We start from the raw sequence: 57,671 nt of genomic DNA on the forward strand, positions 1-57,671 counted from the left end.
TGTTCGACTACATCGAGGTCTTCTACAACCAGCAACGCATGCACTCGGCAATCGGTTACGCTGCGCCAGCCGAGTTCGAACGGGCAGCGGCATAGTCAACCTGTCCACGAGAGCGGATCACGCCCACGTGGCCAAGGATGCCCTCGTAGTCATTCAGGAAGTCGCCGCAGCCATGGAGGATGAGGTGGCCGTGGTGGACTTCGATGCCGCGAGGGTGGTGCGAGGAGTGGCCATGGACGAGGTCCACGCCAGCCTCGTCGATGAGTGCATGGGCGAAGTCCTGCTGCGCCCGTGGCACCGCGTAGCCCCAGTTTTCGCCCCAGTGGATGGAGGCGATGACGACGTCGCCCTCGCGCTTGATGGCCGCCACCCGGTTGCCCAGGCGCCTCGCGGTGAGGGAGGACAGGTCGGGCAGCAGGTCCACTCCCGGCCTGTTCATCCCCGCCGCCCACGCTGGCGGAATGCCACTGCTGACGTCTCCGAACGAGAACACGACGACCCGTCTTCCGGCCCCTGCGTCCAGGACCGCGGGCCGCTGGGCTGCCTCCAGATCCTCGCCCAGTCCCGCGGTGGCGATTCCCAGGCGCCGGAGCGTCGTCAGCGTTTCCGTCAGTCCCGGGTAACCCCAGTCCAGCACGTGGTTGTTCGCCAGCGCGCAGCAGCCGATTCGCGCCGCCGTGAGACAAGCGGCGTTGTCCGGATGCATGCGGTAGTGGATTCCCTTGTCGGGCCACCACTGCTCGCTTGTGGTGAGGCTTGTCTCCAGGTTGATGAGCCGGACGTCGGGCGCGGCCTGCTCCAGTGCCGCAAGCGCGTCTCCCCAGATTTCGCTGTAGCCGACGGGCTTTCGGATGGGGCCGTTGCGCTCTTCGGCCAGCGCTACGTAGTCCCGGGCGTCATGCACGTAGGCCTCGTGCAGGCCTGGGGGCGCAGGGTGGGGCAGGACCTGATCAATGCCCCTGCCGGTCATCACGTCGCCGCAGAGGAAGAGGGAGAGCAACCGCTTGTCTCGCTGGTATCAGTAGGTGAGCGACTTCCTGGTGGTCACGGCATGGGCGGGAGAGATGCGCTTCTCCACCTCCTTCGTGTCGTGGCAACGCGGGCACTCGGGGGCTTGCTTGTCGTGCTCCTGGATGGTCATGAGCGCGGTGAAGGGCTCCTGGCACTTGCGGCAGAAGAACTCATAGATGGGCATGGCGTGGTCCCCCTTTCCAGGCAGGATGCGGTCCGCCGTCGGCAGCTTGCAGGTCACGAGGCGCCATCCACCCGCCGGCGTGCTGGCCCCTTCTGGCCACTCCTGGGTTGCCCGGAACATTCGAATGGATAGGGAAGTGGAAACTCCAGGCTGTTGAATGCCGAGAATTCCCCCGGGGCGGTGGGTGAGATGTCACCATCCCGCCATGTAGGATTCTTGGCCTCAAGCACCTTCAGCCGGAGACAGGCCCTTGATCAGCTCCCTCATCCGCCAGGTCGTCAGCACCGTCCAGACGGCGATCTCGAAGCCTCCCGTGGCCCCGCCTCCGCCCGCGCCTCCTCCCGCCGCTCCCTATTTCAAGGACGGGATGGACCCGGCGAAGGCCAGCCCCGTGAACCTCAGCGGCCATGGGAACACGTCGGCTGCCGCGAGCGTGGACTCGCCTCTCACGAAGGCGAGCAGCGGGGAGAAGGTCGGCCCGGAGTTCATCCACCTGGACGCCGGGTGGACTCCCCAGGGGCAGGGATACGACGCCAGGCGCGGTGAAGTGCTCACGACCTATTACAACGACGACCACCGCGTGCTCCTGTCCGTGCAGGACAAGGACTCGGGGAAGGAGACGCACCAGGCCGTGCTTGGGGGACCTCCTCCGGCGGGCCCTCCCAGCCACGGTGGCGGCGTCTCGACGGACAGTGACCACGTCTACGTCTCCGACACGGACCACGTGTACGTCTACACGCGGGAAGAGATTGAAGCGGCCCAGAACGAGTGCCGCGAGGCCATGCCTTCCCAGGTCATGGATGTCCCCAAGCCCGAGGGGCTGACGGATCCGGCCACGGGCATCGGGCTCGTGTCCTCGGGCAGCTACATGACCGTCAAGGACGGCTACGCGTACGTCGGCGGCTACAGCCCGGATGGCGACGGCAAGGCGGGCGCCGTCTGGCGTTACAAGCTCGACGAGAAGACCGGTGCCCTCATCGAGGACTCTCGCGAGGGCCCCATCCGTGCCCCGGACCGCGCGCAGGGGATGACCGTCACCGACGACGGCATCATCTTCACCACGGGGGACAAGAAGCTCATCTACCAGCCGTTCACGTCCACCGAGGACACGTTCTCCGCGGACATCGAGCAGCGGGTGGACATCGGCAACGGGCTCATCGACCCGTACGCCCAGGGCGTCAACATCATCGATGGTGAGATCTGGGTCACCTACGAGAGCGGCTCGCACAAGTACCGCGACAACGTGGACGAGCCCCGTGAGCACATCCAGCGCATCTCCCTGGAGGACCTGGACCTCGCGGCGGGCTGCCTCACCGCGGAGCAGCTGGAGGGCTGAGGCGGGCGCTCAGGCGCGCAGCGCGTCCAGGATGGACAGGCGCGAGGCGCGCAGCGCGGGCAACAACCCTCCCAGCAGCCCCATCCCCGTGCCGAACAGCAGCGCGCCCAGCAGGATGGCCGGGGTGGGGGAGAAGCCGAAGCTCACCGCCGCGAACGTCTGGAAGTTGAGCGTGCGCACGTGGATCCACCGCGTCGCCAGCGCCCCCAGGGCGCCCAGCACGCCGCCGGCCGCGCCCAGCATGGCGGACTCCACCACCACGCTGGCCAGCACGCTGCGCCGCCGGAAGCCCACCGCGCGCAGCATCCCCAGCTCCGCCACGCGCGTCGCCACCTGGGCGTACATGGTGATCATCGCCCCCAGCACCGCGCCGATGCTGAAGACGAAGGACACGAAGAGGCCCAGCACGCGGATGAAGGCCGCCAGCCCGCTGGCCTGATCCGCCCAGTAGGCCGGCTCCGGCCGGGCCTCCAGCGTGAAGCGCGGGTCGGCCGCCACGCGGTTCACGAAGGCGTCCACCTGCGCGGGCGAGCGCAGCCGGACGAGCACGGAGCTGAAGTCCTCGCGCCCGAACGCCGTGCCCAGGCGCATGCCGTCCGCCCACACCTCGGACTCGAAGGCCCCGCCCCGCGCGGCGAAGACCCCCACCACGGGCCAGCGCTGCCGGGCGAAGCGCAGCTCGCCGCCCAGGGTGGCCTCCGGCGATGTGCCCACGAGCGAGCGGCCCAGCACCACCTCGTTGGTGCCCGGCCGGGGCCTGCGTCCGGAGATGAGCTGGATCTCCGGCCGTGCCTCGAAGCTCGCCTCGCTGATGCCGCGCGCGGAGGTGTTCATCGCCTGCGTGCGTCCGCTGGGCAGCGACAGCAGCACCACCCGCTCCCCGGCCACCAGCGGCAGGCCTTCCGGTCCGGACGCCACCTGCGGGTCCGTGGCGAGGACCCGCACCGCGTCCCGCCCCACGCCGCTGACCAGCTCGCTGGTGGCCCCCTTGCGCAGCACGACGACGTTGGAAGGGTCCCCGCCGGAGGCCAGCGCGGACTCGATGCCGTTGGCCAGCATGAGCACCGCGGAGAAGACGAAGACGACGAGCCCCAGCCCCACCACCGTGAGGCCCGTGGACAGCCGGCGCGCCCACAGGCTGCGCGTGTTGTAGAAGAGCGGCACCATCGCTCAGGCCACCTTTCGCAGGCCTTCCGCCACGGGCAGCCGCACCGCGCGCAGGGCCGGCCCCACGCCCGCCAGCAGCGCCACCACCACCGCCGCGAGCGCGGAGATCCAGAGCGTGTGCGCGCGCGTGAGGTTGTCCGGCATGGGCCCGAACCGCGCGGCGATGAGCTTCGTGAAGACGCCTACCAGCACCGGCGCGACCGTCACGCCCAGCGCCGCGGAGCACAGCCCGATGAAGCTGGACTCGGCCAGCACCAGCCCCACCACGGTGCGTGGACGGAAGCCCAGCGCACGCAGGGTGGCGAAGTCCCGGGTCCGCTCGCGCACGCCCATGGCCAGCGTGTTGCCGATGACGAGCAGGATGATGAGCAGGATGACGCTGGACACCACCCGCACCGCGGTGACGATGGCCGAGGACATGGCCACGAAGCCCATCTGGAAGGCCTTCTCGCTCTCCGTCTTCGTCGGGTACGGGCTGTTGTCGAACAGGCGGTCGATGGCCGCCGCCACCTCGGCCGAGCGCGCCGGGTCGTCCACGCGCACCGCGTAGATGCCGACCTTGTCCTTCATCGCCTCGGTCAGCCGGTCGCTCTCGTTGAGGCAGCGGTAGCCGAACACCAGCGTGGTGGTGTCCACGCCAGGGCGCGCGCCGCGGTAGACGCCGTGCACGTTGAACGTCCAGTCGCCGGGGTAGAGCTGCCCCTTGAGCGTCACGCGGTCTCCCACCTTCCATCCGAAGCGCTGGGCCAGCTGCTCGCCCACGAGCGCGCCGCAGGGGTCGCCCCGGAAGGCGGCCAGCTGCGCGGGCGGGACGACGAACTCCGGGAAGACGTCCAGGAAGGTGCGCGCGTCGACGGCGAAGTTGGCGAAGAAGTCCTTCTGCGAGTCACCCACCTTGCCGCCGAACCACTCCTGGTGCGTGACGGCGGTGACGCCCGGCAGCGCGGCGATGCGCGCGTAATAGGACAGCGGCAGCGGCTGGGTGAATGACACCTTGTTGCGGACGATGAGCCGGTCCACCTGCGCGGCCCTCGCGTTGTAATAGAAGAGGTCGATGACGGTGCTCAGGAAGATGAACGCCGTCACGCCGACCGCACCCGCGAGGATGGTGAGCGTCATCCGCAGCGGGTTTCGCATGAGGTCGCGCGCCGCCAGTCCCGCGTAGTTCACTGGAGCACCCCCTTGTCCAGGTGGTGCACACGGCCCGCGCGCTCCGCGGCGTGCGGATCGTGCGTCACCATGACGAGCGTCTTGTGCAGGTCGCGGTGCAGCACGCCGAAGAGATCCAGCACGGCCTCCGCCCCCTTGCGGTCCAGGTCTCCCGTGGGCTCGTCCGCGATGATGAGGTCCGGGTCGGAGACGATGGCGCGGGCGATGGCCACGCGCTGCTGCTCGCCGCCGGACATCTGCGGCGGGCGGTGGCCCACGCGGTGGCCCAGCCCCACCAGCTCCAGCGCGGCGGCCACGTGGCGGCGCCGCTCTCCGCGCGAGAGCGGCGTGAGCAGCAGGGGCAGCTCCACGTTCTCCGCCGCGGTGAGCACGGGGATGAGGTTGTAGAGCTGGAAGACGAAGCCCACGTGGGCGGCGCGCCAGTCGCTCAGCTCGCGGTCATCCAGCAAGGCGAGGTCGCGGCCGGCCACCTCGACGACGCCGGTGGTGGGCCGGTCCAGCCCGGAGACGAGGTTGAGCAGCGTGGACTTGCCGGAGCCGGATGGGCCCATGAAGGCCTCGAAGGCGCCGGTGGCGATGGTCAGGTCCACGCCGGCCAGCACGGGCACCTCCACCGTGCCGCGCCGGTACGTCTTGGACACGCCCCTGAGGCGCACCATGGGGGCCGGAGCTGGCCGCGCATCCAGGTTCATCCGCCCCCCGATTCCACCTTCACGCGCCGGCCGTCGTGCATCCGCTTCGGATCCGGCGCCACCACCACCTGCGTGCCCGCGCCCGGCCCTTGCTTCAGGGACAGCTCGTCTCCCACGCGCTCACCCACGAGCACCGGCTGGCGCACGAGCCGTCCGTCCCTCACCACCCACACCGCGCTGCCTTCCGCGTCGCGCACCACCGCGCTGGCGGGCACGCGCGGAGGCTGCCCGTGCGCGTCCAGCGCCTCCGGGGGCAGCGGCTGGCGGAGGAAGGACACCTTGGCGCCCATGTCCGGCAGCGCGCCCTGGGGGACGGACTGGAAGCGCACCAGCACCGTGGCGGTGGCCTTGGAGCGGTCGATGGCGGGGCGCACCGTGGTCGCCGTCCCGGGGAAGGCGCGCTCCGGCAGGGCATCCAGGAAGATGAGCGCGGGCTGGCCCGGGTGGATGCGGGAGAGCTGCTCCTCGCTGACCTCGGCTTCGACCTCCAGGGCGTGGAGGTCCACCAGCTCCACGATGCCGCCCAGGTTGGTTCCGGTGAGCGCGGCCGGCGCGAGCACCGCGCCTTCGTTCGCGAGCTTCTTCGACACGGTGCCGTCGAACGGCGCGCGCACCACGGTGTGCGCAAGCTGGAGGCGGGCCGCCTCGCTCGCCCGGCGGGCGACGGCGAGCTGTGCCCGGGCCTGGTTGAGGGTCTCCTGCGTGGCGCGGCCCGCGGTCTCCACGTCCTGCAGCTGGGCCCGGGGGATGACGCCCTGGCGGGCGAGGTTGCGCGTGCGCTGGGTGGTGCGCTCCGCGTTGACGGCCTGGGCCTCGGTGGCGGCGAGCTGTGCCTCGGAGGACCGCACGGCGGCCTGGGCGCGGTCGAACACCACGCGGGCATCCCGGTCATCCAGGCGGGCAATCACCTGTCCCTGCCGCACGGCCTCGCCTTCCTCGACGGTGACCTCCACGAGCTGGCCCGCGATGAGCGGCGCGATGACCGAGCGGCGTCGCGAGTCGACGTACCCGGAGGCGGACAGCTCCGTCTGCTGCTCGCCGGGGAGAGGCTGGCGCACCTCGGCCACGCGCACGGTGGGGGTGCGGCGCGCGACGGCGGCCCCCACCAGCACGAGCACGGCGAGCAGCACCGCCGCGGGAAGGATCCAGCGCAGCTTGCGCCGGCGTTTCATGGGGGCGGCGGAGCGGTCGATGCGCAACACGCTCAACGAGGTCTGGGGCGGTGCGGCGGTCACGGCTCCTCCGGATCAAGAGTCCAGGCTCTTTGAAGAAGAGGGTAGGTCGCGCGCTCCACGCGAACAGCGGTGGCCTTGTAGGAGGGCGTGCGGGTGTACGCGGCTTGATGCGGAACGATGAAGGCGTTGAGGCCTGTCTCCGCGCACGCGCCGATCGCCGTGCACTCCGGTCATGCGTCCCCTGGGCCCTACGCTGGCGCGGCCGCCTCCATGTCGGCGAGCGTGAAGTCGTCCATCGTCAGCGTCCCCACCTGGTCGATGGACAGGCCCACGCTGAGGGCCTTCGCCGCGGACGGGGTCGCGGGCGTGGTCCATTCCGCGAAGGTGTAGCTGCTCTTCGGAGGCAGCAGCGGACCCTGGGACCAGTAGGTCCAGGCTCCCGCGCTGTCCCGGTAGTACGCCTTGAACCGCACCTGCGTCGTCGCCTTGTACCAGGCGGTGATCCGGTAGTGATGCCCCGTCACCGGCGTGGGCGTGCAGCTGCTGTCGTCCTGCCGGGTGATGAGCTTCCGGTCTCCGTCGGTGATCTGCGTGATGCGCACCTGCTGGGCCCAGCTCCCTCCGTGCGCGTCCGGCGTCCGCGTCCACGTGAAGGTGTTGTTCCCGAAGCCGCCTCGCTGCCAGCAGTCCGGCGTCCCATCTCCATTGCTGTCCGCTTCGAGCGACGGGTTCTTCAAGAGCTGCGCGGGGGGCCAGCTCACCGGCGGCTTGAGCACTCCGCCGATGATCGCGTCCATCGTGGCCACCGTCGTTCCCCGTGAGGCGCGAGGTGCCAGCCAGTCGAGGAACGCCGTCAGCGTCGCGGGTGCGATGGAATAGGTCTGCGGTGGATCGCAGGGCCCGCAGATGTGGTGGAAGACGATGGGGATCCAGCCGCCTCCGGACTCCTCGGCTCGCAGGACGTAGTTCTTCAGGTCCGTGAGCGGGGTCGTCGCCTGCACCGAACCGTGGGTCCGGATGGCGTATTTGTCCGCGGGTGGCACGGGCTCCGCGGCCGGGCTGCTTCCGGTGGAGGTGGTCCTCAGTCCTCCGCTCTCCCTCGCGGAGTTGTAGTTGCAGTCGATGACGATCTGCCGCGTGGTCGCGTCCTTGTCTCCGAAGGGATAGGCGAACGACGTCACCCGGAAGCCCGCGTTCAGCAGCGCGACCCGGTCGTTGCAGATCTCCTTGCGCTGCGCATCCGCCGAAAGCTGCGTGAGGTGCGGATGGGTCAGCGTGTGTCCGCCAATCTCGTGCCCCTTGTCCCGGAGCGCTCGCACCTGGGCGAGCGTGAGCCGGCCGGACTGCCCGAGCCTGCTGCTGTTGATGAAGAACGTGCCTCGCATGCCTCGGGCCTCCAGGGCGGAGGCCGCGATGAGCTGGGAGGCCAGGCAGTCGTCGAAGTTCAGCGAGACGACCACCTGGCCGGGCAGGAGGGCGGCGGCTCGGGTCGTGGGTTCCATGGTGGGTGCTCCCCCGTGTGCACGAGGACTTCACCCACAACGTGTGCACGCCTTCCGGCGTGAGCCCCGTGCCTGGGAGAGCAGCGGGCCCTGCGGCTGGGACCGCGGCAGCAGCGTCGCGTTCGCTCCGTGGCTTCGCCCAGGTCCGTCATCCAGGGGCCTCCGGGCAGTGGTAGGCCGCGTCGGACCCGTGGCATAGGCTGCGTCCCAACAAGGAGCAGGCCATGTCGTACATGCTGGCGGTGAGGCAGACCATTGGTGGGAAGGCCCAGACGGCGGAAGAGAAGCGCGTCTCGGCGGACCGGATGAAGCGGATGCTGGGCTTTGGCGCGGCGCTTCAGGCGCGCGGCATCCTCCTGGCAGCGGAGTCCCTGCGTTCGGATGAGGAGGGCATCCGGGTGGAGCGGCGCGAAGGCAAGCTGAGCTTCATGGACGGGCCGTTCACCGAGTCCAAGGAGATCATCGGCGGCTTCTTCCTCATCGACGTGAAGACGCGCGAAGAGGCGGTGGAGCTCGCGACGCAGTGCCCCGCGGCGGAGTGGTCCACGGTCGAAGTCCGCCAGTGCGGCCCCTGCTACGACGAGTAGGCATTGCGTGCGACATGGCGGCCCTGGCTGGCTGGGCCGTCGCTGTCGCTCAGGCTTCCTCGTCTGGCAGGAGCGTGAGGAGAAGCGCGTCGTCGGGACCGAGCGGGCGCCATCCAGCAGGGGGAGGGTTGGCGCGGAGCGCAGCTCTAGCCTGCTTTACGCGCGCCTCATGAGTCTCGGGGGTATAGCTACTCCAGCGGGCGAGCACCTGAGCAACATCGAATCGGTTTGAGTCGTCCAGCACGGATGGCCATCCATCTGGAAAATGCTGGAACAGTTCGCGCACGAACTGCCCTCGAACCAAGCGTGTGACCTGCTTGCGCTGCTCCGCCTCCGCTACCAACCCGCTGAACACCTGCACCCCGGCGATGTCGTCCGCTCCAAGTTCCTCGGCCAACGCCACCAGTGATGCGGTAGGACGTGCTTCGGCAAAGGCGGTAAGCGAGCCATAGCCGCGTTCGCGGACGCGCTCGTACAGGCGGGCCTTCCAGTTACCCTGCCACGAACGTCCGTCGGTCATCGCCTCCTCCCAGAGATGAAGTTCATCGGAATGTCGTACTCCTTCAGATACCCCGCGACGAGCTTCAAGATCTCGTTTCGGGTCAGTCTCCGGCCGGCTTCAACCTCCGCAGCGTCTAGAACCTTCATGATCATCCGGTTCCATTCACCGGGCCACGTGCGTCCCAGCTTCCAGTTCCCCCCACCGTGAATCGCCTCATGGTGGGCCTGCTCCAACCGGACGCAGAACTGGTCGATGTCCATGTCGCCCTTGAAGCCGCGTTGCTCGAACCACTCGCGATGCTCTTGCGGCAGCACGTGGTGCTTCGGTCCGTCCGACATGCCCGCCCCCGCTCTGCCGGTTTCGTGCATGGCGCGCACCTCGGGGCTGTCCCCCAGCGCTTCGCGCACCCCCTTGGGCAGGTCCCGATGCGCCTGGGCCATCATGACCTGCCCACCTTGAATCAGGACGGCCGCGCTGACGGCGGGAACGGAGATGACGCCCGCCTGCACGAGCCTCCGCATCATCTCCACCCACTCGGCTGAGACGACCATCCGCGAGCCCACCACGACTCCGCCCGAACTCATCGCGAGCCCCACGCCAAGCGCCGCGGGGGGCACGCGTGGCAGGGACAGCTTCAGGGTGGAAATCATCGTGACCATCTCCACCGCCTGCATCGCGGCGATGATCTGCCCGCCAAGCTTCATGGTCGCGCGGGTCTCCCGCTGGAGCGTGTCGAACTCACGCGTCAGCTTTCCCATCAGCTCGGGCATCGCGGTCGTCGCCGCCTCCACCCGTTCGCGGTTCAGCGAGGCGAGGTCCGTGAGCGTGGGCTCCATCAGCCCCTGAATGCGATGCAGGTCCGTGAAGAGCTTCTCGGCGCTGCACATGGTGCAGTTGCGGAGGACAGCGTCCCCGAGGTGCAGGATGTCCACCCAGGTGGCCAGGAGGAGGGTCCCGAACTGAGCCGCCTGGAGCTTCGGCCCCGTCATGCGCAGCAGGCCCAGCTCCATGTCCGCGTCGCCAACTTGCGAGGCTGCCTTTGTCACCGCGGTGGCGCTCCCCAGCGCGCCATGGAGCCACGTCACCTGCTTGGAGCCCTGGTCGAGGTAGCGCGTGAACACGCCGGTGAGGCTCCAACCCCAGAGGTCTGGAGGACGGGCCGCCAGCCTGGTGAACGCGGCTTCGACGCGGCGCAGGGACCCCTTCACCTCATCCGTGGCGTCGAGGACTGCCTGTCGCGTCAGTGCAGCGCTCCGGGCCCCACCCCCGACAGCACCCTCCCTACCGCCGCTTCCCACTGCTGTTGCGTCGTCACGTGGCTGGCGGCGCAGGAGCCGCTGCTCAGGCCCGGAGACGCTGAGCGGGCGGGAGGTCCTGCTGCGCGGGGGCTCATCGCCTGGCGCCTCCATCCACGCGGAGGAGGACGCTTCTCGCGGGGTGTAGCTCAAGCTGTGGCCATCCCCAGGCGCCTGCGGCACGGAGGCGCATCCCGTGATCAGCAGCACCATGGCCAGCAAGACGGTGTCAGCGCGCATCATCCACCCTTGGCTGCAATCCGGTGCGGCGTTCAGAAAACCAGTCATCAGCGTGAAGTAAAGCAAGGCCGTATAGCAGGCAGGCCTTGGTTCGACGATGACGTGACCGAGAGCATCCCTCTTCTGGGGGATGGCCTGGCTCCCGCCTCGCGGGATGTGATGCTCTTCCTGGAAGGCATGCCCGCCGCGCATGCCCATCTCTCGACCCGAGGGGGGAGCGTCATGAAGGTCCTGATTGGAGACACCGTCGTCCTCAAGCAGCAGGCGGGCAATCCCATTGGCATTGTGACCCGGCGCAATGGCAACACGCTCACGGTCCGGTTGCCCTGGCAGGACAACGCGCTGGAACGCGTGTCCCGGTCCGACGTGGAGCCGCTGGCCGTGGGGATGGCGGATGCGCGCATGCGGCAGGCGAAGTTCAGCAACTCGCTGAGTCTGGCGGGCCAGTCGTCGCTCGCGGAGCTGGTCAAGGCGTTTGGCTATGCCTCGGATGTCAAGATGCAGCGCTCGTCGCTGGGCAATGTCGTGCGTCAGCTCGAGCGGGCGGGCCTGGAGGTCAAACCGACGACCGGCAGCTGGGATCGCTACGCGCCGTTCGTCCTGGGGCTGAAGAACGCCCTGCTGGAGCCTCCCGAGCCCGACGACGACGAGGCGGATGAGGAGGCGCCGGGCCTGCCCTTCTCCTTCGCGCTGCCCCAGCCCTTCTGGCCCAGCGCCCTGGGCCTGTCCCAGGAACGGGAGGTCGCCTTCCTGCGGGCACTGACCGCTCCGGAGCCCATCCTCGCGCTCCTCTACCTGCCTGACAGCCGCGGCGCCGCGGACTGGCTGCAGGCCACGTGGGAAGGCGTGATGGGGTGGGCGTATCGCTCGGCCCAGCGCTTCATCCGCTCACCGGGCGGCGGCGAGCCTCCCGCACCGGAGGTCGTCCGCGGGCCGCCCACGCTGCTGCACGGCTATCTCCGGCCGTCCGTCCTGGCCTCGGAGGGGCCCCGGCTGCAGGACGGTCCGCGCACGCTCAACCTCGTCGCGCTCCGCCGTGACGCGGACGCCCCCGTGGATCATCAGCGGCTGCTCTCCACCTGGCCGGGCCCCGTCTTCGAGTTCGATGCCACGGCGATCTCCAGCGAGGGCACGCCCGTGTCGCGGCTCCTGCTGATGGTCGGTGGCAAGCACGAGAAGGCCACGGATGACTTCGTGGCGGACCTGTCGCCGTTGAAGCTGGTGCTGTGGAGCCGCGAGGCCTGTGCTCACGGCGCCGCGCAGGCGATGAACTCCTGGGGAGAGACGCTGAAGCGCGCTCCCTTCTCCCGGTTCAAGGGCAGCAATGAAAGCGCCACGGCGCTGTCGCTGAAGGCTCGCCTGGCGCAGTGGGTAGGCTTGCGCCATCCCAACTTGGAGCTTGAGTTCGAACACCGCCGCGAGGAGGTCCCGGACGAGGATGGCTCCACGCAGGAGGTGACCCGGACCGACCTTCATGTGGAGGCGCTGGGGAGCTTCGAGGTCGAGACCCTGGTGGGGAGCGGGCCGATGGAGACCTTCTATCACCGGAAGATCTTCTCGCGGCGCAAGGCGGGAGAGTCCTTCTCGCTCGTCGTGCCTGGCGAGGCCCTGCTCTGGGCGGGCCCCTTCCTGGCGGACATCGCCCATCACCTGGGGGATGAAGGCGCGGTGCTGATCCCCGCGGCGGGGACGGCCTTCGCGCGGCTCGAACCGCGGCCGCTGACGGAGAACGCCTCGGAGGTGAAGGACCCTCAAGAGGCCCGGCGTGAGTCCACCATCGAGCTGGTGGAGCGTGACGTGGACCGGCTGCCGAAGCTCGAGGACGTCGCGGGCTACACCGCCGTCAAGCAGCGCATCCAGCGCGACATCATCTGGCCGGAGCGCAGGAGCGCGCTGCTGCGCAATGTCTCGCGGGCCTCGGGCATCCTCTTCTTCGGGCCTCCGGGATGCGGCAAGTCACTGCTGGCCCGGGCCATCGCGGGCGAGCTCGAACAGGAGGTGCGCCTGCTCTCTCCGTCGGACCTGCGGGGGCCGTACCTTGGCTGGGGCTCCCTGATGATCCGCGAACAGTTCGACTGGGTCGTGGAGCAGGAGAAGCGGATGCTCGTGCTGGACGAACTGGACGCGGTGGCGCGTTCGCGGCGCAACGGCCAGATGCACAGCGACGAGAAGGCGGATGTAAACGAGCTCCTCGTCCAGCTGGATCGCGCGGGCCGGCTGCGCAGGATCATCGTGGGCACGACGAACTTCCTGGGCGCGCTGGATGAAGCGGTCATTCGCAGTGGCCGGTTCGGGCGCTACGTCCCCGTGCCGCCTCCGGACCTGAAGGAGGCGGTCGAGATCGTCTCCTACTACCTGAAGCGGCTGAAGCGCGGCGGGCCGCGGGTCTTCGTTCCCAGCGATGCCGAGCTGAACGACGTCCTGGCTCCGCTGTTCCTGGAGAAACGGAAGGGCCAGCGCTTCTTCTCGGGCTCGGACCTGGAGGTCGCGGTCACGGAGGCCTACTGGCGGTGCGCGCAACGCGACACCCCGGTGGACACCCTGGATGCGGGTGAGGCCCCCGTGCACCTGACCCGGGACGAGCTGGCCGCCGCGCTGAAGGGCGGTCCCCGGTCCGTTTCGGAACACTCCATCCGCCGCTTCCTCCGGGAGGCCCAGCGTCATTGCGACGCCGAGCTCGCGGAGGCCCTCGCGCAGCGCTTCGAGGCGACGGAGTAGGGCGCTCGACATCCCCCCTGACTCCAGGGCGATTCGCACGGCGGTGGCGTCCGCCCCACCTTCCGGGGCCATGGCCACGACACCGCATGAGGCCCCGGAGGCGGGCCCGCAGTACCTGCCCACCCCGCTCGCGGAGGCCCGGGCCTTTGCCTGGGCCGACCTGCTGACTCCCACCCGCCGGGGCCTCCAGGAGCTCTTCTCCTGGCTGGAGGCCGCCTGCGAGGACAACGCGAGTGGGGCGGGCATCAGCTCCGAACACCTGTCCACCAGCCTCCTCGTCTCCGGGGCCCGGGGCTCCGGCAAGACGACGCTCCTGCTCAGCGCCGTGCAGGCACTGCGGGACTGGAAGTCCTTCGTGCGCGGGCCTCCCAGCCCCGAGGTGGCCTCGCTGTCCCGGACGCTCGAACGGCTGGAGCGGCGGGTCCTCTGGCTGGAACCGCTCGACCTGGAGCCCGTTCCCTCCCAGGCCAACCTGCTGGCCACGCTGCTGGTCCGCGTGCGGGCCGCGCTGGACCATTCCCGGCATGCGAAGGGGGCTCGCGGTGAATCCGCCCGGTGGGCCTCATCCATCCTGGAGGAGGGCGCGGAGGAGACGTGGGGGAAGCTGGATCACCTCATCCGCGACGCGTCGTTCATGTGGGAGGACATCCCGTCCACCACCGATGCCCGCGTGCGCGCGGAGCAGCAGATCCGCGCGTCGGAGATCTACGCCAACTTCCAGCCTCGCTTCGCCGACGCCATGGAGGACGTCGCCCGCACCCTGTCCATGCCTCGCTTCGGCGCGTCCGGCGGTGAGCAGGTGCTGCTCGTGCTGCCCATCGACAACGTGGACCGCAGCATCGAGCACCTCTACAACATCGTGAAGCTCACGCGCATGGTGGCCAGCCGTCACCTCTGGTTCGTGCTCGCCGCGGGTCACCAGGAGTTCCAGCGCTTCATGGAGCGCTCCTTCCAGCGGGAGCTCATCGTCTCGGGCCAGGCCGGCATCGGTTCGCGAGGCCAGGAGGAGACGCTGGCCATCGCCCGGCGCCAGGCGGCCACCACGCTGCGCCGCGCGCTGCCTCCCAGCTACCGCATCGCGCTGGCTCCGGTGGAGCCCCACGAGGCCTGGCGCTTCCCCGTGGACGGGAAGGAGGAATCGCTGGGCTCGCTCCTGCGGCGCCTGCGCCTGCCGACCGGCAAGCGGACCGAGTCGCGCGTCCTGGACACCTTCGCCGACCTGCTCGACCTGAACGGCCGGCTCATGCCCGACGTGGCGCGCTGCTACCGCGAAGCCCTGCGCACCGATGGCGCGGAGTCACGCGACACCGACGCGCGCCCGGATGAGCCGCTGCTCCAGCACGTGGGAAGGCTCGCGCTCAAGTTGCCCGCGCGGACCCTGCAGGACCTCTGGCTCGCCGTCCGCCGCGAGGTCCTGTCGGGCCTGCACTCCGAGGAGGAGCAGGGCGAGGCCGCCGTCCGGGTGGCCGCGGAGATGCTTCGCAACGCCATCGACGAGAGCGACCTGCCTGCCTGGGCCAGCGAGCAACTGCACCACCGCATCGTCCGGCCGGACGACCAGGGCCGCATCTGCCTGGACCTGACGGGCAGGCCCATCCGCCGCTCCAAGCGCACCAGCCTCCACGGCGTGCTCCAGGGGCCGCCGAGCGACCCCGGCGGAAACGGGACGGGCGCCCACGCCCGGGTCCTGGGCACGGAGGTGCACCTGCGCCGCTTCCACGAAGTGGTGCTGGTGCTGGAGGACCTGGAGGAGCGCGGCCGCGAAGCACCGCTGCCCTCGAACGTCAGCGGCTGGTTCATGCTCCTGCATGACGTGCTGATGCTCTTCGAGCAGCCCCGCGTGCTCAGCGCGGACGTGACGGCCCTGGAGATGAGCCCGGAGATGCTCGTCACCGTGCATGAGCTCTGGGCGGGCCGCGCGCGCGGAGAGCCGTTCGTCCAGGCCGCGTTCTGGTGGCCACCTCCGTCGTGGAACACCTTCATCGAGTTCGCCGTCCTCACCGCGCAGTGGCGCGCGTTCCTCGTGCGGCTCTCCAAGGGGTTCCTCTCCGCCAGTGGCGGGCAGGACGTCTCCCTGCGCGCGCGCTTCATCCAGGCCGCGTGGGTGGAGAACGTCTGCTCCGTGGCCGGGCTGACGCTGGGCCGGTGGGACTGGGGCGATGAGCGCCAGGGCGTCGTGTCCGTGCTGCGCGCCTCCCAACTGGACGCCGCGCTGGAGCGCTATGAACAACAGGTGCGCGACACGGTGGCGCACCTCGTGACCCGGATCCAGGAGCGCAGCGCCGGGTATGACCGGCTCTGGACGGCGTGGACCTGGCTTCGCAACGAGCTGCCGCTCCAGGTGCTGCCGGAGTTCGCGCTCGCGTCCGATGCGCGCAGCCTGCTGCGCCAGCCGCCTGGCGCCGCCAGCGAGGACGGAGGCTGGGAGGCCCTGGTGAAGGACTGGCGCGCGCAGGCGCCCCGGCTGGTGGCCTTCCGGCAGCAGCGGGTGCGCGACGTGATGAACCTCTCCAGCGCGGCCGGGTCGCTCCGCCAGGCGCTCGGCGCGGGGGGAGGGCGCGCGTCGGCGGCGTATTACGGCTGGCTCGACACCGTGGTGGAGGCCTGGTTCGCGGTGGTGGATCACGACGGGGATCCGCTGGCGGGCGTGGTGCTGGGCTTGACGCCCCGCCTGGGGCCCGCATCCACGGATGAGCACCCGTGAGCCGCGAGGGCCCGCGCCCACCGCAGGGCAGCCTGGCCCCTCGCCGCGTCCCGGAGGCCTACGTGCGCGCGGAGGTGGCCAGCTTCCCGCTGACGAGCCTCGGGGGCTTCCGGTCAGCGGTGACGGAGCTGGTGCCGTCGCTGGACGCGGAGGCCGGGGCTCCCACGCGGGAGCTCTGGCGCGAGTGCGAGAGGAGCCTGTCGGAGCACGCCAGCGGCTGGTCGTTGGACCGGATCATCGCCGTGCGCGACGCGTTCTGGTTCCCCTCGCGAGGACACGTCAGCCACCGGCGCGCCCCGCGCCAGGCCGTGTCGATGTTCCACTACCTGCGGCACCTGGCGGACACCCACCTGGAGCGCCGGCCCGGCGTCACCGTCATCTTCCAGGGCACGGGCGCGGAGGCCGTGGAGGCCCTGACGCACTACCGCTGGCTGACGTTCGCGATGCCGGAGGACCTGCTGCTGGCCGCCGTGCCGGTGGAGCCGCCTCCCACTCGCGTGGACATCGAGCCGCCGCTCCTGGTGCGCCACCTGCTCGACCGCGGCGTGGCGGAGGTCCATCACCACGTCGGCGCGGGCATGGATTTTCCGCTGCTGTGGGCCTCGCTGCTGTCGGCCATCGGGGACGTGGGCCTGGATCCGCGCACGCTCACCGGGCCGGGGCTTCCCTTCGACGAAGGGGAGCTGCTGCTGCGCTGGTTCCTGGCGACCGGGGTGACCCGCTGTGTCCTCGCGGAGGTCCTGCTGCGCCACGAGACGCCGCCCGTGCTGGAGTTCGTGCGCGGGCTCTCGGAGTCCAAGGCGTGGCTGCCGCAGCGGCGCCGCGTGCTCTCGCGGACGCTGGAGGCGCTTTCGCGCGGCAGGCGGGACGTCCTTCCCGCGCTGGATGAGCTGCGCGGCCTCTACGAAGACCTCCATCCGCTGGCGTCCCGCAACGTGTCCGAACCTCCCGACACGCTCGACGAGGTGTGGCGGCGGTGCGATCCCATTGCCTTGCGGCTGCGCCTGAGCACGCCCAACGGAGGGGAGCGCTGGCTGGTGCGCGCGGGCCTGAAGCACCTGGCAAGCATGGAGCACGCAGGCGTCCACGACGTGCACTTCGACCGCCTCTTCTGGCAGGTCCAGCGGGTGCGGTGCATCGCCTACCGCGCCTATGTGCAGCGGCCGCTGACCGCGGGCCTCCAGTGGTTCATCCGCTTCTATGGCCGCCCCGGCGCGATGAAGCGGCCCCTGCGCGCCGTGCGCGCGGAGGTGTCCTATGCGGTCGCGGGGGGGGACCAGTCCATCGCCGCGCTGGAGGTCCGCACGAGCCTGGCGAATGATCCCATCCGCATCGCCGAGGAGCTGGCCTCGCTCACACACTCCTGGCGGGCCGTGCTGGGCCGCACGGGCGAGCGCGCCAGCGGTGGGCGTCCGCCGGAGTTCGGCGTGGTGATGCACCTCATCAAGGCCCGCGACCCGGCCCGTCACTGGACGCTGGGGCAGCCGCCCGCGCACGGCATGGGCACGTACGCGGAGCCGGTGCCGGAGGGACGGGTGCGGCTGGGCGGACGGTTCTCGGACTACTTCGCCTCGCAGTCGGTGCAGGTGGAGGCGCTGGTGGACCTGCTGCGGGCGGTGCCGCTGTCACTCTGGCTGGTGCGGGGGCTGGACGTGGCGTCGGACGAACTGAGCGTGCCCACGTGGGTGCTGGCGCCGCTGTACCGCTACGTGCGCTGGGGCGCCGCTCGCGCCGCGACGAAGCGGGAGGCCCGGGGCGCTCCACCGCTCCGGCTGACGTCGCACGTGGGCGAGGACTACCGGCACCTGATGGAGGGCCTGCGCCGCATCTACGAGAGCGTGCACTACCTGCTGGACCGCACCGGAGGGCGGCTGGGCCACGCCACCGCGCTGGGAGTCGAGCCCGGCACGTGGGCGGAGTCCGTGGGCGCGGTGATGATGCCCGCCGAGGACCGGCTGTGGGACCTGGTCTTCGAGTGGCGCCTCTACAGCGACTACCGGCTGCCACCGGCCCTGGCCGCGGTGGCACCTCCGGGACGCCCGCAGCGCGTGGAGAACATGCTGCGCGAGCTGTCCGAGTCCGTCTTCGGAGACTGCATCGCGCCGCACGTGATGGCCGAAGCGCACCACGTGCTGCACAACCTCTGGTGTCCGCCGCTGGCGCGGGAGGAGGGCGGCGTGGGGCTGGATGCCTTCAGCCGCACCTTCCGCCGGCTGGACTGGAGCCGGGTGCTCAACGCGGAGCAGGTCCGCGGTCTGCTCATCGCCTACCGGGAGGACGAGCGCGTGTTCCAGCGCGGGCAGCAGCTGGTGGACATCCCGCTGGACGCATCGGAGGTGGACGCGCTCCGGTCCGTGCAGGACGCGATGCGCCGGCACGTGGGCGCGCGGGGGACGGTCGTGGAGGTGAACCCGTCCAGCAACCTGCTCATCGGCAACCTGCTGGACCTGCGCAACCATCCCATCCTGCGGCTCAATCCTCCCATCGCGGAGGACGGCGCGCCGCCGCCGGTGCCCATCGCCGTGGGCGCGGACGACCCCGTCACGTTCTCCACCTTCCTCCTGCGTGAATACTCCCTGCTGCACGAGGCGGCGCGCAGCGCGGGCTATTCCGAGCGGGTGGTGCACGAATGGCTGTCCAACATCCGCCAGACGAGCATGGACGCGCGCTTCACCGCCCCCTGGCGGCCCAATGCCTTGCACATGGCGGACGAGCTGCTGGAAGCGCTGGCCCGCTTCGCCCGGCGGATCGTCACCCGTCACGAAGCCCCCACGCCCGCTTGAGCGTCACCGGGGCGCTGGCACCTGCGGGCGGGGCGCCGTCGTGCCCGCGGGGCTGGACGGAGGCAGCACCTTCTCCGACTGACCGAGGAGCCGGCCCAGCACCTTGTCCATGATGGAGCTCAGCAGCTTGTCCGCGGACCAGCCCGCGACGACGGCCAGCGCCATCAGCGTGAAGAACACGGCCTGGTTGTCGCTGACGACGATGTGGAAGAGCGCGGGGCTGGGGTCCACGCCCGTGCTCCCCGTCCGCGTGTCCACGGACAGCAGCATGCGGGACTGCTCCAGGAACAGGAGCATCAGCGCCGCGAACGCGCCGATGACGGGCTTTACCAGCAGGTGGTAGGCGAAGAAGCGGCCCGTCGCCCCCGTGGCGACGACGAAGCGCTCCTTCGATAACATGTTGGAGATGATGGCCCCGGAGGCCCCCGCGAAGCCCACCAGCAGCAGGCCCCGGGGCACCAGGTCGCTCGGCCAGGCTTGGATCAGCTCCCGGGAGAGCAGCAGGAAGGAGACGAGGAAGACCGCCAGCAACAACAGCGTGCTGAAAACCTGAAGCGTGACGTTGATGGAGAGCTGCCAGAACGTCTTGTCCACCTGCTGGTTGACCGTGTCGAGCGCCCCGCGCAGCACGTTGCGGCAGTACCGGTCCGCGTCGGCTCCGTCCTCCTGGGTGAGCCTGCGCACGCACCGGGGCAGGGGGCCGCTCACCTTGTCCGCGCCCAGCCAGAGCAGGGCCCGCGCCGTGTCCGCCACCCGGCGCCCGAACTGCTGTTCGATCTCCAGCGCCCTGGGCACCAGCATGTGCGGCGGCATCACCAGCAGGAGCAGCCCGTCCACATCGTGAATGAGCTCCCAGAAGGAGAAGGACCAGCGCCCCGCGGGCTTGTCCAGGCACCACCGGGCGGCAGCCAGCCTCTCCTCGCATTGCTTCAGGATGGCCAGGTCCTCGTCGTTGAGGTCCGTGCGAATCCGGCACAGCTCCAGGAGCGAGTCGTTGCTCTCCACCCTGTTCCAGAGCAGCTGGGTGGCCGAGCCGAACCCCCGCCGCCTCCGCTGGAAGCCCACGCGCTTCAGCAGCTCCGGGAACGGATGGTCTGGGAGCGTGTCGGTGGCCGCCATGAGGGACACATGGCCACGGCGCGGGCAGGTGACAACCCAGCCGGGCCGCGCAGTGCGTCAATGTCATGCGTCACCGTGTTTAGACAGCGAGATTTGATTAGCTCGAACGGGTGCTGATACGCCCGCTGCACCTCCACCCGGAAAGGTGCATCGCATGTCGCGTCGCTCCCGAATTGTCTCAAGATTCCTGTTCTCGCCGCTGCTCGCCCTGGCCTGCGGCCCCGTCACCGACGAACCGGCCGCGCCCGTGGAAGCGCCCGCCCAGGTGGCCCAGCCGCTGGCGGTGAGCGGCTTCGCGGAGATGCACCACCACATGTTCGCGGAAGAGGCCTTCGGCGGCGGGTGGTTCCATGGCGGCCACACCGGCACGCTGGCGAGCTGTGACGGCGGCATGCCGGAGAGCGACCATGCGCGCGTCCGCATGGACCTGCGCGACATGCTGAACCTGTGTCCCAACGCCGGCAGCGTGAACCTGGGCGGCATCCCCATCCTGTCGGACGTCTTCGGCGTGGGCGGCGCGGTGGCGTCGGAGGTCATCGGCCAGGTGGAGGGCACCGAGGGCGACACCGGCCTGCACCTGGGCCGCATGGAGACGCCCACCCAGTGGCCGCGCTGGGACACCATCGCGCATCAGCAGGCGTGGGAGGGCTGGCTCAACAAGGCCCGCCAGGGCGGCATGTCCCTGGTCATGGTGTCGCTGGTCAGCAACGAGTTCCTCTGCAAGGCGCTGCCGTACCAGAACCTCAAGCGGCCCTGTGACGAGATGATGGACGTGGACGTCCAGCTCCAGATGGCCCGCGACTTCGACGCGCGCACGGACTGGGCGGAGATCGCCCTGTCGCCCGCGCACGCCCGGCAGATCATCTCGCAGGGCAAGCTCGCGATGGTGCTCTCCATCGAGTCCAGCAAGCTCTTTGGCACCAAGGACTGGCGCGCGGAGCTGAACCGCGTCCATTCGCTGGGCGTGCGCTCGCTGCAGCCCGTGCACCAGCTGGACAACCGCTTTGGCGGCGCGGCCCCGCACAACGCCATCTTCCAGGTGGCCCAGTTCCTGGAGAACTGTCACATCGACACGGACTGCGGCCTCACCGGCAACGGCTTCACGCTGGGCTTCGACGTGGACGCCAACTGCAAGAACACCAAGGGCCTCACCGCGGACGGCAAGGCGCTGGTCCAGGAGATGATGAACAAGGGGATGCTCATCGACATGGCCCACATGTCCGAGAAGAGCGTCCAGGACGCGTATGCCCTGTCCCAGGGCCGCACGTACTACCCGCTGTTCATCTCCCACGGCCACTTCCGCGAGGTGATGAACCCGGAGCTGGCCGCCAACGAGAAGACGACGCCGTCGTGGGTGGTCCGCTACGTGCGCCAGACGGGCGGCATGTTCGGCCTGCGCACCGCGCACGACGAGACGCGCAACTACAACCGCACGCCGGTGGCCAACACCTGCCAGGGCTCCACGCGCTCGCTCGCGCAGGCGTACGAGTTCGGCCGCCAGGGCCTCAAGGTCAACATGGGCTTCGGCGCGGACCTGAACGGCTTCATCCAGCAGACGCGCCCGCGCTTCGGTGACTTCGGCGCGTGCTCCGCGGGCTTCCGCGCGGAGGCGGACGCGCAGGAGGAGCAGCAGCGCGTGTCCGGCCCGCCGCCGCTGGGCACCGACTTCGACGTGTACGGCCTGGCCCACGTGGGCCTGCTGCCGGACGTGGTGAAGGACCTGAAGCAGCTGGGCGTCAACACCACGGGCCTGGAGGGCTCCGCGGAGAAGTTCATCCAGATGTGGGAGCGCGCCAACGGCACCCGCACCGGCATGGCGGACGCGGCCAACGACATCGACACGAGCGGCGTCGACCCCTACGTCGCCAAGGCCACCCGTGAGGCGGCGTACCCGAAGATCTGCGGCAAGGCCTACGCCCCCAGCACCAAGCTGGTGTCGGAGACGTGCCGCTTCGACGCCGAGTGCAAGTCCAGCCTGTGCAGCGCGTGGGATGACTGCGGTGACGTGCCGGGCGTCTGCACCTGCTCGTCGGACTCGCACTGCGCCACGGGCCAGTTCTGCGGCTGGGGCACCAACGACGGCAAGTGCGTGAACAAGCGGCCCAAGGGCTCGCTGTGCTCCTCCGGCCGCGAGTGCCAGTCCGGCAAGTGCTCGTGGCTGATGTGCACCTGATTCCCCCGCAGTGAAACGGCCCCCGGGACTCTGGAGTCCCGGGGGCCGGATGCTTCCTCAAGGCCGACTGGCTAGCGGACCTGGAGGAAGGAGAACGACAGGCCCTGGTGCGTCGCCACCAGCTTGCCGCTCAGGTCCGTCAGCTCGCGGTAGTTCGTGGTGCTGCCGCTGTTGGTGAACTCGCTGAACACCGTGCGGCCGTCGACCTCGTACAGGAACGAGCTGCCCGTGCTGGCCGGCAGCGTGTCCACCAGCGTCGCGGGGGTGCCGGCGGCCGGGTCGATCTTCCACCACTTCCAGGCCACCGCGCTCGCCAGGGCGCGCGCGGCCGTGTCCGGCTGGACCGCGTACGCCGTCTCGTCCAGCACGCGCAGGTAGCCCGTGCCGTTGGGGCCCGCGAGCAGCGAGCCCGTGGCGCCGTTGTTCGTCAGCGCGCTCAGCTCCTTGAAGAAGGTCTTGTCGTAGGTGTTCGTCGCCGGGTCGAACTTCAGCAGGCACGGGGTGGGCACGCTGGGGTTGCCGCCGGACACGCGCTTCTCCGCGGCCCCGTACGCCTCCGTCGCCAGGTACACCTGGCCGTCCGTGCCCACGATGCCGTCACGCACGTAGCCGCAGCGATCATCCCGCACCACCACCGCGCTGTCGTCCGCGGTGTCCACCACGATGATGCCCGCCTGTTTGGTGACGGCGGCGCCCGCGCGCCAGCCCAGCGGCATCAGCACCTTGGTGCCCACGCGCAGCGGGTTGGAGGCGAAGGTCGTCGTGCTCCCGGCGAAGGTCATGTCCGGCAGCGAGATGCTGTTCGTCACCGTCATGTCCTTCGGGTTCCAGATGATGACCTGTGAGCCGCGGCCGTCGAAGTAGTAGGCCTTGGTCTCGGACACGAACTGGAACTGGTTCTGGTACTCGCTGATGGCGGTGACGCCCTTGCCCGCGAAGCTGACCTCGCCCGCCTTCTCCAGCGTGTTGTTGGCCGTCACGTTGTAGCGGGTGACGGTGCCGCCAGCGCTGCTGGAGACGAAGATGGCGCCCGACTTCGGGATGCCGGAGCCCAGCGCGCGGCCGTTGATCTCCGTGGCGTTCGTCAGCGACAGCGGCGTGGCCGGGTCCAGCTTGTCCGTCAGGACGACGTAGCTCGTGGACGCGGTGTCGGTGCTCACCTGCGCGACGAAGGCGTACAGCGACGTCTGCGTGCCCGCGTCCGGGGTCTTGTTGTCGTCATCGTCGTCGCCACAGGCCGCCGTGAAGGCGAGGGAGAGCGTGAGCAGCAGGCGCGCGGAGGGGCGGAAGAAGGGTGAAGGCTTCAAGGACTTCCCTTTCAGTGGGGGGGTGGAGGGCTGCGAAGAACGGAAGCGCGCGGCTCAGCGCTCCAGCGTGAACTTGGCGGCGATGATCCGCCCGGGGCGCTGGACCCCGTAGAAGTCGAAGGTCCGGGCGTTGGTGAGGTTCTGGAAGTCCAGCGTCCAGCTCAGCCGCGTCGTCATGTCTCGGATGACGTAGGTGAGCGCCAGCGCGTGCGTGAGCTGCGAGTCGATGCGCAGCTTGGAGTCCTGGTTCCCCAGCCCCTCCCACGCGAGCAGGAAGTCATCCATGAAGCGCGTGCGCCAGGTGACGAGCAGCTCGTCCTGGAAGCGCAGCAGCCCCGTCAGCCGCCCCTGCGCGCTGGCGTTGGCGGTGAGGTAGGGGCGGTTGGGGATGCGCTGTCCGTTGAAGTCGGCGTAGCGGCCTTCGGTGGACGTGTTGCGCAGGTCCTGCCACGTGGCGTTGGCGTCCAGGCTCAGGTAGCGGCCCGGTGACGTCCAACCGGCTGAGCCGAGCACCCCCAGCGAGCGCGCCGCGATGACGTTCTCGTAGGTGTAGAAGCTGCCCTGCGGCGTGAGGAAGATGAGCTGATCCGCCAGCCGGGCGAAGCCGCCCACGTTGACGCGAAAGCTTCCGGCGCGGCCCGGCTCGGAGGTGTAGCCCAGCCCCAGGTTGAAGTTGTGGCTGGTCTCCGGCTGGAGCTCCAGGTTGTCCTCGATGAGCAGGCCGTCGCCGAAGAGCTCGTCCGGGCGGGGCAGCCGCGTGGCCCACTCGTAGGAGGCCTTGGCGCTGAGCGCGTTCGTGATGCGGAAGCGCAGGCTGTCACCGGCGCCGAATTCGTGCGCGGTGCGGCCCAGGTCCAGGAACTCCGCGCTGGCCAGGAGCTTCTGCGCGCGCACGTCCTGGAGGTAGTCCTTCACGAAGGCGATGTTCTGCAGCCGCCCGTCGAAGGCATCGGCCTGGTACTCCAGGCCCGTCACCACCGACGTCACGCCCCGGGGCGCGGAGAGCGGGTCCGGCTGGTTGTTGGCTTCGAGCCGGCGGTCCTCGCCCGTTCGCGCCACGACGGTGGGCGAGACGGCGAGCCGCAGCGTGTGCGCGCCGCCGGGCACGGGCGTCCAGGCCGCGTTGAGGCGCGCGAACGCGGTGTGCTGGTTGACGTAGCGCTCCGTGCCCCCTTCGGTGATCTCTCCCGGCTGGGGCAGGGTGATGAAGCAGCGGCCGTACCAGTCGTAGGCGCACGAGCCGATGTCCAGGAACCGGTTGCGGCGGAACGTGTACCCGCCCACCGCGTCCACGGTGACGCCCGGATCGTAGGTCTGCGAGTAGCGCAGCGTGGCGCCCGCGGAGCCCTCGGTGGTGGTCACCTCGCCGTAGGGGGACTCCATGGTGACGTCGTTCTGGATGTCGCGGCCGGCGGCGTTGAAGAAGCCGCGCACGAGCAGGCGCCGGGCCCAGGGCTTGTCCACGAAGCCCGCCTCGACGCTGGCGCCTCCCGCGCGGTAGCCGTCGTGGAAGCGCCGCACCTCCACGGGCGCGAGCTTGCCCAGGTCGTTGGCCACCTCCACGTTGACGGGGTAGTCGTTGCGCGCGTCGTCGTAGAAGCCGTGCGCGCGCATCAGCAGGCCGGTGGACTCCTGGTAGTGGCGGGCGCTCGCGGTGAAGCGGTTCGTGTTGAAGGAGGCCAGCTCGTAGGAACCCGCCACGGCCGAGCCGCGCACGTCCTGGTCGGTGACGAGCTCCACCGCGCCGCCCAGCACGTCCGCGCCGAAGCGGATGGGAACGACGCCGGTGTAGACCTCCATCTGCTGCACCAGGTTCACCGGCACGTTCGCCAGGCCCGGGCCGTAGCCCGCGAACTCCAGCGGGACGCCGTCGATGAAGAAGCGCACCTGATCATCCGACAGGCCCGCGATGGAGATGCGCGCGCCGCTGCCCAGGCCGCCCGTGCGGCGCACGTCCACGCCCTCCGTGCGCGACAGCGTGGTGCCCAGGTCGGCGGACTCCATGCCGGCCTGCTCCAGCTCGATGACCTGCACGGCCTCCGCGGACTTGCGGCGGCGCTCCGCGCGCGTCTCGCCCACGGCGGTGACCTCGACGTCCTCCTGGTATTCCGCCGGGGCTTCGTCCTGCGCCTGTGTGGCTTGGGGGGCGCTGGACAGGGCGGGCGGCGGCGTCGCGGCCACGGCCCTGGAGCGGCCGGGGAGCTGGAAGACGTAGGTGTACGTGACGCGCGCGGGGGCAGGGACGCCGTTGCGCTTCGCGGGCGTGAAGCGGAACTGGAGCGCGGCGGTGCGCGCGGCCTCGTCGAAGCCGTGGCCCACGGGCTCCATCACCTCCGCCTGCGTCACCACGCCCTGCGTGTCCACGCGCAGGCGCAGGCGGACGTTCGCCTCCAGCTGGGCGCTCTCCGCCTCCGGGGGGTAGGGCGCCTCCACGGCGTGGAGCAGCTTCGGCAGCTCGATGACGGGTTCCGCTGGCGCGGCTTCCGTCGCGGGAGGCGGGGGCTCCGGCTGCTCCTGGCCCGCGGATGCAGGGGTGCCGAGAAAGACCGACGACAGCAGGGCCACGCCCGCCCGGGACCGCCACCTGCGCTTCGCTTCGATTGCGATTATGAAAATGGTTATCATTTTCAACGGCGCGACGTTTAGCCGCACGCTGTCTGGGCTGTCAAGGCTCCATGGCAATCAGGCAGCGCGGTCCTGGGGAGCCTTCACCGTCGTGTGAAGGCCGTCCGCGACGCGGAACGCGAGCTGGAGGGATTGGTCCGCGTTGAGCCGCGGATCGCAGTGCGTGTGATAGCGGTCGGAGAGGTCGTCCTCGGACACGTCCAGCGGGCCGCCCAGGCATTCGGTGACGTCCTGGCCGGTCATCTCCAGGTGGAGGCCTCCGGGGTGGACGCCCTCGGCGGCGGCGACCTGGAGGAAGCCCATCACCTCCGCGAGGATCCGCTCCAGCGAGCGCGTCTTGTAGCCGTTGCTGGCCTTGTGCGTGTTGCCGTGCATCGGGTCGATGGACCACACCACGGGGCTGCCGTGGCGCCGGGTGGCGGCCATCAGGCGGGGCAGGCGCGCGGCGACCTGATCCGAACCGAAGCGCCCGATGAGCGTGAGCTTGCCCGGGATGCCCTGGGGGTTGAGCGTGTCGATGAGGCGCACCAGGTCGTCCGGCTCCATCGTGGGACCGCACTTGAGCCCGATGGGGTTCTGGATGCCGCGCATGAACTCCACGTGGCCGCCGTCCAGCTGGCGGGTGCGCTCGCCAATCCAGAGCATGTGCGCGGACGTGTCGTACCAGCCGCCTGTGGCTTCATCGGCGCGGGTCATCGCCTGTTCGACGTTGAGGAGCAGGGCTTCGTGGCTGGTGAAGAAGTCCACGGGGCGCACGGCGCCTTCGGACTCCGGCCGGTGTCCCAGCAGCCGCGTCAGGTCCGTGTATCCCTCGCGCGCGAAGTCCCGGACCAGCTGCATCGTCTCCGCGGACTGGTGGTAGGCGCGCAGCAGGCGCTGGGGGTCCGGCGTGCGCTCGCGCGCGTCGAACTCCATGCCGTTGATGATGTCGCCCCGGTAGCTGGGCAGGGTGACGCCGTTGAGGGTCTCCGTGGCGTTGGAGCGCGGCTTGGCGAACTGGCCCGCGATGCGGCCCACCTTCACCACGGGGCAGCCGCCCGCGAAGGTGAGCACGCCCGCCATCTGGAGCAGCAGCTGGAAGGTGCCGCGCACGTTCGCGGCGGAGAACTCCTTGAAGCTCTCCGCGCAGTCGCCACCCTGGAGGAGGAAGGCCTTGCCCTCGGCGACCTGGCCCAGGGCCTCGCGCAGGCGGCGGACCTCCTCGGCGTGCACCAGGGGCGGCAGCCGCGCGAGCTCCGCCTCCACGCGCGCGAGGGCTCCGAGGTCGGGGTAGTCGTCGGGGATGTAGCGGACCGGCTTTGCCCGCCAGGAGGAGGGGGACCAGGGGCTGTTCGTCACGGGAGCGCCGTCACTTTCGGGGGCAGGATTCCCTGCGCGACGCAGGAGTCGAGATAGCGGTAGAGGAGCTTCCGGTCGGTGGGCGGGCAGCGGACGCCGGTGCCCTCCAGCGCGGCCAGCAGCCGTTCACAGCGGATGGGGCCCAGGCCGAAGGCCGGGGTGGAGTCCCCGCTGCGCAGGTCGAAGAACGCGAGCGTGGCGTCGTGGCCGCCGGAGCCCTTCGCGACGCGGTCGCGCCACTCCGGGACGGGGCACAGGTCCAGCGGGTAGCCGTAGTCGCGCACCCAGCCGAACAGCTCGGACAGGCGCACCTCCTCGGCGGGCGTCACGTTGAACACGGCGCCAGGATGCGACGCGCGGGCGAGCTGCACGATGGCGCTGGCCACGAAGTCCACGGGCGTCCAGACCTCGCCCACGTCCAGCAGTGGCAGGGCACGCACGGGCAGGCCCGCGAGCACGATGCGCCACACCAGGTCCTGCGTATTGACGAGCGCGGTGTCTGGCGCGCCCACCACGCGGCCCAGGCGGTACACCGTCGCGGGCAGGCCGCGCTCGGAGGCCTGTTGCACCAGCCGCTCCGCGATCCACTTGGACTGCTGGTAGCCGTCGCGAAGGCCGGGGTGCGCGGGGACGAACGCCTCCGGCACGTCCGGGGACAGGTTCGCCTGCGGAGCCACCGCGAGCGTGGACACGTAGTGGAAGGGCTTGGGGCGGACGGCGGCGGCCAGTTTGAGCAGTTCGCGCGTGCCGCGCACGTTGACGCCCTGGAGGCTGCCGTACTCGCGCACGACGCTGACCACGGCGGCGTTGTGGATGACGGCGTCGCATTCGGCGGCCAGGTTGCGGAAGCGCGTGGCGTCCAGGCCGAGCATCGGCTGGGAGAGGTCCGCCGGCAGCGCGAGCACCCGCGCCTCCAGTCCCTCCGTGGGCAGCTTCTGGCCGGTCAGCGCCGAGCGCAGCCGCTCCATGGCCTGCGCTTCGTCCTTCGCGCGGACGGGGCAGATGACGCGCGCGTCCGTGCGGGTGAGGAGCTGGTGCAGCAGGTGCGCGCCGACGAAGCCGGTGGCGCCCGTGAGGAGGACCTGACGGAAGCCCTGGGACCGGCGCGGCAGCTCGCGCGCCCAGGCTTCGGCCGTGGAGGAGGGGACGATGTCCTCGCCCAGCTCCGCGTCCGCGAGCATGGCGGGTGTGAGGCCACCGGTCTCCACGCCGCCCGTGCTTCCGCCCTGGAGCGCCTGGGCGAGGCCGGACACGGTGGGGTGCTTGAAGACGGTGGCGACGGGGACGTCGCGGCCCACGGCGATGCCCAGGCGGTTGGCCACCTGGATGCTCTGGAGGGACTGGCCGCCCAGCTCGAAGAAGTCATCCTGAAGTGACGTGGCGGCGCGGCCCAGGACCTGTTCCCAGACCTCCAGCACCGTGCGCTCCATGGGCGTCGCGGAGGCGAGCAGCGCGGCGCTCTCGTCCGCGGGCATCGCGTTCTGGAGGGCCTTGCGGTCGATCTTCCCGGTGCTGGTGCGAGGCAGCCGCTCCGCGAAGGCGAAGGCGCTGGGCACCATGGGGGCGGGGAGCGCCGTGAGCAGGTGCTTGCGCAGCTCCGCGGGCGAGGGCTCGGGCGAGGCAACGAGGTGCGCGCACAGCCGGCGGGGCCCGCCCGGCAGCACCTGGCCGACGACGGCGGCCTCACGGACACCGGGGTACTTCAGCAACACGGTTTCGACTTCGCCCGGGTCGATGCGGTGGCCGCTGATCTTGAACTCGTCATCCACGCGGCCCACGAACACCAGCTGGCCGTCGTCGCGCACGCGCACCTTGTCGCCGGTGCGGTAGGCGCGGGGGGAGCCGTCCACTGCGTCCAAGCGGGTGAAGCGGGCGTCGTCCAGCTCCGGGCGGCCCAGGTAGCCGCGAGCGAGCGCGCCGCCCATCAAGCACAGCTCGCCTTCCTTGCCGGGAGCGGCCAGCCGGCCCTGCGGCGTGATGACGGCGGCGACAACTCCGGGCAGCGGGCGGCCGATGGGGACTTCGTCACCGGAGGGCAGGGCGTTCGGGCCCGCGATTTCGGCGACGGTGGCGACGACGGTGGCCTCGGTGGGGCCGTAGGTGTTGAGCAGGTGCACGCGGTCGCCCGCGACGTCCCGCCAGCGGGCGATGCGCTCCGGGAGCGCGGCTTCGCCACCGATGATGACGGTGCGAAGCGCGTCGGGCAGCCGGGCGGCGCCGGTGGACAGGCTGTAGGCCAGCTCGTGCCAGAAGGCCGTGGGCAGATCGAGCAGGGTGATGCCTGCTTCGGCGCAGGACTCCATGAGGCGCGGCACGGACTGGAGCATCTCATCCGTGCGCAGCACCAGCCGTCCACCCGCGCACAGCGTGACGAAGATCTCCTCCACGCTGGCATCGAAGTGGAGCGGGGCGAACTGGAGCACTCGGTCTTCGGGACCGACGCCGTAGCGCTGCGTCGCACCCGCGACGAAGTGGGCCAGGGCCCCGTGCGTGATCTGCACGCCGTTCGGTTGGCCCGTGGAGCCGGACGTGTAGATGACGTACGCGAGCCGGGCCTCCGGGTTGGAAGAGGGATCGGTGGCGTCTTGTTGCTCCAGGCGCTGCACGACGAGGACGCCCGGTGCGGTCGGATCCGTGTCGGGCGAGGGGCGCTCGGACATCACCATCACGGCGGGCCGTGCGTCCTGGAGGATGGCCGCGTTGCGCGTGGCCGGACCGGTTGGGTCGATGGGCAGGTAGCCCGCGCCCGCGAACAGGATCCCCAGGCTGGACACGATGGCGTCGATGCCTCGCGGAACCTTCACCGCCACCGCCGTGTCGGGCCGTACGCCTGCTTCGACCAGCCGCGACGCCAGTGCCTGCGATGCCGTCACCAGCTCGCGGTAGGTCATCCTCCAGCAGCCGTGCTCCAGCGCAATCGCGCCCGGACGGACCTCGGCCTGCGCCTTCAGCAGCTCCAGCACCGGGCGCACCGTTGGCACCGGACCGCCGTCCAGCACGGAGCCCACCGCGCCCGCCGCCGCCCGCCGCACCGGCTGCTCAGGCTGGGCGAGCAACGACTCCAGCAACTGGAGGAATCCTCGCTGGTGCTCCTCGAGCGATGCCTCCGTGTAGCAGGCGGGGTTCGCGTCCAGGTCCACGCGCAGCGCCGTCCCTCCCGAACGCGCATGGAAACCGAACGACAGGTCCTCCACCGGACCCGCGGAGATGTTGTGCGCCGTGCCCGGCACGCCCGCGAAGTCCAGTGCGTAGTCGAACGGCATGATGTTGACGACGGGACCGAACAGCTTTCGCTGCCCACCCACGAGCCGCAGGTCTCGCCGGAGCTGTTCGTAGCGATAGCGCAGGTGCGGCCGCGCGGCCTTCATTTCCGCCGCCACGTCGCGCGCCAGCGCGTACAGCCCCGCGTCCGGACGCACGGCGATGCGCAGCGGCACGATGTTCATCGCCATGCACGGCACGCGCAGCGACGCCGAACCCAGGCGGCCCATCACCGGCAGTCCCAGCACGGCCTCCGGCGCACCCGTGCGCTGGTGCAGGTAGATGGCCGTCACGGCCAGCACCAGGTCGGACCAGCTCACGCCCGCCTGCTTCGCGCCCGCCTGCAACGCCGCCATCAGCTCCGGCCGCAGGTGCTCCGACCGCCGCAGGAACCGCGACGACATGGGCGCCGCCTCCGCGAGCAGCGCGGGCACCGGCGCGTCCTCGAATCTCCCCACCCAGAAGTCGCGGTCCTTCTGAAGCTGCGGGCCGTTCCGGTACGCGACGTCCTCATCCAGCACAGGACCCAACCGGCTGAACCCCGCCGGCGCCGCCTTGCCCGTCACCTCCGCCGTGTAGAGCTCCGCCACCCGCCGCGCGAGCAGCGAGAAGCCATACCCATCCATGGCGATGTGATGGATGCGCTGGAACCAGAACGACCGCTCCGGCCCCACCGTGAGCAGCGCCTGCGCGAACAGCGGCCCCGTGCCCAGGTCCACCGTGCGGCCCAGGTCCTTCCACATCCACTCCTGAGCGGCGGCCCATGGGTCGGCCTCGCCGCTCAGGTCCACGCGCTGGAGCGTCCAGTCCGTCCCCGCGTCGATGCGCTGGACCGGACCGTCCCCACCCGCGACGAAGCGCGAGTGCAGCGCGTCCGCGTCCGCCACCGCCTTGCGAAGCGCGGACTCGAAGCGCACCGGATCCACGGCGCCCCGGAACTCGATGCACTCCCCGGCGTTGTAGACGGGGCTCTTCAGGTCGAGCTGTTGCCCCACCCAGATGCCGTGCTGGGCCGCGGTCAGCGGGCGGTTGTCCTGGGATGGGTGCATGACGGGGGGAACTCCGAAGTGGAAGAAGGGCGGGTTATGAGACGCGAGCGCCAGGGGCCATCGCGACCGGCTGCTTCGCGGCGAGCAGCGCGTACCAGTCCGTGAGCGTCGGCTTCTCCGCGAGCTCCACGAAGGACACCTCCGTGCCGCCCTGCCGCCAACGCTCCACCAGGCTCATCAGGCGGATGGAGTCCATGCCGCGCTCCAGCAGGTTGTCGTCCTCGCCAATCGCGGAAGCGGACTCCATCAGCAGCTCCGCCACGGCCGCGCGAAGCTGCTCGCGGTCCACCGCTGGAACAGCCGCCTGCACGGGCATCGCGTCGATGACCTGCTGCGTGGTGGCGACAAACGCGACCAGCTGCGACGCGTAGTCCAGCGCCATCCGGTGCTTCTCCAGCGAGAAGTCCGCCACCGCGTCCGCGACGAGGAACGGACGGATCTCACTCATGGAGCCGTCGCTCGCCGTCTGCAGGCAGCCGATGTGCGCGTAGATGCCGCAGATGATGAGCTGATCGCGGCCCATGTCCCGCATCAGGTCCATCAGGCGCGTGTTGCGGAACGCGCTGTAGCGCCACTTGGTGAGGACGGTGTCGCCCTCGGCCGGGGTGAGCGCTTCGATGATCTGCTGCTTCGGACCGGCGCGGACACCCGGGCCCCAGAACTCCAGCTGGAGGCCGCGCTGCTCCGGCGTCTGGTCTCCCGGCTGCGCGGAGTAGACGACGGGGACGCCCAGCTTCACCGCGTGCTCGCGCAGGCGCTGGATGTTGGCCACCAGCTCCGTCACCGGAGACTGGCCCTGCGTGAAGGCGTCCACGAAGTAGTGCTGCATGTCGTGGATGAGCAGCACGCAGCGCTGGGGCTCCGGCGTCCAGGCGAGCTTGTTCCGGGGCAGGTCCGCGGCTCCGGGCATGGAATAGGGGGCAATGGCAGGCAGTGCCATGAAGGGCTCCTGTTTCAGGGAGAAGGAGTGGAGAGGGACTGGCGCAGGCTGTCGCGCAGCGCCTTCTTGCTGACCTTGCCGACGCCCGTCTGGGGGAAGGACGCGACGAACTCGATGCGGTCGGGGATCTTGAACGACGCCAGGCCGCGCTGGCGCAGGAAGGCGTTGAGCGCGGAGGGGGCGGGGGCCTCGCCTCGGGGGATGACGACGGCGCAGGTGCGCTCTCCCAGGAACTTGTCTGGGATGGCCACCACCGCGGCGTCGCTCACGGAAGGGTGGGCGAGGAGATGGTTCTCCACCTCCTCCGCCGCGACCTTGTCGCCGCCCCGGTTGATCTGATCCTTCGCGCGCCCCTCCACCACGAGGTCGCCCTCGGGCGTCAGGCGCACCAGGTCGCCCGTGCGGTAGAAGCCGTCCGTCGTGAACGCCTTGGCGTTGTGCGCGTCCGCCTTGTAGTAGCCGCGGATGGTGTACGGCCCGCGCGTGAGCAGGTGCCCCGTCTCGCCGGGCGCCACCGGCACGTCGTCGTCGTCCACCACGCGCAGTTCGTCCGCGTCCGACATGGGGCGGCCCTGCGTGGTGACGATGCGCGTCTCCGGGTCGTCCAGCCGCGTGTAGTTCACCAGTCCCTCGGCCATGCCGAAGACCTGCTGGAGCGCGCAGCCCAGCGTGGGGCGCACGCGCGCGGCGGCCTCGTCGCTCAAGCGCGCACCGCCCACCTGGAGGACCTTCAGGCTGGACAGGTCGTGCTTCTTCGCCAACGACGAGTCCAGCCACACCATGGTCAGCGGCGGCACCAGCGCCGTGACGGTGACGCGCTCACGCTCGATGAGCGGGAAGGCCACGTCCGGGCTGGGGTTCAGCGCCATGACCGCCGTGCCACCGGCTTGGAAGGTGCCCAGCACACCCGGGGAGGACAGCGGGAAGTTGTGCGCCGCCGGCAGCGCGCACAGGTACACCGTCTCCGGGGTGAACCGGCACACGTCCACGCTGGCGCGCAGGCTGTAGATGTAGTCGTCGTGCGTGCGCGGAATCAGCTTGGGCACGCCCGTGCTGCCACCGGACAGCTGGAAGAAAGCCACGTCCGAAGGCGACGGGCCCTTCAGCGCCATGGGCTCGGCGGGCACGGAGGTGAGCGCGGTGTGGTGGCCCGCGGCCCCCAGCACCAGCACGTGCTTCAGCGTGGGCGTGGCGGCCTTCACCTGATCCGCGAGACCCCGGTAGTCGAAGCCGCCGAAGCGGTCCGGGATGACGTACGCGACGGCTTCAGTGAAGGCGCAGAAGTAGCCGATCTCCGACGCGCGGTGCGCGGGCAGCGCGAACACCGGCAGCGCGCCCATGCGGAACAGCGCGAAGATGACCTCGTAGAACTCCGGCACGTTGGGCAGCTGCACCACCACGCGGTCGCGCGAGCGGATGCCCAGTCCGTGGAAACCCGCGGCCATGCGGTCCACGCGCGCGTCCAGCTCCGCGTACGTCCAGCGGTGCGCGCCGCCGACCAGCGCCGTGCGCGTCCCGAAGTCCCGCGCGCGGTCGCGCAGGAGCTGGCCGAAGGTCTCCCCGCGCCAGTAGCCCGCCTCGCGATAGCGCCGGGCGAAGTCCTCCGGCCAGGTGGGGCAGCCGGGCAGGTGTTCCCGAGAGGTGCTCACGGCTGCACCTCGAGGCCCAGGCCCATGGCCTGGAGCATGGTGCGGAACTTGGCCTCGGTCTCCGCGAGCTCCGCCTCCGGCGTGGAGCCCACCACGATGCCCGCGCCCGCGAACAGCCGCAGGGTGCGCTCGTCGGCCTCCGCGCAACGGATGGTGACGGCCCACTGACCGTCGCCGTTCGCGTCGCACCAGCCCACGGTGCCCGTGAAGTAGCCACGGTGGAACGGCTCGAGGTTCCCGATGGCCTCGTGCGCCAGCGCCGTCGGATGGCCACACACCGCCGGGGTGGGGTGCATGGCCAGCGCCAGCGTCAGCGAGGTGATGGACGGATCCTTCAGCTCACCCGTGATGCGGGTGGACAGGTGCCACATCGTCTGGGTGCTCACGAGCGACGGGCCCCTGGGCACATCCAGCGTCTTGCAGAAGGGCCGCAGCGCCTCCGCCACCGCGTCGATGACGACCGCGTGCTCGTGCAGGTCCTTGGGGGACGCCATCAGCCGCGTGGCCCGCGCCTGGTCCTCCACGGGGTCCAGGCTGCGCGCGGCGGAGCCCGCCAGCGGATTGGCCAAGACCTGGAGGCCCGAGCGCGCCACCAGCAGCTCCGGGCTCGCGCCGATGAGCGTGCGCCGGCCCACGCCGGGGGCCGCGTCCGCGCGCTGCGGCAGGTCCACCGCGAACGTGTACCCATGCGGGTTGCGCCGGGCCAGGTTGTGCAGCAGCTGGCGCAGGTCCACCGGCGCCGCCGTGTCCACGTGAAGCGAGCGCGACAACACCACCTTGCGCAGCGGGCCCTGCTGCATGAGCTTCAGCGCCGCCGCCACGCCGTCCTTGTACGCGGAGGGCTCCGGCACGGGCCGCAGCGTGTACTGGCCGGCCAGGGGAGACCGGGCGGTGTTGGCCCCATCGAACACCATGGGCCCCGCGCGCTGGAGGGTCATGGGGACCACCAGGTGAGCCGCCACCTTGCCGTCGAAGGGCACCGCCCCCTCCGCCACCGGGATGTCATGCGCCGCGTCCCGCGAGGCGTTGAGCACCGAGGTCACGCGCTCCGGCAGGCCGTCCAGCGAGTTCCCCCCGCCCGCGTCCGGCACCGTCGCGAACACACCGCGCGCCAGCATGGTGCGCTTGGGGGACGCGAAGAAGAACGCGCCCGCGTCGTAGTCACGCAACAGCCGCGACGAGAGCGCCTCCTGCTCCGGCTCCCGCGCCACGGCCGGCGCGCCCACCACGCCGTCCACCGTCCGCGCGTCCGGCTGCCGCTCAGTGATTTTGGTATCAGGAATCATTCTCAACTCGGGGCGATGGCGGGACAGACGGGTGTCCGTCCCGGGGGAGGGAAGGGCTGCTTCAGGGAGGCGGACGTCGCGGGCTAGACGCCCAGCGTGGCGCCGCCGTCGATACACAAGTCGTGCATCGTGATGTGCCGGGCCTGCTCGGACGCGAGGAACACCACGGCCTCCGCGATGTCCTCCGGCGTGGCGATGCGGCGCAGCGGGATGCCCGTGCGGTAGGTGTCCAGCGAGCCCTGGATGACGCGCTCGGGGCCGGACTCGTCCGTCCACATGCCCCGCTGCATGGCGGTGTCGGTGGAGCCGGGCGACACGACGTTGCAGCGGATGCCGTGCTGGGCCAGCTCCAATCCCAGGCACTTGGTGAACATGGTGGAGGCGGCCTTGGACGCCGCGTAGGCCGCCATCTGCATGCGCGGCACGCCGGCCGCGTTGGAGCCCACCGTCACGATGGCGCCCGAGCGGCGGGGCACCATGTGCTTCGCCACCGCTCGCGACACATGGAACACGCCGTGGGTGTTGACCGCGAAGGTGGACAGCCAGTCCTCGTCGCTCTGCGTGAGCACGGAGCCCATGCGCAGGATGCCCGCCACGTTGGCCAGCACCTGGATGGGGCCCAGCCTGGACTCGATGGACGCGATGGCGTCCTCGATGCCGTCCTTGTCGCGCACGTCCACGCGGAACGCGGCGGCCTTCAGACCCTGCTGGCGCAGCTCCGCCACCAGCAGCTCCAGTCCGGCGGCGTTCTGGTCGAACACCGCGACGGGCATCGTGCGCGCCAGCTTGCGCGCGACCGCCGCGCCAATGCCTTGCGCCGCGCCCGTCACCACCGCGTATCCCGTCGTCGAGGACATCTGCCGCTCGTCCTGATTCTTTGAATGAAAATGAGAACCATTCTCATTTTTGAGGCCGGGAAGTGCCATGGTCATGAATTCCTGTCAAGGAGGCTCAAGCATGGAACCGCAGATGTCTGACTTCACGCGCGGAATGTTTCAGGCTCAGGCCGCGCTGGCCTTGGCGTGCGCGGCCGTCTCGCGGAGCACCTCGCCGGCGGCGGCGATGGTGTGATCGATCTGCTCCACGGTGTGCACGGCGCTGATGAAGTTCAGGTCGCGGCGGAGGATGACGCCCCGGCGGGCCATGCCGGCCTGGAAGGGGATCATCTTCTCGATGTGCTCGGGGACGGCCTTGCTGAAGCGGAAGAAGGGCACGGCGTCGTAGCCGATGACCTCCAGGCTGGAGCCCGTCTCGCGCGCGTGGGCGTTGACGCCGTCGCGCAGGCGGCGGCCCAGGCTGGCGATGTGCTCCACGTGGTTGGTGCGGCGGTACTCGTGGATGACGGCCTCGCAGACGGCGAGAGAGAGCATCTCTCCGCCGAAGGTCGTGGACACCTGCAGCTCGCTCAGGCGGGAGAGGTACTTCTCCGGGCCGGCGATGGCGGACAGGGGCATGCCCGCGGCGAGCGCCTTGGACACGGTGACGAAGTCCGCCTGGATGTCGAAGAACTGCTGCGCGCCGCCCAGGGCCAGGCGGAAGCCGGTGACGACCTCGTCCAGGACGAACAGCACGCCGTGCTTCGCGCACGTCTGTTTCACCTGGAGGAGGAACTCGCGGGTGACGGGGCGGTTGTACGGGAAGGCCAGCAGCACGCAGGCCAGCTGGGCGCCGTGCTTCTCGATGTGCTCGATGAGCGCGGGCTCGTCCGGCGGCGTGAACAGGGGCAGGCGCGTGGTGAGCTTCGCCACCGTCGGGGGCACGCCCGGGGTGTCATACATGAAGTGGTCGTGCCAACCGTTGTAGCCCACGGTGACGATGTGCTCGCGGCCGGTGAGGTGGCGCGACAGGCGCACGGCGGCGGAGGTGGCGTCCGCGCCCGTCTTGAAGAAGCGGGCCATCTCCGCGCCCGGAATCACCTCCACCAGCGCCTTCACGGAGGAGACCTCCACGGGCGTGGGCAGCGAGTGGATGATGCCCTCCGTCAGATGCTTGCGGATTGTCTCCACCACGGCCGGGTGGTTGTGGCCCAGCATGTTGGCGCCCAGCGCCTGGATGAAGTCGATGTACTCCTGGCCGTCCGCGTCCTCGACCAGCGCGCCGTGGCCCTTCGCGAGGAACACCGGGAAGGCGCCGGGCGCGAAGTGGTCCGGCTTCTTCATCATCGTCTGGGTGACGCCGGGGACCCACTTGCGGGCCTCGGCGAGCAGCTGGTTGGAGCGCTCCAGCTTGAGCTCACCGACGATGGGGCGAGGCAGGGACGGATGACGGGGTGCTGTCTGGGACATGCAAGGGTCCTGGTGAGGGGTTGAGAGGGATTCAGGGCGCGGGTGTCGCGTCCAGCCGCACTGCGCGGCCCACGAAGGTCCAGAGCAGCCCGAGCGCGAGCGCGGAGACGGCCACGGCCAGCCAGCCCAGCCGCGCGAAGCCCAGGAGCGTGCCGTCCGGAGCGGAGGTGAGCAGCAGGCCGCCCATCCACGCGCCGAGCCCGGAGGCGCCGTCGCTGGCGGCCATGTTCACCGCGAGGTAGCGGCCGCGGAGCGACGGCGGCACCTGCGAAGCGACCAGCGCCATGGTGGGGATGGCACGGCCGGAGGTGAGCGTCATGAAGAGCACGAACACGACGGCCACCACCGGCAGCGGGGAGGGCGGCAGGTGCGTGAAGAGCAGGTGCGGCGCCATGGTGGCGACGAGCAGCAACGCCAGCGCGCGAGCAGGGCCCAGCCGGTCCGCCATGCGGCCAATCCAGCGCGAGCTCACGAAGGTGGCCGCGCCGCCCGCCAGGTACACCCACGGCAGGTCCGTGAGGGACAGGCCCACGTTGCCCACCATGAAGGCGCCCAGATAGGGGATGAGCAGGAAGCTGGCGAACACCACGGTGAAGGTGAGGCCCCAGCCCAGCGCCAGCCGGGGCGTGAAGCCCGCGGTGCCGGATCTCTGGGACAGGTGCCCATCCATGCGAGGCAGGAAGCGGAGCAACAGCAGCCACACGATGCCCGCGAGTCCCGCGAGCGCGATGAACGGCGAGCGCCAGCCGCCCAGGTTCGCGAGGCCCAGGCCCAGCGGCACGCCGGCCACGGCGGACAGCGCGTAGGCCGTCATCACGGTGCCAATGGCCTGGCCCCGGCGCTCCGCTGGTACCGCGTCGCTGACGATGGCGATGACGACCGCGCCCATCAACCCCGCGCAGCCACCCGCCACGGTGCGAGCGATGAGCAGGCCCGTGGCCCCGGTGGCCGCGCCGCACAGCAGCGTGGCGGCGATGAAGCCCGCGTAGAGCATGAGCAGGGTGCGCTTGCGCTCCAGGCGGTCCAACCAGAAGACCCCCAGCACGCCCATGGCCGCGGACGCGAGCGTGTACGCGGACACCAGCGCTCCGAACCGCGTCGCCGACAGCGAGAGCCGCTGCATCAGCAGCGGGCCCAGCGGCATCAGCATCATGAAGTCGACGACGTGGGTGAACTGCACCGCCGCGAGGAGCCACAACAGCGTGCGCTCACGCGGGGCGGGGGATGGAGCACTCAAGACAATCACCTGAACCCAGACACACGACGGCCCTGGCTCGGCCCGGGGATGCCAGGCAGGGCTTCGCCGGGACCTGACACGTTTGGTGTTGGCCCGCCGTGACTTACCGCGACCAAGAGAATGATAATGAGAATCAACATCATGAGGCCTCTGGAGTCAATGGGAAAGCGGGTTCCGTGACGCATCCGTCTCCCGGCGGGCTGGTGACGTTCGCGCGGCTTGACGGGTTGCGGGGGCGGCGGAAGGGTGGGCGCCGAGCGCAGTCCGCCCCTGTTCATTCCGTCCAAGGAGTCGCTGGTGAAGAAGCTCGTCAACGCGCCGCGCGCGGTGGTGCAGGAGATGTTGGAGGGACTGGTGGCGCTGGCGCCGGGCCAGGCGTTGCTGGAGGGGGAGACGGTGGTGGTGCGCGCGGACGTGCCGGCGGCGCTGGGGGCGCGGAAGGTGGCGGTGTTGTCGGGCGGGGGCAGCGGGCACGAACCGGCGCACGCGGGCTACGTGGGGACGGGGATGCTGCACGCGGCGGTGGCGGGGGACGTGTTCACGTCACCCAGCACGGACGCGGTGCTGGCGGCGATCCGCGCGGTGGCGGGGACGGCGGGGGCGCTGCTCATCGTGAAGAACTACACGGGGGACCGGCTCAACTTCGGGCTCGCGGCGGAGCTGGCGCGCGCCGAGGGGATTCCGACGGAAGTGGTGGTGGTGGCGGACGACGTGGCGCTGCGGGACACGGTGGAGCCCGAGCGGCGCCGGGGCATCGCCGGCGTGGTGCTGGTGCACAAGGTCGCGGGCGCCGCCGCGGCGGCGGGTGCGTCGCTGGCGGAGGTGGCGCGCGAGGCGGCGGAAGCGGCGGCGGCGCTGGGCAGCATGGGCGTGGCGCTGGGGCCGTGCACGGTGCCCGCGGCGGGCCGGCCGGGCTTCTCGCTGGGGGAGGGCGAGGTGGAGCTGGGACTGGGCATCCACGGCGAGCAGGGCGTGCGCCGCGTGGAGCTGCAGCCGGCGGACGCGCTGGCGGACACGATGCTGTCCATCATCGTGGAGGACCGGAAGGTGGGCCGGGGCGACCGGGTGGCGTTGATGGTGAACGGGTTGGGAGGCACGCCGCCCATGGAGCTGGCCATCGTGACGCGCCGGGCGCTGGCGTTCCTGGCGGAGCGGGGCGTGAAGGTGGAGCGGGCGTGGCAGGGCACGTTCCTGTCGGCGTTGGAGATGCCGGGGTGCTCGCTGACGGTGTTGAAGGTGGATGACGCGCGGCTCGCGCGGTTGGACGCGCCCACGGAGGCGCCGGCGTGGCCGGGGCGGGGGCAGGTGGTGAAGCAGCGGCAGGTGGTGCCCACTCGAGCCGCGCTGCCGACGGTGGAGGGGCACCCGAAGCCGCAGCCCGTGATGGCGCGGGTGCGCGCCGCGGCGCTCGCGGTGGCGGACGCGTGGGACGCTGCGGAGGCCCGGCTGACGGAGCTGGACAGCAAGGCGGGGGATGGTGATCTGGGATTGAGCCTGGCGCGTGGCGCGGCGGCGATCCGCGCGTTGCCGGAGAAGGCGTGGGCCACGCCGTCGAGCGCGTTGACGGAGCTGGGGCAGGCGTTGCGCCGGAACATCGGAGGCAGCTCCGGGCCGTTCTACGCGACGGCGCTGCTGCGAGCGGCGCGCTTCCTGGCGAGCAAGCCGGTGGATGCGCTGGCCTGGGCGAAGGCGTTCGAGGTGGGCGTGGAGGCGGTGTCGGAGCTGGGCGGAGCGAAGCCCGGGGACCGGACGATGGTGGACGCGCTGCACCCGGCGTCGGTGGTGCTCACGCGGGCCGTTCGCGAGGGCAAGGGGCTGGGGGAGGCGTGGGCGGAGGCGGTTCGCGCGGCGGAGCAGGGCGCGGAGGCGACGGCCAGCATGTCGCCGCGACTGGGCCGGGCCAGCTACCTGGGTGAGCGCGCGAAGGGGGTTCCGGACGCGGGGGCCGTGGCCGTGGTCATCTGGATGAAGGCGCTGGGCTGACGCGGCGGCTACGCGGGAAGCCGGGCAGCCGGTCGCGGTGCTCGAGACACACGGCGGGCCGGGAGCACGTCGATGAGGGCCTGGGCTTCCTCCCAGCCCACGCTGGGCAGGACGACGTGTGAGCCCGCTACGTCGATGCGCACGTGGCCGATCCCGTAGCCCCGCTCCAGCGGTCCCTGTCTCGCTCGCACGGACTGGATGCGGGAGCGCTGCACCACCGTCGTGCGCCTTCGCCAGAAGCCCTGGCGCACCACCACCAGGGTCTCCGTGACGAGCCATCCCTGGAAGCGCCAGTCGAACCAGGCGCCAAACAGCTGCGCGGGGAGCAGGAGCCAGGCGACCGCGCCCCAGGCTCCCATGAACCAGGTCGCGGGCGCCGCCACCAGCACGCTCAGGCCCACCGCGCGAATTCGTGCTCGCAGGAGCGCCTTGGGATGCGCGCCCCGGAAGGGCAGGGTGTCGGGCAGCTCCGGCACGAACTCCCGCAGCAGCTCCGGCATGCGCGCCGTGGGCACCACCGGCACCAGCAGCTCCGCGCGGTCCGCGGCTTCCTTCCCCGTGCGGACGCCCGCCGTCTCCACCTCCACCGAACCGAAGCCCAACGTGCGGCGCAGCAGCGGTTCGTCCAGCACCACCTGCTGGACGCGTGCCCTTCGCACCGTCACCTGCCGGCGGGTGATCAGCCCTCCCACCGCTCGCAGGTGCGTGCCCGTGTCCACCAGCCGGAAGCCATGGAACCGCAACACCGCTCGCGCGCCACTCACCAGCCAGAGGCCGAACAGCCCCGCGAGCGCCGCCACCGCCGCGGACAGCCAGACCATTCCCGGCGCCGCCAGCGCTTCCCAGTGCGCCTCCATCCACGGCAGCAGCAGCTTGTGGAAGGTCTCCATGATTTCGTGCATCGCGCCCATCACCACCGCGATGACACCGACGCCCAGCGCGGTCGCGCCGTAGAGCAGCAGGCCTCCCAGGCTCGCTTCGGAGAGCACCCGCTCCGCCGGGACTTCCGCGCCGGGCAGCGCGGCAGGACCTTCGCCCCGGATGACCTGGAGGGATTGGATCAACGCCTGGGCGTCCTCCGGCGCCAGTCCGCGCAGATGGCCGTCCGCCTTGCCTCCGGAGGCCGTCTCCACCTTCACCTCCACCAGCCCGAGCAGCTTCGACACGAAGGGCTGCAAGACCTCCGTGTTCTGCACCCGCGCGGCTTCGATGAAGCGGGACGTCTTCGTGAAGACGCCGGAGCGGATCTCCAGCTGGGCATCCACCACGCGGTAGCTCGTCGTGGCCACTTCGTAGAGCCCGGCCGCCAGCAGCGACAGGGCCATGCCCATCACGATGACCCAGACGAACGCCGGCAGGCCGCGCTCATGCGCGAAGTACGTGGGCAGGAGCGCGCCCAGCAACACGCGTCCGATCATCCCCGACAACGGCACCAGGGCCGCGAGCGGCGCCTTCGGGCTCAGACGCTTCCAGGACACTTCTTCCGGCGAGGCCAGCGCCACCGGCTCAGACGACATCGTCGGCCTCGCGCCGCACCAGCCGCTCGCGCAGGGCATCCGCGGTCTCTCGCGTCAGGCCGGGAATCTCTCCGTCCGCGCCGCTGCCCGCGGCCGTGTAGATCTGCAGGCGCGCGAGCCCCAGCGAGCGCTCGATGGGGCCCTGATGCACGTCCACGTGCTGGATGCGCCCCGCCGGGATGGACACCACCTCATGCAGGAGCACGCCGTGGGAGATGACCAGGTCGTGCTCGCGCAGCGCCCAGCCCCAGCGCTCGTGCGCGCGCTGCGGATACCACGCCGTCAACACGCTCAAGCCCAGGACCACCGCGCACGGCAGCAGGAACGGCCAGTGCTCGTTGCCCGCGAAGTTCAACCCCAGCGCCACGGCGAAGGCGATTGCGCCGAAGATGGCCATGCGCAGGAGCGCCCGGATGCGGAACAGCGTGAGCGCTCCGCGAGGAAGGCGTTCCAGCGTCGGCAGAGGGGCGGTCATGGAGGCCTCCAAGGGGACCGCCAATCTACTCCATCACGCCCGTGAAGCTGAACAGGGCTTCATGTTCTTCCAGGTTACAGGGCCTGACGCAGGCCGAACGCGGCCCGGTGCAGGTCCTCGCAGGGCGCGACGCGTGTTCCCTCCGGCATGACGTGCGGGCCGCCAGCCACCCGGCCTCCACCTTCGACGACCGCCGCGAGGGCCCGGTCCAGGTCATCGACGGCGAAGTAGAAGAGCCAGTGCGGATGGATGTGCGGGAGGCGCGCGGTGCTGCATGCGGCTCCCACGCCGCGCCCGTCCTCGCGCCAGGTGAACTGTTGATACGTCCCGACCTCGGGGGACAGCTGAAGGGCCTCGGTGGGCCGCCAGCCGAAGAGGTCGATGTAGTGAGCCAACGCCCGGCCGTGGTCGGCCGTGTGCAACTCATGCCACGCCAGCTCCGGGTGCGTGGCCCGCCCGGTCCTGGAGGTCAGTGCGACCACCGCGCCCAGCGGATCCCGCAGCACGGTGGAGGCGATGCCCTCGCTGGACTTGCGCGGTGGTCCCAGCCGCTCGGCCCCCCGCGCGGCGAACTGTTGCACGGCGGAGTCCAGGTCGGGCACGTGGAGGTGCCCCAGCCAGTGGCTCGGGGCACCTCGGGCGGCGGCGGCTTCGGGCAGCGGGGACACCTCCTGCGTGACGTCCGCGCCCAGCACGTTCGCGTAGAAGCGCCGCGCCTCCTCGGGCCTGGGAGACCGCAGCTCGTACCAGCAGAAACCGTTCGTCATGGCGTCCCCACGTCGATGCCGTCCCGGCGCAGTTCGTCGTCATGGGCGAGCTGCGCCAGCGTTCCCGGAGGCGCCGTGTACCAGCCTGGATCGCCGTAGCCATCCAACCGGTCCCTCACCTTGAGGATGGTGAACATGCCGCCCATGGTGATCTCATCATAGGGGCCCTTGCCTCCCACCATGGGGATGGAGTTCGCGGGCATGGGCATGTGGTGCATGCCTCCCATGTCTCCCATGCCCGTCTGTCCCATGGTCATGTAGCCGGGCAGCAGCGGGCGCACCTTCGCGTCCAGGCCTCCGGGCTTCACGCCGATCATGTTCGGGATGTCGTGGCCCATCTGGTTCATCACGTGGTGGGTCATGTGACAGTGCATGGCCCAGTCGCCGGGTTCGTCCGCCACGAACTCGATGGTGCGCGTGCTCCCCGTGGGCACCAGCACCGTCGTCTCCGGCCACTGCGCGCTCTCCTGGATGCGGCCTCCGTCCGTCTCCGTGATGCGGAACTGGAAGCCGTGCAGGTGGATGGGGTGGTGGTCCATCGCGCTCAGGTTGCCGAAGCGGATCCGCACCCGCTCGCCCTTGCGCACCACCAGCGGCTCCGTGCCGGGGAACGCCTTCGCGTTCATCGTCAGGATGTTGAAGTCCGTCATCTCGTTGGGGTCCGGACGCCGCGTGCCCGGATCGATGCGCCACTCGTGCAGCATGATGGCGAAGTCCCGGTCGATGCGCGGCCCCACCGGCTTGCGCGGGTGGATGACGAACATCCCCACCATGCCCATCGCCATCTGCGTCATCTCGTCGTGGTGCGAGTGATACATCCCCGTCCCCGACTGCCGCACCGTGAACTCGTACTTGTAGGTCTCTCCCGGCGCGATGGCCTTCTGGTTCAGCCCGCCCACGCCGTCCATGCCGCTGGGAAGCAGGATGCCGTGCCAGTGCACCGTGGTGGACGCGGGCAGCCGGTTCGTGACGTAGAAGCGCACGCGGTCGCCCTCCACCACCTCGATGGTGGGCCCGTGCACGTGGCCGTTGTAGCCCCAGCACAGCGCCTTGAGGCCGGGGGCGAACTCGTGCTCCACCTCCTGGGCCACCAGGTGGAAGACCTTCACGCCGCCTACATCCTTCCACGGCAGCTTCGCGCCGTTGGGCACGACGACGGGCCGGTAGTCGCGGCCCTCCCTTCCGGGCGGCAGATGCGACTGGCGGGCGGTCTTGCCGCCCGTGTCCGCGGCGGACCCTTCACGCGGGCCCTTCGCGCCGGGCACGCTGGATTGCGCCTGCGCGGTGCGGCCATGCATCAGCAGGGCACCCGTCGCCAGCGTGGCGCCCGTGCGCGCGAGCAGTCCGCGACGCGTGAGCACCGGGGCCGGGTGGGTGTCTTCGGTTTCGTCAGTGGGCTTCATGGTGCTCATGGGTGGGTTCGGGCGTAGGCGTGGGTTCAGGCGACGGGGCGGACACGGGCACAGGCAAGCGTCCGCCCACCAGCCGCTCCAGGTCGGCCCGCGCCATCCAGTAGTCGCGGACCGTCTCCAGGTAGGCCCTCCAGGCCTCCACCTGCTCGCGCCGCGCGAGGAGGAGGGCCGGGAGGCCAATCTGCATGGCGTTGTACTGGCGCTGGGACTCATCGAGGATGGTGGTGCGCAGCGGGAGCACGACCTTCTGGTAGCGCTCCGCCATGTTCCGCAGCGTCACCAGCTTCGCCCTCGCCGCGCGCACCTCCGAGCGGGCGTTGACGGCCAGCTCCATCAGCCGGTCCTCGCCCTGGCGGTGCTGCGCTTCCAGTTTGGCGATCAGCGCCTGACGCTGATCGAAGATGGGCAGCTCCAGTGACAGCGTGGGGCCCAGCAGGCGCGGCCCGTTCGCGTCCTGGTGCGTGTGCACGCCCACCTCCACGCGGCCGAAGAAGCGCGTGCTGCGCGCCAGCTCCAGCGCGTTCCACAACAGCGAGACCTGCTTGCGGGCCGCGTCGATGTCCAGCCGCTGCTCGATGGCGCGCGTCTCCAGGCGTTCCAGCGACGCCTCGGAGGCGGGGACCTCCGGCAGCTTCCCGGTGAGCGTCCAGGCCACCCTCGGCCCGTAGAGGCCCATCAGGCGGTTGAGGTGTTCGCGCGCTTCAACGAGCGCCAGCTCGTCCTGGGCCAGCTCCAGGCGCGCCTGCTCCAGCGCGGCCTGCTCCGTGGCCAGGGCCAGCACCGTGATGTTGCCCGCGGCGCGCTGCCGCTGGGACAGGTCCGCCGCCGCGTCCGCGGCCTGGAGCACCTCACGGCGCAGCGCGACCAGCTGCTGCCGGGCCTGCACCTCCGTGAACGTCTGGCGGACCTCCGCCGTGGTGACCAGCGCTTCGTGCGCGACGCGCAGCGTGTCCGCCAGGAACTGCTCCTTCGCCACGCGCTTGCGCAGGGGCAGCGTGAAGAGGTCCACGAAGCTCTGGACGATGGAGAACTCGTGCTCGATGCCGCCCTCCGAGGACAGCGGGAAGCCGATGCTCCCGTCGAAGGAGGGGTTGGTGAGCAGCCCGGCCTGCACCATGTCCGCCTGGGACACGCCCAGCTCCTCGTACGTCCCCTGGAGCGCGGGGTTGTTGAGCAGCGCCACCTCCACGGCGTGGTCCGACGTGAGGCCGCCGGCCAGCAGGGCGTCCAGGTGCTGCTGCACCTGTGCGTCCTCCGGCGTTCCCTGATTCCAGCGCGTCTTCAACCCTGTCCGCTCCTCCACGAGCGCGGCCACTTCCATGTGGCCGCGCTCCTTCTGCACGGACGCGCAACCACCGAGCAGCAGAACCATGGGGAGCCAGGGAGATTTCCAGTGCACTCGAGACCTCGAAATGGGCGTGCCCGTACGGCAGCCAGGACACCGGCGCCTGTCGAGCAAGGGCCGGGCCACGACGTTTGAAATCGCAACCACGTGGAATGACAGCGTCAGGCGGCGCACGTTCGCATGGGCGCTTCGTGCGAGGTGTGACCGCCGACGTCACACTGTGATGCGCGAAGCGGCGTCCAGGCCGGGGGCTTCGAGCCGGCCCACCCCCGGGATGAAGCGGCCCACGCGCGCCGCGTAGCGCTGATACGCGCCGCCGTGCAGGCGCAAGAGGTGGTCCTCCTCCAGCCGCACCTGGAGCGACACCAGCAGCACGTAGTCGAGCCAGCCCATCACGGTCCACGCGCTCGGCGTCGCGAGCGCCATGCCCGTCACCACCACGAGCATCCCGCTGAAGATGGGGTTGCGCACGACGCCGAAGAGGCCATCCGTCACCAGCTCCGTCCGGTCCGAGTCGATGCCGATGCGCCACGACGCGCCCATCTCCACCTGCGCCCGCACGGTGACGATGAAGCCCACGGCCACCAGTGCCCAGCCGCTCCACCGGAGCGCGGCGGGCACGTGCCACACGCCCAGCGCGGACTCACCCAAGGCCAGGTGCGCCGCGCTCCAGAGCACGATGGCGCCCATGAACAGCGCCATGCCCACGCCGATGACGCGCTGGAGCGGCGGGCCGGAGCGGTGCAGCACCAGCGCCGGGCGGCCGGTGCGGCGGCGCAGTCGCACCGACGGCAACACCATGGCGAAGAGGAGGAAGGCGAGGGTGGCGGCGGGCAGGGCCGGCCGGGTGAAGGTGGCGACGTCCATGAGGATGACCTCCAGCTGCGTTCCCCCACGCTGACGCCCGGCCCCGCGCGCTCTTACAGCGGATTTTTCACGCGGGCGCGCAGTCGCAGTCCACGCAGCCCTCCGCGCAGCAGTGGCCGCACAGCTCCACCAGCTGCTGGCCCAGGGCCTTGCGCGCGCGGTGCAGGCGCACGGCCGCGTTGTTGGCGGAGATGCCCGCCTCCTCGGCGTACTGGGCCACGGACAGCCCCTCCAGGTCCACCCGGCGCACGGCCTCCGCGTACTCGGGCTTGAGCGTCCCCGCGAGCCCCGCCACGCAGCCGCACACCGTCGCCTCCAGGCCGCTCGCGTCCTCGGTGGACAGCGGCTGTTCGTGGGACAGGGACTCCAGCGCGGTGACCTCCCGCTGGCCCCGGCGGTGGCGGTCCACCAGCGCGTTGCGCAAGAGCCGGTAGAACCAGGCCACCGCGCTCTGCTCCTCGCGCAGGGAGCCTCCCTGTTCCATGCCCTTCACGAACGCGGCCTGAAGCACCTCGCGCGCCGCCTCCTGGCTCCCCACACGCGGCGTGAGGAACGCGAGGAACGCATGGTGATGGCGCAGCAGCGCGTCCAGCGCTTCCGGTGACAAGCTCATGCGGAGTGCTTTCTAGCAGCCCGCCGCGCCGCGACGCGCTCCTGGAAGCCATGCACCAGCGCGTAGAACGTGGGCAGGGCCAGCAGCGTGAAGAGGGTGGACGTGACGAGCCCGCCCACCATCACCACCGCCAGCGGACGCTCAATCTCCGTCCCATGCAGCGGCAGCACCAGCAGCGGCAGCAGCCCGAGGATGGCCGTGCCCGCGGTCATCAGCTTGGGCCGCACGCGGCCGAGGCTCGCCTCGCGCACGGCCTCCGCGAAGGGCTTGCCCCGGCGCATCAGGTCCTTCGTCTGCGCCACCAGCACCAGGCCGTTCTGCACCGCGATGCCGAACAGGCCAATGAGCCCCACCAGGCTGGACACGTTCCACGTCTCTCCTGCGATCAGCAGCGCGAGGATGCCGCCCACGAACGCGTCCGGCAGCGTGGCCAGGATGACCAGCGCCTCCGCCACGGAGTCCAGCGCGAGGTAGAGCAGCACGAACACCGCGAGCAGCGCCAGGGCGATGGCCACCGTCAGCGCCTGCGCCGCGCGCTCCTGGCTCTCCACCTTGCCGCCCACGTCCACGAAGTAGCCCGTGGGCAGCTTGAGCTGCGTGGCCAGCACCTCGCGCACCTCCGCCGCCGTGCTGCCCAGGTCACGGCCGGACACACCGGCCTCCACCGCGATGCGCCGGCTGCCCGCCTCGCGGCGCACGCTGCCCGCGCCGGAGGTCTCCTCGATGGTGGCCAGCTGGCTCAGCGGGATGCGCGTGCCGTCGTGCCCGTCCACCAGCAGGTTGCGCAGGGCGTTCACGTCACCCCGGCGGTGATCCGCCAGCCGGAGCACCAGGTCGTAGCGGCGCTGGCCGCGCCAGATCTGCGCGAACTCCTCGCCCACCAGCCCGACACGGATGGCCCGGATGACATCCCCGGGCGTGAGCCCCACGCGCGCCACCGCGGCGCGGTTCACCGTGACGCGCAGCTGGGGCAGGCCGCTCAGCCGCTCCACCCGCAGGTCCTCCACGCCGTCCACCTTCGCCATCAGCGCGCGCGTGCGCTCCGCGAGCTCCGCCAGCGTGTCCAGGTCCGGCCCGAAGACGCGCACGGAGAGGTCCGCGGGGCTGCCTCCCAGGCCCTCGTCGATGCGCATCCCCAGCGGCGTGGTGAAGAGCACCGACACGCCGGGCACCTTCTCCAGCGCCTCGCGCATCCGCGACTCCAGCCCCTCGCGGCCGCCCGTGGAGTCCTTCTTGAGGACCACCAGCACGTCGGACAGGGTGTGGGGCATCGGGTCCTCGGTGCGCTCGGCGCGGCCGGTGCGCCGCACCACGTCCTCCACCTCCGGGAACTGGCGCAGCACGTCCTCCACGCGGTGGTTGAGGCGGTCCACCTCGTCCAGCGACGCCTCCGGCGGCAGCACCGTCTGGAGCAGGAACGCGCCCTCGTCCAGGCGGGGCATGAAGTCACTGCCCACCATGAAGGCCAGCCCCAGCGCGGGCACGGTGATGGCCAGCGCCACCACGCGCACCAGCCCCGCGTGGCGCATGCACTTCTCCAGGACGGGCGCGTACGCGGCCTTCACCTTGCGGATGATCCACACGTCCTCCGGCGAGTCCTCCTCCGGCGCGCGCAGGAGGAGGCCGGACACCACCGGCACCAGCGTGAGCGCCAGCGCGAGCGACGCGGCCAGGCACGCCACCACCGCCGCCGCGAGCGGCTGGTACATGCGGCCCTCGATGCCCGTCATCGCGAACAGCGGGATGAACACCGAGACGACGATGAGCGTGGCGAAGGCGATGGGGCGGCCCACCTCCATCGCCGCCGCCAGCGCCTCGTCGCGCACCGGGCGGCGGCCCTTGCCCTCGCGCAGGTCGTGGATGACGTTCTCCACGACGATGATGGCCGCGTCCACCAGCAGGCCCACCGCGATGGCCAGGCCTCCCAGCGTCATCGTGTTCAACCCGATGCCCGCCGCCTTGAGCAGCAGCCCCGCCAGCGCCAGCGACAGGGGCAGGGTGAGCGTGACGATGAGCGCCGCGCGCCAGTCCCCGAGCAGCAGGAAGAGCACGCACACCACCAGGAACGCGCCCAGCAGGATGGCCCGGCCCACGCCGCCCAGCGCGGAGCCCACCAGCTCCGACTGATCGTAGACGACGCGCAGGCTCACGCCCGGAGGCAGCGAGCGGCGCAGCTCCTCGATGGCCGCGCGCACGCCTTCGGCCACGCGCACGGTGTCCGCGCCGAACTGCTTGCTCACGCGGCAGCTGACGACCTCCCCCTGGAGCCGGTGCGCCATGCCCCGGCGCACCGCGGGGGCCTCGCGCACGTCCGCCACGTCTCCCAGCAGCACCGGCGTGCCGTCCCGCAGCGCGACCACCGTGTTGCTCAGGTCCTCCACCGTCTCCGCCCGGCCCAGCGCGCGCACGGTCCATTCCATGGGCCCCTGCGTGACGAAGCCGCCGGACGCGTTGACGCTGGCGCCCTCCAGGCCGTGCTGGACCTCGTCCAGGGTGATGCCTCGCGCCACCAGCTGATCCGGATCCAGCAGCACCTGGAACTGGCGCAGGTAGCCGCCCAGCCGCTCCACGCCCGCGACGCCGGGCACCGCGAGCAGCCGGTTCTTGATGTCGAACTCCGCCAGGTCGCGCAGCGCCATCAGGTCCGCGGTGCCGGGCTGGGCCTCCAGCGTGAACTCGAAGACTTCGTTGAGCCGGCCGGTGAGGCTGGACACCAGCGGCGCGTCGGTGCCGGGCGGCAGCTCGCCCTCCGCCTGCGCCACGCGCTCCACCACGTACTGGCGGCTGCGGAAGTAGTCCGCGTCCGGTTCGAACTCCACCGTCACCTGGGTGACGCCCAGCTGCGACGTGGAGCGGATGCGGCGCACCTGGGGCAGGCCCGCCAGCGCCACCTCCATGGGGATGGCCACCGCGGTCTCCAGCTCCTCGGCGCCCATGGCCGGGTTCTGCACGATGACGTTGAAGATGGGGGCGGACAGGTCCGGGAACACGTCCTGGCGCAGGTTGCGCAGCGCCACCGCGCCAAAGGCCGCCAGCGCCAGGACGATGACGACCGTCAGCCCCGGCCGGGAGAACGACGCGCGCAGGATGCGCCCCGGCAGCGTCGTGCGGGCATCAGTGTCCATGCTCGTCGCCTCCGCCCTGGGACTTCTCGACCTCGGCCTTGAGCAGGAACGCGCCCTCCACCACCACCTCGTCGCCCACGGCGAGCCCCTTCAGGACCTCCACCTGCGTGCCCAGGCTGCGGCCCCGGCCGACCTCGCGCTGCTCGAAGACGCCGGCCTCCGGCGTGGGCAGGAACACCACCCAGCCGTTCTCCAGCCGCTGGAGCGCCGCCGCCGGCACGGCCGTGAGCGTGGCGCCGGGGTCTCCCAGCGGGATGGACGCCGACGCGGACATGCCCGGCCTCAGGAGCCCCTTGGCGTTGTCCAGCTCCAGGCGCACGGGGATGGTGCGGCTGCGCGGATCCACGCCCTGGCCCACGTGGCCCACCTTCGCGGCGAACTCCTGGCCGGGGAACGCGGCGAAGGTGACGCGCGCCTCTGCTCCGGGTTGCAGGCGCACGGCGTCCCGCTCGAACGCGTGCACGATGAGCCACAGCGACGACAGGTCTCCAATGCGGAAGAGCGCCTGCGACGGATCCGCCATCTGTCCCAGCCGCGCGGTGCGCTCCACGACGGTGCCGTCGATGGGCGCCTTGAGCACGAAGCCGGACGTGCCGTCACCTCCGGCACCGCCCGCGCCCAGGGACGTGAGCGCGGCCTTCGCGGCGGCCACGTCCGCCTCCGCGGCGGCGGCGTCCGCTTCGGCGGCCTGCGCGTCCTTGCGCGCGACGATGCGTTCATCCGCGAGCGAGCGCTTGCGGTCCGCGGCCTGACGGGCGGCGGTGGCGCGGGCCTGCGAGGCCTGGAGCTCCGCGCGGGCACGGCCCAGCTCCGGACTCTGGAGCTCCGCCAGCCGCTGGCCCTGCTTCACCGCCTGGCCTGTCGTCACGGCCACGGAGGCCACGCGCGCGGAGACAGGCGAGGTCACCTCCGCGTACGCGTCCTCGCTGAAGGACAGCTCGCCCAGCGCGGTGACGCTCTCTCCGCCCGGACGGGCCTCCACCTTCGCGGTGGTGACGCGCAGGTCGCGCAGCATCTCCTTGGGGACGTGCACGTGGATGACGTCGCCGGACTCGACGTGGAGCTTCTCCTCGGCCCCCTCGTCGTGCCCGTGTTCGTCGTGCGCGTCGTCGTGTTCCGCCTTGGAGGACTTGCAGGCGGTGAAGCCCACGAGCACGGCAATCATCAGCAGCAGGGTGGGCTTCATGGCAGGACTCCGGTTTCCACTTCGAGCTGCACTCGGGCAAGGGCCAGCCGCAGGAGTCCATCGAGCCACGCGGCCCGCGCCTCCAGCGTGTCGCGCCGGACGAGGAGGAAGGCCGCGAGGTCCATCTCCCCGGCGTCATAGGAGCGCTGCGCCAGCGCCTCGTTGTCGTCCAGGAGCGGCAGCACCTCCTGCAGGACGCCGAGCGCGTCGCGGCTCGCGCGGTAGCGGTCGGTCGCGGCCTGGACCCGGGCGGGGACCACCAGTCGCGCGGCGCGAAGCTCTCCTTCGGCGCGGCTTGCGTCCGCTTCGCTCACGAGGCGCGCTTCCTGTCCCCGGGCGAAGAGGGGCAGGGGGACGCTCAGCGTTCCCAGGAACACCGTCTCGTCCGCCTCCTTCTGGTAGCGCGCGCCCACGGTCACGTCCGGCAGCACCTGCCGCCGGCCCAGCGTCGCGGCGGCCTTCGCCCGGGCCTGCTCCTGCTCCAGGGCCACCACGTCCGGGCGCGTTCCACCTCCGTCCGGTGGCGCGCGTGGAGGCGCCAGGGCCAGCGACCGCAGATCATCCTCGAAGGAGGCCGGGGCCGCCGCGCGGTAGCCCAGCTGCCCCTCCAGCTCCGCCCGCAGCGCGTCGACTTCACCCGACGCGACCTGGACCTCCGAGCGGGCCCGGGCGTGCGCGACCTTGGCCACGTTGACGTCCACCGCCGGCACGTCACCGGCCGCGTAGCGCTTCTCCGTGGCCTGGACCGTGCGCGCCGTTGCCTCCTCCACGGCGGCCACCAGCTTCCGCCGCTCGCGGGCCTGCAACAGGCGCAGGTAGGCGGCGGCCACGTCTCCCAGGACGAGCCGCTCCGCGTCGCGCAGGCGGGCCTCTTCCATGGACAGGCCGGCGCGCGCCGCCTCCCGCCGCAGGCCCTGCTTGCCGCCCAACTCGAAGGGCTGCGACAGGCCCACCGCGACGTCCAGACCGTGGTCGCCATTGGGGAGCCGTCGCGGACCTACCTGGACATCGAGCTGGGGGTTCTCACGCAAGAGCGGCGCGGCGCTCGCCAGGGGGCCCTGGGCGGCGCGCACGCGGGCCCGGGCCTCCACCAAGGCAGGGGCGTGCTGGCGCGCGAGGGTGAAGGCGTCCTGGAGCGTGATGCGGGAGGGATCCGCGCCACCGGGGCGCGGCCATAACAGGGCGGCGGCCAGCCCGAGGGCGGCCGTCGCGGGGCGGATGGACACGGAGGAAGACCTCTTCGGAAGAAGGCGGCCGCGCATCCATGCGCCCGGGCATGTGGCCGGGCACACCGGTGGCGGGGCGCGTGCGAACGACGAAGGACGCGGGCCTTAAACGAGAGGGACTATCGGGGGATGCAGGATGTCATCCGCGTCCGCGGACGACGGCTCGGAGGCTTCGAGCACGATGGGGAGCTCCTGTCCCCGAGAACTCATGAGCCCCGGCAGCGGTACGGCGACGGCCAGGGGCTTCACGTGCGTGCAGCAGGTGCAGTCCACGCAGGTGGGAGCGCACTGGCCCTGCGCGTCGTCATCCGCGCAGCCCGTGAGGCACGTCTCCGCCTGCTGCGCCGGCCCGAAGGCATGCGCGAGCCCGCCCCCGATGGGAGCGAGCAGGACCAGGCAGAGGATGAGCCAGAGTCGAAGCACCGGGGCGCTCTTCTAGCACCTTCCGGCGCGCGTGTGCATGCCGCCAGTGGGGCAGGGTGGCGAGACGGCCGCTGCTCAGCCGCCAATGCCCTTGCGCAGGCGGGCCCAGTCGAAGTTGGCCGCCGGGTCGTCCTTGCGGCCCTTGGGCACGGCCACGTCCTTGTGCCCGACGATGTTCTTCATGGGCACGTCGTACTCCTGCTTCAGGTAGCCCACGAGCTTCGTCAGCGACTTGTACTGCGCCTCCGTGAAGGCCGTCTTGCCGCTGCCGTCGTTGACGATCTCGATGCCGATGGAGCGCGCGTTCACGTCCGTGGGCACGCCGTGCAGCTCACCCTTGCCCGCGTGCCACGCGCGCTTGTCGTCACCGACCAGCTGGTAGATCTTCCCGTCGCGGTCCAGCATGTAGTGCGCGGACACCTTGCTGTCCTTGTTGCGCATCCACGCCAGGTCCCCGGAGCCGTTGTTGGTGCCGGTGTGGTGCAGCACGATGGCGTCGATGTCCGCGCCGTTGCGCGAGTCGCTGTTGGGCGAGGGCGCGCTCACCACCGCGGGCTTGGTGAACTTCCCGGGCTGGGTGGGCGGAGGCGTCGTCGTCTTCAGCGCCTTGGCCAGCGCCGCCGCCGTCTGCGTCCCGTAGTAGCCGGTGGCGGAGATCTTGTGGTCCGCCTGGAACTTCTTCACCGCCGTCTCGGTCTGCGGCCCGAAGGAGCCGGCGCCCGAGTTCATCTGCGCCTGGGTCATGTAGCCCAGCTTCACCAGCCCCTGCTGCAGCTGCTTCACCTTGGCCCCGGAGTCACCCTTGCCCAGCCCGGCCGCCGGCGCCGTCAGGGCGGTGGACGCGGCCGCGGCGCGAGGAGCGGCGGCGGTGCGGGGGGCCGTGGCGGCGGTGCTCGCGGGCGCGGAGGCGGTGGCGCGGGTGGAGGGGGCGCGGACGGTCATGGCGTATGATTCCAGGAAGATTGGACAGTTGTTTCTTCCGCGATTATCGACCGGGGCGTCCGGAAGTTGTGTGCCGGGCGTGAAACGAAACCGGCCCGGTGTCAGCTCCCCGTGGCCCGGCGCGGCGACTCGGTGTGCGCGGCTGTGTCACCGCGCACCTGGGAGTAGGGGTCCAGCGGATCCCCTCCCAGCGACTCCAGCTCCACCCACGTGCCCAGGCCCATGCGCCGCGCGTGGTCCAGCAGGAGGCGCGTCACCACGTGGTCCTCCAGCGCGTGGCCGGTGGAGTCGAACACCGTGTTGCGCTCGCGCCAGCCGAGGAACTCCTCCGGCTGCTGCACCACGGTGGCCAGGTCCGGGCCAATCTGGTCCGGGTGGAGCTGCTGGCACTCACCCTCCAGGCGCGCCTGGGCGGGGAAGTCCGGCACCACGAGGCTGCGGCGCAAGAGCGCCAGCGGCAGCTCCGCCTTGCCCGGCTGATCCGCGCCCACGGCATTGACGTGCGCGTGCGGCTGCAACGCGTGGCCGGAGATGACGGCCCCCGCGCCCGGAGCGACGGTGGTCGCGGTGCAGAGGATGTCGGCGCGCGCCTCCAGGTCCGGCAGCGGCGTGGGCCGCACGTCCAGCCCCAGGAACGCCACGCGCCGCACGAAGGAGCGCGTCGCGTCCGGATCAACGTCGTGCACCAGGACCTGCTCCAGCCGGAACACGCGGCTGAGCGCGTGCAGCTGCGACACGGCCTGCGCGCCGCAGCCCACCAGCCCCAGCACCCGGCTGTCCGGATGCGCGAGGTAGCGGCTGGCCACCGCGGACGCGGCGCCGGTGCGCAGCGCCGTGGCGAACACGCCGTCCATCACCGCCAGCAGGTGGCCCGTCTTCACGTCGTAGACGCTGTGGGACGCGACCAGCGTGGGCAGCTTCGAGTCCCCCCGGTTGCCCGGAAGGGAGGCGGACACGCGCACGGTCAGGCTGTCCCCGCGCCGCAGGGCGGGCATCCAGCCCATCGTCCCGGAAGGCCGGGACTCGCCCGCCACCTGGAAGCCCTCCCGCTTGGGGACCTGCAGGACGGATTCGTCGAATTCCCGCAGCGCCACGGTCAGCGCGTGGATGAGCTCGTCCATCAGGACGTCCAGACCCACGCCCTCCACGAGCGCGCGCAAGTCAGTGGGACCGAGCAGCAGGGTGCGGAGAACCGGGAGCGTCATGCGCGCGGAGTCTACGCCCCTGACAGGAATTGCAACGGGTCAGTTTTGATTACGAATTCCTGTCTTGCTGTGGGTTTTGAATACAGGTGCAGGGAACAAGGTGGCGAAGGGGTTGTGTTGGATGCGGGCGCTCGACATCCGGTGAACCTCCGTGGCCCCGGTCTCCTGCCCGCCCTGCACACCACCCCAACGCCCGAGTGAACGCCGCCTTGAAGCCCTCCGGTCCCAGGACGCCCGTCCTCGCCGCCGTCTCCGACGCGTCTCCCCGACGCTCCACCGATGGCTCCTCCGACGCTCCTCGCGCGCGCATCCTGCTGGTGGACGACACGCCGTCGAACCTGCTGGCGCTGGAGGCCATCCTGGAGCCGCTGGGGCAGCACGTGGTGTCGGTGCGCTCCGGTGACGAGGCGCTGAAGGCGCTGCTGCTGGACGAATACGCGTGCGTGCTGATGGACGTGCAGATGCCGGGGCTGGACGGCCTGGAGACGGCGCGCCTGGTGCGCACCCGCGAGCGCACGAAGCACCTGCCCATCATTTTCATCACCGCGCTCAGCCGCGAGGCGGCCTACGTCACCCGGGGCTACGAATACGGCGCGGTGGACTACCTGCTCAAGCCCGTGGATCCGGACATCCTGCGCGCCAAGGTGTCCGTGTTCGTGGAGCTGTACCTGCGCGGAGAGAAGCTGCGGGAACAGGCGCTGGAGCTGGCGGAGCGCCGGCGCGTGGAGGAGGAGCTGCAGCGCGCGACGGAGCTGGAGCAGCAGCTGGTGGGAATCGTGGGCCACGACATCCGCACGCCGCTGGCCGCCATCCTCACCACCGCCAACGCGCAGCTGTCACGCGAGGCGCTGCCGGAAGGCCAGCGCAAGGCCTTCGAGCGCGTGGCCCGCGGCGGCGAGCGCATCCAGGGCATCGTGGACCAGCTGCTGGACTTCACCCGCGCGCGCGTGGGCGGCGGCATCCCGGTGGTGCCGGGCGCGGGCGACTTGAACGAGCTGTGCCGCAAGCTCGTGGACGAGCTGCGCGCGGCGCGGCCGGAGCGCTCCATCCTGTGCGACTTCGTGCGCGACAGCCTCCCCGGTGTGTGGGACCTGGACCGCATGGCGCAGGTGGTGGCGAACCTGCTGGACAATGCGCTCAAGTACAGCCCGCGAGACACCCCCGTGCGCCTGCGCACCTACGAGCAGGGCGTCGACTCCGTGTATCTGGAAGTGCAGAACGCCGGGGCCCCCATCCCCGCGCAGCTGTTG

At 70.9% G+C, this 57,671-nt stretch carries 41 protein-coding genes (1 of these 41 running past the window's edge); 8 read left to right on the forward strand and 33 right to left on the reverse strand.

Annotation, left to right across the window (positions count from 1 at the left end; genetic code table 11):
- Nucleotides 1–55: 55 nt before the first annotated feature.
- Entirely contained in the window at nucleotides 56–1,000 is a 945-nt protein-coding gene (locus D7X96_RS09810) for a CapA family protein (RefSeq protein WP_244219515.1), read from the reverse strand.
- An 18-nt stretch (nucleotides 1,001–1,018) separates the two neighbouring features.
- Nucleotides 1,019–1,252, reverse strand: a complete 234-nt coding sequence (locus D7X96_RS09815; RefSeq protein ID WP_244219516.1) for an FmdB family zinc ribbon protein — start codon at nucleotides 1,250–1,252, stop codon at nucleotides 1,019–1,021.
- 193 nt (nucleotides 1,253–1,445) lie between these two features.
- Here D7X96_RS09815 and D7X96_RS09820 point away from each other — a divergent pair, with 193 nt between their 5' ends.
- Nucleotides 1,446–2,531: a hypothetical protein gene (locus D7X96_RS09820; protein ID WP_121769575.1), complete on the forward strand. Its 1,086-nt coding sequence runs from the start codon at nucleotides 1,446–1,448 to the stop codon at nucleotides 2,529–2,531.
- A 9-nt stretch (nucleotides 2,532–2,540) separates the two neighbouring features.
- On the opposite strand, the gene D7X96_RS09825 is transcribed toward D7X96_RS09820, so the two are convergent.
- The 5 genes from D7X96_RS09825 to D7X96_RS09845 form a co-directional block, all read right to left on the reverse strand.
- Nucleotides 2,541–3,698 (reverse strand): ABC transporter permease, encoded by a 1,158-nt coding sequence (locus D7X96_RS09825; RefSeq protein ID WP_121721969.1) that lies wholly within the window; start codon nucleotides 3,696–3,698, stop codon nucleotides 2,541–2,543.
- A 3-nt stretch (nucleotides 3,699–3,701) separates the two neighbouring features.
- Entirely contained in the window at nucleotides 3,702–4,868 is a 1,167-nt protein-coding gene (locus D7X96_RS09830; RefSeq protein ID WP_121769576.1) for an ABC transporter permease, read from the reverse strand.
- On the reverse strand, nucleotides 4,865–5,560 hold the full coding sequence (locus D7X96_RS09835) for an ABC transporter ATP-binding protein (protein WP_121769577.1): 696 nt from the start codon (nucleotides 5,558–5,560) through the stop codon (nucleotides 4,865–4,867). The genes D7X96_RS09830 and D7X96_RS09835 overlap by 4 nt, the downstream gene beginning before the upstream one ends.
- Nucleotides 5,557–6,795, reverse strand: a complete 1,239-nt coding sequence (locus D7X96_RS09840) for an efflux RND transporter periplasmic adaptor subunit (RefSeq protein WP_244219517.1) — start codon at nucleotides 6,793–6,795, stop codon at nucleotides 5,557–5,559. Before D7X96_RS09840 ends, D7X96_RS09835 begins: the two co-directional genes overlap by 4 nt.
- Before the next feature lie 188 nt (nucleotides 6,796–6,983).
- Nucleotides 6,984–8,237: a polysaccharide deacetylase family protein gene (locus tag D7X96_RS09845; RefSeq protein WP_120547008.1), complete on the reverse strand. Its 1,254-nt coding sequence runs from the start codon at nucleotides 8,235–8,237 to the stop codon at nucleotides 6,984–6,986.
- Between the two features lie 224 nt (nucleotides 8,238–8,461).
- Here D7X96_RS09845 and D7X96_RS09850 point away from each other — a divergent pair, with 224 nt between their 5' ends.
- The gene (locus D7X96_RS09850) at nucleotides 8,462–8,824 is read left to right on the forward strand and encodes a YciI family protein (RefSeq protein ID WP_121721966.1); all 363 of its coding nucleotides are present in this window, start codon (nucleotides 8,462–8,464) and stop codon (nucleotides 8,822–8,824) included.
- Nucleotides 8,825–8,873: 49 nt separating this feature from the next.
- On the opposite strand, the gene D7X96_RS09855 is transcribed toward D7X96_RS09850, so the two are convergent.
- Entirely contained in the window at nucleotides 8,874–9,344 is a 471-nt protein-coding gene (locus tag D7X96_RS09855) for an NUDIX hydrolase (RefSeq protein WP_120547006.1), read from the reverse strand.
- On the reverse strand, nucleotides 9,341–10,861 hold the full coding sequence (locus D7X96_RS09860; RefSeq protein ID WP_121769609.1) for a DUF2380 domain-containing protein: 1,521 nt from the start codon (nucleotides 10,859–10,861) through the stop codon (nucleotides 9,341–9,343). Before D7X96_RS09860 ends, D7X96_RS09855 begins: the two co-directional genes overlap by 4 nt.
- Nucleotides 10,862–11,083: 222 nt before the next feature.
- Between D7X96_RS09860 and D7X96_RS09865 the strand changes: the two genes are divergently transcribed.
- From D7X96_RS09865 to D7X96_RS09875, 3 genes are all read left to right on the forward strand, one after another.
- Nucleotides 11,084–13,579 carry an AAA family ATPase gene (locus tag D7X96_RS09865; protein ID WP_158626568.1) on the forward strand — a complete coding sequence of 832 codons (2,496 nt, stop codon included), beginning with the start codon at nucleotides 11,084–11,086 and terminating at the stop codon, nucleotides 13,577–13,579.
- A gap of 70 nt (nucleotides 13,580–13,649) precedes the next feature.
- Nucleotides 13,650–16,283 (forward strand): ATP-binding protein, encoded by a 2,634-nt coding sequence (locus D7X96_RS09870; RefSeq protein ID WP_121769579.1) that lies wholly within the window; start codon nucleotides 13,650–13,652, stop codon nucleotides 16,281–16,283.
- Nucleotides 16,280–19,066 carry an amidohydrolase family protein gene (locus D7X96_RS09875; protein WP_121769580.1) on the forward strand — a complete coding sequence of 929 codons (2,787 nt, stop codon included), beginning with the start codon at nucleotides 16,280–16,282 and terminating at the stop codon, nucleotides 19,064–19,066. Before D7X96_RS09870 ends, D7X96_RS09875 begins: the two co-directional genes overlap by 4 nt.
- 3 nt (nucleotides 19,067–19,069) lie before the next feature.
- On the opposite strand, the gene D7X96_RS09880 is transcribed toward D7X96_RS09875, so the two are convergent.
- Nucleotides 19,070–20,185 carry a hypothetical protein gene (locus D7X96_RS09880; protein WP_120547002.1) on the reverse strand — a complete coding sequence of 372 codons (1,116 nt, stop codon included), beginning with the start codon at nucleotides 20,183–20,185 and terminating at the stop codon, nucleotides 19,070–19,072.
- A 154-nt stretch (nucleotides 20,186–20,339) separates the two neighbouring features.
- Between D7X96_RS09880 and D7X96_RS09885 the strand changes: the two genes are divergently transcribed.
- Nucleotides 20,340–22,358 (forward strand): membrane dipeptidase, encoded by a 2,019-nt coding sequence (locus D7X96_RS09885; protein ID WP_121723312.1) that lies wholly within the window; start codon nucleotides 20,340–20,342, stop codon nucleotides 22,356–22,358.
- A gap of 71 nt (nucleotides 22,359–22,429) precedes the next feature.
- Here the strand turns inward: D7X96_RS09885 and D7X96_RS09890 are convergent, their stop codons facing one another.
- From D7X96_RS09890 to mxcK, 10 genes are all read right to left on the reverse strand, one after another.
- On the reverse strand, nucleotides 22,430–23,665 hold the full coding sequence (locus tag D7X96_RS09890) for a DUF4374 domain-containing protein (protein ID WP_121769581.1): 1,236 nt from the start codon (nucleotides 23,663–23,665) through the stop codon (nucleotides 22,430–22,432).
- Between the two features lie 54 nt (nucleotides 23,666–23,719).
- A complete protein-coding gene (gene mxcH, locus D7X96_RS09895; RefSeq protein ID WP_244219518.1) occupies nucleotides 23,720–26,230 on the reverse strand; it encodes a TonB-dependent siderophore myxochelin receptor MxcH in 2,511 nt (836 codons plus the stop codon).
- Nucleotides 26,231–26,347: 117 nt separating this feature from the next.
- A complete protein-coding gene (locus D7X96_RS09900) occupies nucleotides 26,348–27,628 on the reverse strand; it encodes a 3-deoxy-7-phosphoheptulonate synthase class II (protein ID WP_121769583.1) in 1,281 nt (426 codons plus the stop codon).
- On the reverse strand, nucleotides 27,625–31,938 hold the full coding sequence (gene mxcG, locus D7X96_RS09905) for a myxochelin non-ribosomal peptide synthetase MxcG (RefSeq protein WP_121769584.1): 4,314 nt from the start codon (nucleotides 31,936–31,938) through the stop codon (nucleotides 27,625–27,627). The genes D7X96_RS09900 and mxcG overlap by 4 nt, the downstream gene beginning before the upstream one ends.
- Nucleotides 31,939–31,972: 34 nt before the next feature.
- Nucleotides 31,973–32,878, reverse strand: a complete 906-nt coding sequence (locus D7X96_RS09910; protein ID WP_121769585.1) for an isochorismatase family protein — start codon at nucleotides 32,876–32,878, stop codon at nucleotides 31,973–31,975.
- 14 nt (nucleotides 32,879–32,892) lie between these two features.
- A complete protein-coding gene (locus D7X96_RS09915) occupies nucleotides 32,893–34,527 on the reverse strand; it encodes a (2,3-dihydroxybenzoyl)adenylate synthase (RefSeq protein ID WP_121769586.1) in 1,635 nt (544 codons plus the stop codon).
- Nucleotides 34,524–35,813 (reverse strand): isochorismate synthase DhbC, encoded by a 1,290-nt coding sequence (gene dhbC, locus D7X96_RS09920; protein WP_244219519.1) that lies wholly within the window; start codon nucleotides 35,811–35,813, stop codon nucleotides 34,524–34,526. Before dhbC ends, D7X96_RS09915 begins: the two co-directional genes overlap by 4 nt.
- Nucleotides 35,814–35,896: 83 nt before the next feature.
- A complete protein-coding gene (locus D7X96_RS09925; protein WP_120546994.1) occupies nucleotides 35,897–36,670 on the reverse strand; it encodes a 2,3-dihydro-2,3-dihydroxybenzoate dehydrogenase in 774 nt (257 codons plus the stop codon).
- Between the two features lie 144 nt (nucleotides 36,671–36,814).
- Nucleotides 36,815–38,098, reverse strand: a complete 1,284-nt coding sequence (gene mxcL, locus D7X96_RS09930; RefSeq protein ID WP_121769587.1) for a myxochelin B biosynthesis transaminase MxcL — start codon at nucleotides 38,096–38,098, stop codon at nucleotides 36,815–36,817.
- Between the two features lie 31 nt (nucleotides 38,099–38,129).
- Nucleotides 38,130–39,344 carry a myxochelin export MFS transporter MxcK gene (gene mxcK / locus D7X96_RS09935; protein ID WP_120546992.1) on the reverse strand — a complete coding sequence of 405 codons (1,215 nt, stop codon included), beginning with the start codon at nucleotides 39,342–39,344 and terminating at the stop codon, nucleotides 38,130–38,132.
- A 288-nt stretch (nucleotides 39,345–39,632) separates the two neighbouring features.
- Between mxcK and dhaL the strand changes: the two genes are divergently transcribed.
- The gene (gene dhaL, locus D7X96_RS09940; protein ID WP_121769611.1) at nucleotides 39,633–41,318 is read left to right on the forward strand and encodes a dihydroxyacetone kinase subunit DhaL; all 1,686 of its coding nucleotides are present in this window, start codon (nucleotides 39,633–39,635) and stop codon (nucleotides 41,316–41,318) included.
- 8 nt (nucleotides 41,319–41,326) lie between these two features.
- Here the strand turns inward: dhaL and D7X96_RS09945 are convergent, their stop codons facing one another.
- The 13 genes from D7X96_RS09945 to D7X96_RS10005 form a co-directional block, all read right to left on the reverse strand.
- Nucleotides 41,327–42,835, reverse strand: a complete 1,509-nt coding sequence (locus D7X96_RS09945; RefSeq protein WP_158616154.1) for a PH domain-containing protein — start codon at nucleotides 42,833–42,835, stop codon at nucleotides 41,327–41,329.
- On the reverse strand, nucleotides 42,825–43,310 hold the full coding sequence (locus D7X96_RS09950; RefSeq protein WP_147468271.1) for a PH domain-containing protein: 486 nt from the start codon (nucleotides 43,308–43,310) through the stop codon (nucleotides 42,825–42,827). The genes D7X96_RS09945 and D7X96_RS09950 overlap by 11 nt, the downstream gene beginning before the upstream one ends.
- 74 nt (nucleotides 43,311–43,384) lie before the next feature.
- Nucleotides 43,385–44,077, reverse strand: coding sequence for a VOC family protein (locus tag D7X96_RS09955; RefSeq protein WP_121769589.1), 693 nt, complete (start codon nucleotides 44,075–44,077; stop codon nucleotides 43,385–43,387).
- A complete protein-coding gene (locus D7X96_RS09960) occupies nucleotides 44,074–45,489 on the reverse strand; it encodes a multicopper oxidase family protein (protein ID WP_120546988.1) in 1,416 nt (471 codons plus the stop codon). The genes D7X96_RS09955 and D7X96_RS09960 overlap by 4 nt, the downstream gene beginning before the upstream one ends.
- Nucleotides 45,467–46,861, reverse strand: coding sequence for a TolC family protein (locus tag D7X96_RS09965; RefSeq protein WP_121769590.1), 1,395 nt, complete (start codon nucleotides 46,859–46,861; stop codon nucleotides 45,467–45,469). Before D7X96_RS09965 ends, D7X96_RS09960 begins: the two co-directional genes overlap by 23 nt.
- 186 nt (nucleotides 46,862–47,047) lie before the next feature.
- Nucleotides 47,048–47,701 carry a methyltransferase family protein gene (locus tag D7X96_RS09970; RefSeq protein ID WP_121769591.1) on the reverse strand — a complete coding sequence of 218 codons (654 nt, stop codon included), beginning with the start codon at nucleotides 47,699–47,701 and terminating at the stop codon, nucleotides 47,048–47,050.
- A gap of 67 nt (nucleotides 47,702–47,768) precedes the next feature.
- The gene (locus D7X96_RS09975; protein WP_120546985.1) at nucleotides 47,769–48,314 is read right to left on the reverse strand and encodes an RNA polymerase sigma factor; all 546 of its coding nucleotides are present in this window, start codon (nucleotides 48,312–48,314) and stop codon (nucleotides 47,769–47,771) included.
- A complete protein-coding gene (locus tag D7X96_RS09980) occupies nucleotides 48,311–51,439 on the reverse strand; it encodes an efflux RND transporter permease subunit (protein WP_121769592.1) in 3,129 nt (1,042 codons plus the stop codon). Before D7X96_RS09980 ends, D7X96_RS09975 begins: the two co-directional genes overlap by 4 nt.
- A complete protein-coding gene (locus tag D7X96_RS09985) occupies nucleotides 51,429–52,625 on the reverse strand; it encodes an efflux RND transporter periplasmic adaptor subunit (protein ID WP_121725392.1) in 1,197 nt (398 codons plus the stop codon). Before D7X96_RS09985 ends, D7X96_RS09980 begins: the two co-directional genes overlap by 11 nt.
- The gene (locus D7X96_RS09990; protein ID WP_233610269.1) at nucleotides 52,622–53,851 is read right to left on the reverse strand and encodes a TolC family protein; all 1,230 of its coding nucleotides are present in this window, start codon (nucleotides 53,849–53,851) and stop codon (nucleotides 52,622–52,624) included. The genes D7X96_RS09985 and D7X96_RS09990 overlap by 4 nt, the downstream gene beginning before the upstream one ends.
- A gap of 105 nt (nucleotides 53,852–53,956) precedes the next feature.
- Nucleotides 53,957–54,274 carry a hypothetical protein gene (locus tag D7X96_RS09995; protein ID WP_121725393.1) on the reverse strand — a complete coding sequence of 106 codons (318 nt, stop codon included), beginning with the start codon at nucleotides 54,272–54,274 and terminating at the stop codon, nucleotides 53,957–53,959.
- A 75-nt stretch (nucleotides 54,275–54,349) separates the two neighbouring features.
- Nucleotides 54,350–55,216: a peptidoglycan recognition protein family protein gene (locus tag D7X96_RS10000; protein WP_121769594.1), complete on the reverse strand. Its 867-nt coding sequence runs from the start codon at nucleotides 55,214–55,216 to the stop codon at nucleotides 54,350–54,352.
- Between the two features lie 101 nt (nucleotides 55,217–55,317).
- Nucleotides 55,318–56,421, reverse strand: coding sequence for an ornithine cyclodeaminase family protein (locus D7X96_RS10005; RefSeq protein ID WP_121769595.1), 1,104 nt, complete (start codon nucleotides 56,419–56,421; stop codon nucleotides 55,318–55,320).
- A 209-nt stretch (nucleotides 56,422–56,630) separates the two neighbouring features.
- Between D7X96_RS10005 and D7X96_RS10010 the strand changes: the two genes are divergently transcribed.
- Nucleotides 56,631–57,671: the 5' portion of a hybrid sensor histidine kinase/response regulator gene (locus tag D7X96_RS10010; RefSeq protein WP_121769596.1), read on the forward strand. Its footprint extends 219 nt past the window's final position; only the first 1,041 of its 1,260 coding nucleotides appear in the window; its start codon is at nucleotides 56,631–56,633; its stop codon lies beyond the right edge, outside the window.

Source organism: Corallococcus interemptor (assembly GCF_003668875.1).
Taxonomy (GTDB): Bacteria; Myxococcota; Myxococcia; order Myxococcales; family Myxococcaceae; genus Corallococcus; species Corallococcus interemptor.

Bases quoted from the DNA above. Each gene is read 5' to 3' on its own strand.
- D7X96_RS10005 (WP_121769595.1), bottom strand. From the start codon at position 56,421: ATGACGCTCCCGGTTCTCCGCACCCTGCTGCTCGGTCCCACTGACTTG.
- D7X96_RS09965 (WP_121769590.1), bottom strand. From the start codon at position 46,861: ATGGTTCTGCTGCTCGGTGGTTGCGCGTCCGTGCAGAAGGAGCGCGGC.
- D7X96_RS09950 (WP_147468271.1), bottom strand. From the start codon at position 43,310: ATGACCGCCCCTCTGCCGACGCTGGAACGCCTTCCTCGCGGAGCGCTC.
- D7X96_RS09865 (WP_158626568.1), top strand. From the start codon at position 11,084: ATGAAGGTCCTGATTGGAGACACCGTCGTCCTCAAGCAGCAGGCGGGC.
- D7X96_RS09835 (WP_121769577.1), bottom strand. From the start codon at position 5,560: ATGAACCTGGATGCGCGGCCAGCTCCGGCCCCCATGGTGCGCCTCAGG.
- D7X96_RS09960 (WP_120546988.1), bottom strand. From the start codon at position 45,489: ATGAGCACCATGAAGCCCACTGACGAAACCGAAGACACCCACCCGGCC.
- D7X96_RS09925 (WP_120546994.1), bottom strand. From the start codon at position 36,670: ATGTCCTCGACGACGGGATACGCGGTGGTGACGGGCGCGGCGCAAGGC.
- D7X96_RS09870 (WP_121769579.1), top strand. From the start codon at position 13,650: ATGGCCACGACACCGCATGAGGCCCCGGAGGCGGGCCCGCAGTACCTG.
- D7X96_RS09880 (WP_120547002.1), bottom strand. From the start codon at position 20,185: ATGGCGGCCACCGACACGCTCCCAGACCATCCGTTCCCGGAGCTGCTG.
- D7X96_RS09855 (WP_120547006.1), bottom strand. From the start codon at position 9,344: ATGACCGACGGACGTTCGTGGCAGGGTAACTGGAAGGCCCGCCTGTAC.
- D7X96_RS09850 (WP_121721966.1), top strand. From the start codon at position 8,462: ATGTCGTACATGCTGGCGGTGAGGCAGACCATTGGTGGGAAGGCCCAG.
- mxcL (WP_121769587.1), bottom strand. From the start codon at position 38,098: ATGTCCCAGACAGCACCCCGTCATCCGTCCCTGCCTCGCCCCATCGTC.
- D7X96_RS09970 (WP_121769591.1), bottom strand. From the start codon at position 47,701: ATGGACGTCGCCACCTTCACCCGGCCGGCCCTGCCCGCCGCCACCCTC.
- D7X96_RS09825 (WP_121721969.1), bottom strand. From the start codon at position 3,698: ATGGTGCCGCTCTTCTACAACACGCGCAGCCTGTGGGCGCGCCGGCTG.
- D7X96_RS09910 (WP_121769585.1), bottom strand. From the start codon at position 32,878: ATGGCACTGCCTGCCATTGCCCCCTATTCCATGCCCGGAGCCGCGGAC.
- D7X96_RS09860 (WP_121769609.1), bottom strand. From the start codon at position 10,861: ATGCGCGCTGACACCGTCTTGCTGGCCATGGTGCTGCTGATCACGGGA.
- D7X96_RS09885 (WP_121723312.1), top strand. From the start codon at position 20,340: ATGTCGCGTCGCTCCCGAATTGTCTCAAGATTCCTGTTCTCGCCGCTG.
- dhbC (WP_244219519.1), bottom strand. From the start codon at position 35,813: ATGATTCCTGATACCAAAATCACTGAGCGGCAGCCGGACGCGCGGACG.
- D7X96_RS09980 (WP_121769592.1), bottom strand. From the start codon at position 51,439: ATGGACACTGATGCCCGCACGACGCTGCCGGGGCGCATCCTGCGCGCG.
- D7X96_RS09955 (WP_121769589.1), bottom strand. From the start codon at position 44,077: ATGACGAACGGTTTCTGCTGGTACGAGCTGCGGTCTCCCAGGCCCGAG.
- D7X96_RS09975 (WP_120546985.1), bottom strand. From the start codon at position 48,314: ATGAGCTTGTCACCGGAAGCGCTGGACGCGCTGCTGCGCCATCACCAT.
- D7X96_RS09845 (WP_120547008.1), bottom strand. From the start codon at position 8,237: ATGGAACCCACGACCCGAGCCGCCGCCCTCCTGCCCGGCCAGGTGGTC.
- D7X96_RS10000 (WP_121769594.1), bottom strand. From the start codon at position 55,216: ATGACCGTCCGCGCCCCCTCCACCCGCGCCACCGCCTCCGCGCCCGCG.
- mxcG (WP_121769584.1), bottom strand. From the start codon at position 31,938: ATGCACCCATCCCAGGACAACCGCCCGCTGACCGCGGCCCAGCACGGC.
- D7X96_RS09945 (WP_158616154.1), bottom strand. From the start codon at position 42,835: ATGTCGTCTGAGCCGGTGGCGCTGGCCTCGCCGGAAGAAGTGTCCTGG.
- D7X96_RS09985 (WP_121725392.1), bottom strand. From the start codon at position 52,625: ATGAAGCCCACCCTGCTGCTGATGATTGCCGTGCTCGTGGGCTTCACC.